This window comes from Streptococcus sp. TATVAM-FAB8, assembly GCF_046592795.1.
GTDB classification, from domain to species: domain Bacteria; phylum Bacillota; class Bacilli; order Lactobacillales; family Streptococcaceae; genus Streptococcus; species Streptococcus ruminicola.
In genome coordinates, this window is sequence record NZ_JAWVPQ010000004.1 from 57672 (window position 1) to 115342 (window position 57671).

General features: G+C 38.8%; 54 protein-coding genes, 1 tRNA gene and 1 other RNA gene (2 of these 56 cut by a window edge). 42 read left to right on the top strand and 14 right to left on the bottom strand.

What is annotated here, in order from left to right:
* Both leuS and SFC32_RS03725 read left to right on the top strand, forming a co-directional pair.
* A protein-coding gene (gene leuS, locus SFC32_RS03720; protein WP_411050132.1) for a leucine--tRNA ligase crosses the window boundary here: on the top strand, positions 1-394 show its 3' end. The gene continues 2108 nt to the left of window position 1, outside the view; 394 of the gene's 2502 nt are visible here — the last part of the coding sequence; its start codon lies beyond the left edge, outside the window; its stop codon occupies positions 392-394.
* A gap of 153 nt (positions 395-547) precedes the next feature.
* Positions 548-1582 carry an aldose epimerase family protein gene (locus SFC32_RS03725; RefSeq protein ID WP_411050131.1) on the top strand — a complete coding sequence of 345 codons (1035 nt, stop codon included), beginning with the start codon at positions 548-550 and terminating at the stop codon, positions 1580-1582.
* Positions 1583-1612: 30 nt separating this feature from the next.
* On the opposite strand, the gene SFC32_RS03730 is transcribed toward SFC32_RS03725, so the two are convergent.
* On the bottom strand, positions 1613-2179 hold the full coding sequence (locus SFC32_RS03730) for an NAD(P)H-dependent oxidoreductase (protein ID WP_411050130.1): 567 nt from the start codon (positions 2177-2179) through the stop codon (positions 1613-1615).
* Between the two features lie 625 nt (positions 2180-2804).
* Here SFC32_RS03730 and SFC32_RS03735 point away from each other — a divergent pair.
* Positions 2805-4220: an isopeptide-forming domain-containing fimbrial protein gene (locus SFC32_RS03735; protein WP_411050048.1), complete on the top strand. Its 1416-nt coding sequence runs from the start codon at positions 2805-2807 to the stop codon at positions 4218-4220.
* 102 nt (positions 4221-4322) lie between these two features.
* Here SFC32_RS03735 and SFC32_RS03740 read toward each other — a convergent pair.
* From SFC32_RS03740 to SFC32_RS03755, 4 genes are all read right to left on the bottom strand, one after another.
* A tRNA-Lys gene (locus SFC32_RS03740) sits at positions 4323-4395 on the bottom strand.
* Between the two features lie 2 nt (positions 4396-4397).
* Positions 4398-4588, bottom strand: a non-coding RNA gene (gene ssrS, locus SFC32_RS03745) — 6S RNA.
* Positions 4589-4697: 109 nt separating this feature from the next.
* Complete coding sequence (locus SFC32_RS03750; RefSeq protein WP_411050049.1) at positions 4698-5966, bottom strand: replication-associated recombination protein A; 1269 nt, start codon at positions 5964-5966, stop codon at positions 4698-4700.
* Entirely contained in the window at positions 5956-6450 is a 495-nt protein-coding gene (locus SFC32_RS03755; protein WP_411050050.1) for a GNAT family N-acetyltransferase, read from the bottom strand. The genes SFC32_RS03750 and SFC32_RS03755 overlap by 11 nt, the downstream gene beginning before the upstream one ends.
* Before the next feature lie 63 nt (positions 6451-6513).
* Here SFC32_RS03755 and SFC32_RS03760 point away from each other — a divergent pair, with 63 nt between their 5' ends.
* The 6 genes from SFC32_RS03760 (at position 6514) to SFC32_RS03785 (ending at position 13340) form a co-directional block, all read left to right on the top strand.
* The gene (locus SFC32_RS03760) at positions 6514-6984 is read left to right on the top strand and encodes a DUF3013 family protein (protein ID WP_003067791.1); all 471 of its coding nucleotides are present in this window, start codon (positions 6514-6516) and stop codon (positions 6982-6984) included.
* Positions 6985-7172: 188 nt separating this feature from the next.
* Positions 7173-8126 carry a 50S ribosomal protein L11 methyltransferase gene (prmA, locus tag SFC32_RS03765; protein ID WP_074564902.1) on the top strand — a complete coding sequence of 318 codons (954 nt, stop codon included), beginning with the start codon at positions 7173-7175 and terminating at the stop codon, positions 8124-8126.
* On the top strand, positions 8127-8876 hold the full coding sequence (locus SFC32_RS03770; RefSeq protein WP_411050051.1) for a 16S rRNA (uracil(1498)-N(3))-methyltransferase: 750 nt from the start codon (positions 8127-8129) through the stop codon (positions 8874-8876).
* A gap of 90 nt (positions 8877-8966) precedes the next feature.
* A complete protein-coding gene (locus tag SFC32_RS03775; RefSeq protein ID WP_411050052.1) occupies positions 8967-9980 on the top strand; it encodes a LacI family DNA-binding transcriptional regulator in 1014 nt (337 codons plus the stop codon).
* 261 nt (positions 9981-10241) lie between these two features.
* Positions 10242-12422, top strand: a complete 2181-nt coding sequence (locus SFC32_RS03780) for a PTS transporter subunit IIBC (RefSeq protein WP_411050053.1) — start codon at positions 10242-10244, stop codon at positions 12420-12422.
* A 102-nt stretch (positions 12423-12524) separates the two neighbouring features.
* Positions 12525-13340, top strand: a complete 816-nt coding sequence (locus SFC32_RS03785; protein WP_411050054.1) for an endonuclease/exonuclease/phosphatase family protein — start codon at positions 12525-12527, stop codon at positions 13338-13340.
* A 338-nt stretch (positions 13341-13678) separates the two neighbouring features.
* Here SFC32_RS03785 and SFC32_RS03790 read toward each other — a convergent pair whose 3' ends face one another.
* Both SFC32_RS03790 and nrdI read right to left on the bottom strand, forming a co-directional pair.
* Positions 13679-14716, bottom strand: coding sequence for a M42 family metallopeptidase (locus SFC32_RS03790; protein ID WP_074561191.1), 1038 nt, complete (start codon positions 14714-14716; stop codon positions 13679-13681).
* A gap of 99 nt (positions 14717-14815) precedes the next feature.
* Complete coding sequence (gene nrdI, locus SFC32_RS03795) at positions 14816-15286, bottom strand: class Ib ribonucleoside-diphosphate reductase assembly flavoprotein NrdI (protein WP_074869839.1); 471 nt, start codon at positions 15284-15286, stop codon at positions 14816-14818.
* Between the two features lie 229 nt (positions 15287-15515).
* Here nrdI and SFC32_RS03800 point away from each other — a divergent pair, with 229 nt between their 5' ends.
* A complete protein-coding gene (locus SFC32_RS03800) occupies positions 15516-15830 on the top strand; it encodes a PTS cellobiose transporter subunit IIB (RefSeq protein ID WP_074561193.1) in 315 nt (104 codons plus the stop codon).
* A 16-nt stretch (positions 15831-15846) separates the two neighbouring features.
* The gene (locus SFC32_RS03805) at positions 15847-16167 is read left to right on the top strand and encodes a PTS cellobiose transporter subunit IIA (RefSeq protein ID WP_014334244.1); all 321 of its coding nucleotides are present in this window, start codon (positions 15847-15849) and stop codon (positions 16165-16167) included.
* A gap of 186 nt (positions 16168-16353) precedes the next feature.
* Here the strand turns inward: SFC32_RS03805 and SFC32_RS03810 are convergent, their stop codons facing one another.
* The gene (locus tag SFC32_RS03810) at positions 16354-17754 is read right to left on the bottom strand and encodes a glycoside hydrolase family 1 protein (protein WP_411050055.1); all 1401 of its coding nucleotides are present in this window, start codon (positions 17752-17754) and stop codon (positions 16354-16356) included.
* 158 nt (positions 17755-17912) lie between these two features.
* On the opposite strand from SFC32_RS03810, the gene celB reads away from it, so the two are divergent.
* The 3 genes from celB (at position 17913) to manA (ending at position 20997) form a co-directional block, all read left to right on the top strand.
* Positions 17913-19181 (top strand): PTS cellobiose transporter subunit IIC, encoded by a 1269-nt coding sequence (gene celB, locus SFC32_RS03815; RefSeq protein WP_411050056.1) that lies wholly within the window; start codon positions 17913-17915, stop codon positions 19179-19181.
* Positions 19182-19233: 52 nt separating this feature from the next.
* Positions 19234-19959: a GntR family transcriptional regulator gene (locus SFC32_RS03820; RefSeq protein ID WP_411050057.1), complete on the top strand. Its 726-nt coding sequence runs from the start codon at positions 19234-19236 to the stop codon at positions 19957-19959.
* An 87-nt stretch (positions 19960-20046) separates the two neighbouring features.
* Positions 20047-20997 (top strand): mannose-6-phosphate isomerase, class I, encoded by a 951-nt coding sequence (gene manA, locus SFC32_RS03825; RefSeq protein WP_411050058.1) that lies wholly within the window; start codon positions 20047-20049, stop codon positions 20995-20997.
* 60 nt (positions 20998-21057) lie between these two features.
* Here manA and panD read toward each other — a convergent pair whose 3' ends face one another.
* From panD to SFC32_RS03845, 4 genes are all read right to left on the bottom strand, one after another.
* On the bottom strand, positions 21058-21447 hold the full coding sequence (panD, locus tag SFC32_RS03830) for an aspartate 1-decarboxylase (RefSeq protein ID WP_411050062.1): 390 nt from the start codon (positions 21445-21447) through the stop codon (positions 21058-21060).
* 26 nt (positions 21448-21473) lie between these two features.
* On the bottom strand, positions 21474-22316 hold the full coding sequence (panC, locus tag SFC32_RS03835) for a pantoate--beta-alanine ligase (RefSeq protein ID WP_411050059.1): 843 nt from the start codon (positions 22314-22316) through the stop codon (positions 21474-21476).
* A gap of 23 nt (positions 22317-22339) precedes the next feature.
* Entirely contained in the window at positions 22340-23167 is an 828-nt protein-coding gene (gene panB, locus SFC32_RS03840; RefSeq protein WP_411050060.1) for a 3-methyl-2-oxobutanoate hydroxymethyltransferase, read from the bottom strand.
* A 174-nt stretch (positions 23168-23341) separates the two neighbouring features.
* Positions 23342-24784: an RICIN domain-containing protein gene (locus SFC32_RS03845; RefSeq protein WP_411050061.1), complete on the bottom strand. Its 1443-nt coding sequence runs from the start codon at positions 24782-24784 to the stop codon at positions 23342-23344.
* Positions 24785-25215: 431 nt separating this feature from the next.
* Here SFC32_RS03845 and SFC32_RS03850 point away from each other — a divergent pair, with 431 nt between their 5' ends.
* The 13 genes from SFC32_RS03850 to SFC32_RS03910 all read left to right on the top strand — a co-directional run bounded on the left by SFC32_RS03850 (position 25216) and on the right by SFC32_RS03910 (position 39502).
* Entirely contained in the window at positions 25216-26511 is a 1296-nt protein-coding gene (locus tag SFC32_RS03850) for an ABC transporter substrate-binding protein (protein WP_411049566.1), read from the top strand.
* 107 nt (positions 26512-26618) lie between these two features.
* Positions 26619-27506 carry a carbohydrate ABC transporter permease gene (locus SFC32_RS03855; RefSeq protein ID WP_286783514.1) on the top strand — a complete coding sequence of 296 codons (888 nt, stop codon included), beginning with the start codon at positions 26619-26621 and terminating at the stop codon, positions 27504-27506.
* Positions 27503-28330, top strand: a complete 828-nt coding sequence (locus SFC32_RS03860; RefSeq protein WP_074564921.1) for a carbohydrate ABC transporter permease — start codon at positions 27503-27505, stop codon at positions 28328-28330. Before SFC32_RS03855 ends, SFC32_RS03860 begins: the two co-directional genes overlap by 4 nt.
* Positions 28331-28363: 33 nt before the next feature.
* A complete protein-coding gene (locus tag SFC32_RS03865; protein ID WP_411049565.1) occupies positions 28364-28948 on the top strand; it encodes a hypothetical protein in 585 nt (194 codons plus the stop codon).
* A complete protein-coding gene (locus tag SFC32_RS03870; RefSeq protein WP_411049564.1) occupies positions 28945-31176 on the top strand; it encodes an alpha-galactosidase in 2232 nt (743 codons plus the stop codon). The genes SFC32_RS03865 and SFC32_RS03870 overlap by 4 nt, the downstream gene beginning before the upstream one ends.
* 74 nt (positions 31177-31250) lie before the next feature.
* Positions 31251-31964 (top strand): GntR family transcriptional regulator, encoded by a 714-nt coding sequence (locus SFC32_RS03875; RefSeq protein ID WP_411049567.1) that lies wholly within the window; start codon positions 31251-31253, stop codon positions 31962-31964.
* A gap of 33 nt (positions 31965-31997) precedes the next feature.
* Positions 31998-32861 (top strand): ROK family protein, encoded by an 864-nt coding sequence (locus SFC32_RS03880; protein ID WP_411049563.1) that lies wholly within the window; start codon positions 31998-32000, stop codon positions 32859-32861.
* Positions 32862-32871: 10 nt separating this feature from the next.
* Positions 32872-33510, top strand: coding sequence for an SGNH/GDSL hydrolase family protein (locus SFC32_RS03885; protein WP_411049562.1), 639 nt, complete (start codon positions 32872-32874; stop codon positions 33508-33510).
* 14 nt (positions 33511-33524) lie between these two features.
* Positions 33525-34481 carry an acetylxylan esterase gene (locus SFC32_RS03890; protein WP_411049561.1) on the top strand — a complete coding sequence of 319 codons (957 nt, stop codon included), beginning with the start codon at positions 33525-33527 and terminating at the stop codon, positions 34479-34481.
* Positions 34482-34596: 115 nt separating this feature from the next.
* Positions 34597-36819 carry a RelA/SpoT family protein gene (locus SFC32_RS03895; RefSeq protein WP_039697485.1) on the top strand — a complete coding sequence of 741 codons (2223 nt, stop codon included), beginning with the start codon at positions 34597-34599 and terminating at the stop codon, positions 36817-36819.
* A gap of 127 nt (positions 36820-36946) precedes the next feature.
* The gene (dtd, locus tag SFC32_RS03900; RefSeq protein ID WP_074869866.1) at positions 36947-37390 is read left to right on the top strand and encodes a D-aminoacyl-tRNA deacylase; all 444 of its coding nucleotides are present in this window, start codon (positions 36947-36949) and stop codon (positions 37388-37390) included.
* 29 nt (positions 37391-37419) lie between these two features.
* Positions 37420-38268: a helix-turn-helix domain-containing protein gene (locus SFC32_RS03905; protein ID WP_074603479.1), complete on the top strand. Its 849-nt coding sequence runs from the start codon at positions 37420-37422 to the stop codon at positions 38266-38268.
* Between the two features lie 100 nt (positions 38269-38368).
* Positions 38369-39502, top strand: a complete 1134-nt coding sequence (locus SFC32_RS03910; protein ID WP_039697488.1) for an ABC transporter ATP-binding protein — start codon at positions 38369-38371, stop codon at positions 39500-39502.
* A gap of 137 nt (positions 39503-39639) precedes the next feature.
* Here SFC32_RS03910 and SFC32_RS03915 read toward each other — a convergent pair whose 3' ends face one another.
* Complete coding sequence (locus tag SFC32_RS03915) at positions 39640-40410, bottom strand: DeoR/GlpR family DNA-binding transcription regulator (RefSeq protein WP_039697489.1); 771 nt, start codon at positions 40408-40410, stop codon at positions 39640-39642.
* A 298-nt stretch (positions 40411-40708) separates the two neighbouring features.
* Between SFC32_RS03915 and lacA the strand changes: the two genes are divergently transcribed.
* The 10 genes from lacA (at position 40709) to SFC32_RS03965 (ending at position 50792) form a co-directional block, all read left to right on the top strand.
* Complete coding sequence (gene lacA, locus SFC32_RS03920; protein WP_074869869.1) at positions 40709-41134, top strand: galactose-6-phosphate isomerase subunit LacA; 426 nt, start codon at positions 40709-40711, stop codon at positions 41132-41134.
* A 16-nt stretch (positions 41135-41150) separates the two neighbouring features.
* A complete protein-coding gene (gene lacB, locus SFC32_RS03925; protein ID WP_411049560.1) occupies positions 41151-41666 on the top strand; it encodes a galactose-6-phosphate isomerase subunit LacB in 516 nt (171 codons plus the stop codon).
* Positions 41667-41677: 11 nt separating this feature from the next.
* Positions 41678-42610: a tagatose-6-phosphate kinase gene (locus SFC32_RS03930; protein ID WP_411049559.1), complete on the top strand. Its 933-nt coding sequence runs from the start codon at positions 41678-41680 to the stop codon at positions 42608-42610.
* Positions 42611-42615: 5 nt separating this feature from the next.
* Positions 42616-43611, top strand: coding sequence for a tagatose-bisphosphate aldolase (gene lacD, locus SFC32_RS03935; protein ID WP_074965331.1), 996 nt, complete (start codon positions 42616-42618; stop codon positions 43609-43611).
* A 98-nt stretch (positions 43612-43709) separates the two neighbouring features.
* Entirely contained in the window at positions 43710-44606 is an 897-nt protein-coding gene (locus SFC32_RS03940; protein WP_411049558.1) for an aldose 1-epimerase family protein, read from the top strand.
* 204 nt (positions 44607-44810) lie between these two features.
* The gene (locus SFC32_RS03945; RefSeq protein WP_411049557.1) at positions 44811-45647 is read left to right on the top strand and encodes a PRD domain-containing protein; all 837 of its coding nucleotides are present in this window, start codon (positions 44811-44813) and stop codon (positions 45645-45647) included.
* Between the two features lie 10 nt (positions 45648-45657).
* On the top strand, positions 45658-47058 hold the full coding sequence (lacG, locus tag SFC32_RS03950) for a 6-phospho-beta-galactosidase (RefSeq protein WP_411049556.1): 1401 nt from the start codon (positions 45658-45660) through the stop codon (positions 47056-47058).
* Positions 47059-47070: 12 nt separating this feature from the next.
* Complete coding sequence (locus tag SFC32_RS03955) at positions 47071-47382, top strand: PTS lactose/cellobiose transporter subunit IIA (RefSeq protein WP_411049555.1); 312 nt, start codon at positions 47071-47073, stop codon at positions 47380-47382.
* Between the two features lie 90 nt (positions 47383-47472).
* The gene (locus SFC32_RS03960) at positions 47473-49158 is read left to right on the top strand and encodes a PTS lactose transporter subunit IIBC (RefSeq protein ID WP_411049554.1); all 1686 of its coding nucleotides are present in this window, start codon (positions 47473-47475) and stop codon (positions 49156-49158) included.
* A gap of 23 nt (positions 49159-49181) precedes the next feature.
* Complete coding sequence (locus tag SFC32_RS03965; RefSeq protein WP_411049553.1) at positions 49182-50792, top strand: arabinogalactan endo-beta-1,4-galactanase; 1611 nt, start codon at positions 49182-49184, stop codon at positions 50790-50792.
* Positions 50793-50838: 46 nt separating this feature from the next.
* Here SFC32_RS03965 and SFC32_RS03970 read toward each other — a convergent pair whose 3' ends face one another.
* A complete protein-coding gene (locus SFC32_RS03970) occupies positions 50839-51672 on the bottom strand; it encodes an AraC family transcriptional regulator (RefSeq protein ID WP_411049552.1) in 834 nt (277 codons plus the stop codon).
* 110 nt (positions 51673-51782) lie between these two features.
* On the opposite strand from SFC32_RS03970, the gene SFC32_RS03975 reads away from it, so the two are divergent.
* From SFC32_RS03975 to gtfA, 5 genes are all read left to right on the top strand, one after another.
* Positions 51783-53945 carry an alpha-galactosidase gene (locus SFC32_RS03975; protein ID WP_411049551.1) on the top strand — a complete coding sequence of 721 codons (2163 nt, stop codon included), beginning with the start codon at positions 51783-51785 and terminating at the stop codon, positions 53943-53945.
* 11 nt (positions 53946-53956) lie between these two features.
* The gene (locus SFC32_RS03980; RefSeq protein WP_411049550.1) at positions 53957-55228 is read left to right on the top strand and encodes an extracellular solute-binding protein; all 1272 of its coding nucleotides are present in this window, start codon (positions 53957-53959) and stop codon (positions 55226-55228) included.
* A 12-nt stretch (positions 55229-55240) separates the two neighbouring features.
* The gene (locus tag SFC32_RS03985; protein ID WP_411049549.1) at positions 55241-56107 is read left to right on the top strand and encodes a carbohydrate ABC transporter permease; all 867 of its coding nucleotides are present in this window, start codon (positions 55241-55243) and stop codon (positions 56105-56107) included.
* 12 nt (positions 56108-56119) lie between these two features.
* Positions 56120-56953 carry a carbohydrate ABC transporter permease gene (locus SFC32_RS03990; RefSeq protein WP_039697511.1) on the top strand — a complete coding sequence of 278 codons (834 nt, stop codon included), beginning with the start codon at positions 56120-56122 and terminating at the stop codon, positions 56951-56953.
* Between the two features lie 61 nt (positions 56954-57014).
* Positions 57015-57671: the 5' end (the start) of a sucrose phosphorylase gene (gtfA, locus tag SFC32_RS03995; protein WP_411049548.1), read on the top strand. The gene runs 786 nt beyond the window's last position; only the first 657 of its 1443 coding nucleotides appear in the window; the start codon lies at positions 57015-57017; its stop codon lies beyond the right edge, outside the window.

Consider the following 57671-nt stretch of genomic DNA (forward strand, 5'->3'; position numbering starts at 1 on the left):
AGCTATTGCACAATTGATGGTCTTCGTTAACGCTGCTAACAAAGAAGACAAACTTTATGCTGACTACGCTAAAGGATTTGTACAATTGTTAGCACCATTTGCACCACACCTTTCTGAAGAATTGTGGCAAGAATTGACACATTCAGGTGAATCAATTTCATACGTTGCATGGCCAACATGGGACGAATCAAAACTCGTTGAAAACGACGTTGAAATTGTTATCCAAATCAAAGGTAAAGTTCGTGCAAAACTTGTTGTACCAAAAGACTCAAGCCGTGAAGAACTTGAAAAACTTGCTCTTGCAAACGAAAAAATTCAAGATGAAATCGCTGGTAAAGACATTATCAAAGTGATTGCGGTACCTAATAAACTTGTAAATATTGTTGTGAAATAAGTTTAAATAGATGAATCCTGTCCTTAAGGGCAGGATTTTTTTGTTGGTAAAAACTGAGTTTTAGTAAAACCTTGGTAAAAACAAACAGAAAACGTTTACAAAAAATTTTAGGAGGAGTAAAATAAAGACAAGACCTAAGAAAGAGGGAGAAAAATGAAAGTAGTACAAGAAATTGTAGCAACAATTAATGGGAAAAATATTGAAAAATACACGATTGTCAATGACAATGATGTGCAAGTTGGTTTGTTAACTTTGGGAGCAACTTGGCAAGAATTTTTGGTGCCAGATGGAAAAGGTGGACACAAAAATATCATCATTGGTTTTGATGATCCTGATGAATATGGCAAGAATACTTTGTGCGCTGGACAATCTATTGGTCGTGTTGCTGGACGCATTAATCATGGTCAGTTTAAACTTGATGGAAAGCTCATGCAACTTCCGCAAAATGAAAATGGCAACACTCTTCATGGTGGGCCTCAAGGTTTTCATAAGCAAATTTGGCAAGCTTGTGTTGATTTAGAACGCAATCAAACTAGCATTGTCATGACTTATAATGCTAAAGAAAGTGTGGATGGTTTTCCAGGTGATATGTTGGTAACAGCACGTTTTACGCTGGATAACGACAATCGTTTTACAATCACTTACACTGGTAAAAATGGCGGTCAAGCGACACTCTTTAATCCAACGAATCATGTGTACTTTAACCTTGGAGAAAGACAAGATTTGACAAAACATGTCTTTACTTTGGCAGCGGATCATTATTTGGAAACGCGTGATGACCTAATTCCAACAGGAAAAATCATTGACGTTTCTGAAACAGCTTATGATTTTAGAGCTGGCAGAAATCTTGGAGATGCCATTAAGGCGACAGGCGGATTTGATGATGCCTTTTTAGTCCCAGCTTCACTTGATGCACCTTGTGGTGAGTTAAAAGATGAAGAAAGTGGCGATGCTGTTAAACTTTATTCAGATCGTAATGCTTGGGTTGCTTATAGTATGGTTGGCATTCCTGATGGCATCTACCCAGCGCGTGATAAGGGTAAAATGGCAAAAGAATTTGAAGCGATAGCTCTTGAAGCTCAATTCTTACCTGATGCGATTAATCATGATGGTTTTGGCGATATTGTCTTGCAAGCTAATGAAGAAAAGACTTACACCATTGCTTTTGAGTACTATAAAGACAATTAAAATCAGCACCCTTTTGGGTGCTGATTTGCTTTAAAGGTTGATATTATTTAGAAAGTCATGGCGATTTTGTGCGGTGCTTTTATCGATATTTCCCATATTTTGCCATGTGATATGCTTAATGCCGAGTTGTTTTAAGGTAGCGTTGATGAAAACGCGCTTGATGGCATCGCCACAAAAAAGTCTTAAGTACCAAGTTGGTGAAGTAGATGTGGTGAGGATTGTAGCTTTTTCAATGTGGGTCAAATGCCCAATAAGGCCAGTTTTTCCGACCTCGTAGGCAAATTGCTTTTTCATGACTTTATCGATAAAGCCTTTGATGATTGCAGGTGTGTCATTCCACCAAATAGGAAAGATGAAAATGACGTGATTAGTAGAGGTTAAAAATTTTTGGTACTGTTCGACAAGCGGGTCAGTGGTTTTCCCGTCCTTAAATAAAGCCAGTTCTTCATTGGTGTAGGCTGGATTGAAATGGTCTTTGTATAAGTCGACGAGGTTGAATTTTTCTTGCCTTTGCAACAAAGTCCCTTCGACATTTTCTAAAATAGCGTGATTGAAACTTTTGTCATAAGGGTGCGCGTAAATAATAAGAGTGTCCATTGCTTAACCTCCATGAACAATTTTTCACCTACATTCTAGCACAATAGCTTCAAAAAAGAGAGTAGAAACTGTCTCTTGTCAGACTGACAAGATATTTCTTAGGGAATTTTGATGTGGCAAGCTTTAATTATGATAAAATAAATTTATCCGAAACATTATTGTTTACATCTCCATTGGCACTGGGGACAGTGCCGATTTTGTTGAGATAAGCTAAGCATTTTGTTTTGAGATGATGATACTATAATACGTTTTTAGTGGTTCTCTTTTTGTGTTAATTTAACTGTGATGGGTTTGAATTGACACTGTGACAATCTTTATATTAAAAGCTGATGTTGCTGGAAGGAAGAAATGTGATACAATAGCATTAATCCTTTAAAACTTTTCTTTTTTTCAATAACTATCAAAGCGCGCTATACTAGCGCGCTTTTTTGTATCTAAAATAATAAAAACTAAAGAAATATTTAACAAAAGTGTGATAATCATGAGCAACTTTTAACTATCAAAGTAAATTTTTATGATATAATAGTATCCTATAGTTTTTGAAAAAAGTGAAAGTGATAGAAGATTTAGAAGTGTTGAGTTCAATGTGACTTTATCTTCTTCAAATGGGAAAAAAGGACCTAATATGAAAAAGATTAAACTTATTCTTGCTACCTTAATGGCAGCTCTTTTTATTGGTGGGAAAGCTCTAGCTTACGATATCACGGTTACTAACGGTGGTTCAGGAACTTATGAAACCTACCAAATCTTCACTGGTGATTTGTCATCGGATGAAACAACTCTTTCCAATATCAAATGGGGAGATGGGATTACACCAGCTGGTCAAGCAGCTCTTCAAGCAAAATATGGCGTGAGTTCTGCCGCAGAAGTAGCTGAAAAACTTGATGCCAATAAAGAAAATTCTGGCTACGCAGAAGAATTTGCTAAAGTAGCAGCTCAATACCTTCAAAATGCAGCTGGTCTAACTGGTCATACGGCTGGTTATTACCTTGTCCAAAATAAGACAGTTGGAAGTAACGAAGCTTACACGAACTACATCTTGGAAGTCGTCAAAGATGTTAAGGTAACCCCAAAAACATCAATTCCAAGTGTTACTAAAAAAGTTAAAGAAACTAATGACACAACTGGTACTGTTAGTGACTGGCAAGATTATGCTGACTATGATGTGAAAGATAAAATTCCCTTTCAATTGACAGCGACTCTGCCAGATAACCTAGACTCTTATGAGAGCTACTATTTTGAGTTAGCAGATAAATTGTCACCAGGATTGACTTACAATGGTGATGCAACGGTTTATCTTGTTAATGGAAAAAATCAAATAGATGTTACAAAATACTTTAAACTCGATGGCTTAAATTTTAAAATTGATAATTTAAAATCGCTTAGTAAGCTTACGTCATCATCAAAAATCGTAATTGAATATAATGCAACTCTTAACGAAAATGCTGTTATGGGTTCAGCCGGTAACACAGGTAGCGTTGAGTTGATTTACTCAAACAACCCTAATAATACTGGTGTCGGAGCAAGTACAGGTAAAACTCCTGAGAAAGTTGTCAAAGTCTACACCTACGAAGCAATCTTTGAAGAAGTTGATAAAAACAAAGAAAGCTTGAAAGGTGCTGAATTTACGCTTTACAAAGTCGTAAAAGATGGCGACACTTATAAAAAAGTAGAAGTTGATAAAAAAACAGTTGGTGAAACAGAAAAATTCTCTTTCAAAGGACTTGATGCTGGTAAATACATCCTTGAAGAAACCAAAACACCAGATGGTTATAACACTATTAAACCAATCGATTTCACAATTGTGACTGATTATAATGAAAATTTAGATCCTACTAAATTTGAGGGTGAATCAAAAGATGCAAGCTTTGAGTCAAACCTTGATGCAGGGTCACTGACCGCTGAAATCATTAGCCGTAAAGGATCTCTTCTTCCATCAACTGGTGGTATGGGAACAACAATCCTTTATCTTGTAGGCTCAATCCTTGTTCTTGTCGCAGTTGTTCTATTAATTACGAAAAAACGTATGGAAAGAAATTAATATAAAAATATCCCCACGCTAGTCTAGTGTGGGGATTTGCTTTGCCTTTGTTTTACAAACAAAAAAACCTTGCAATAGCAAGGCTTCAGGGATGTGGGAAAATCCTCCCTATAGGGCTCGAACCTATGACCCATGGATTAAGAGTCCACTGCTCTACCAACTGAGCTAAGGAAGGATAATAAGCTGTATTGGCACCGTGATTCACGCTTTGTATTGAACCCGCGATCTTAAAGCAGGTGGGCAACTCGCTTCTCCTTAGTCGCTTCCGCGTGTGACGGCTTGCATACTGGAGAAAGACTACTGTTTCCCGAAATACAAAAATTTAGTCGGTCAACACATTGATGTGAATTCGTATGCCACAGCAATAACCTATGTAATTATGATACCACTTTAAAAAATTTTTTCAAGGGATAAACTGAAATTTTAGAAAGCGTTTTTTGAAAAAGCTCAAGAAAACTTACAGAAAGTAGGTCGTAATTATTTTGATAAATGATCGATGCGTTCTTTATTGGCACCGAGGGCACGCTCGTATTTGCCTGTTTGGTTGGGTTCAAAATAATTTTTACCGACCAATTTATCTGGAAGGTATTGTTGTTTCACCCATTTTTCAGGATAGTTGTGAGGGTATTTGTAATCTTGGGCATTACCAAGCTCTTTGCTACCAGCATAGTGACCATCACGTAAATGGCGTGGGATTGGTAGTGAGCCGTTTTTGTGCAAATCAGCGATAGCTTCGTCGATAGCTGTATAGGCTGAATTTGATTTTGGTGATAAGGCTAGGTCAATCACGACGTTAGCAATCAAGATGCGGGCTTCAGGAAAACCGATTTTTTGAGCGGCATCAAGTGCTGTGACGGTATGAATCTGGGCATCGGGATTGGCAAGACCAATGTCTTCATACGCGATGACAGTCAGTCTTCTAGCAAGGCTTGGTAAATCTCCAGCTTCAATCAAGCGAGCTGCGTAATGCAGGCTAGCATTGACGTCAGAACCACGGATGGATTTTTGAAGGGCTGAGAGCACGTCGTAGTGTCCATCGCCGTTTTTATCCATGGTAATGTAGCTGCGCTGTAAGCTATTTTCAACGGTATCAAGGTTAATGTGGCGAATACCTTTATCATCAGCTTTGGTTGACATGACCGCTAAGTCTAGCGAGTTAAAGGCAGAGCGCAAATCACCGTTGGTAGCTGTTGCGATGAAATCAAGAGCATCCGCATCAATATCGACATCAAATTCAAAGCCGCGCTCTTTATCTGATAATGCAGTTTGTAGGGCTTGTTTGATATCGTCGGTTGATAGAGGTTCTAACTCGAAAATTTGCACGCGGGAGCGAATGGCAGGTGTCACTGAGAAAAATGGATTTTCTGTGGTTGCCCCAATCATGATGATGTTTCCATTTTCAAGTAGGGGTAAGAGAAAGTCTTGTTTGGTTTTATCGAGACGATGAATTTCATCAAGGAGTAAAACCAGACCACCAGAAAATTTGGCTTCTTCAGCGATTTCTTGCAGGCGCTTTTTACTGTCGGTTGTGGCATTGAAGGTACGAAAGGCGTACTTGGTTGCTCCGGCAATAGCACTAGCAATTGAGGTCTTCCCGATGCCGGGAGGACCGTAGAGAATCATGGACGAGAGCATGTTGGCTTCGACCATGCGGCGAATGATTTTTCCTTCGCCTACCAGATGCTTTTGCCCGATAACTTGATTGATGTTTTTAGGGCGCATCCGTAAAGCGAGATTATTTGTCATGTATTTCCTCCAAGTAATAACTGTATATGAGGTCATCGACGTAAGTGCCGTTTAGGTAGAATTGATTTTTAAGGGTAGCTTCCAGAGTGAAGCCGATATTTTCATAGAAACGGCAGGCGTTTTTATTTGATGATAGCACGTGGATAACAACTTTTTTGTAATTATCAGATTTGGCCATGGCAAAGAAAGCTCGGATGAGTGAGTGTCCGATACCTTGACCTTGGGTGTCTTTGTCGACTGCGACAATGAAACTTACCACGTGACGTGCGCTAGGGAAAGGATAGTAGGCATGATAATCAAGAACTCCCAAAATAACCCCGCTTTCTTCGGCAACGAGATAATGTGAATGATTCTGAAAGGCTTGAATGATTTTATGTTTATTTGCGGCTGGTAAGCTAGCAGGTGTATTGAAGTTGTCCCAAGTTTTATTTTCCATGGCAACGACTTGTTCAATGTCTTCTAGCTTCATTGGTCGTATTTGCATGTCATTTCCCCTTAAGTATGATAAAATAATTGTAACACAAAAGAAGATTGGAAGAAATTTTTAATGGCTAAATTTGGCTTTTTATCAGTATTAGAAGAAGAAATGGATAAGCACTTCACCTTTGATTATGCCATCGATTGGAATAAGAAAAATCATGCGGTGGAAGTGACTTTTATTTTGGAAGCGCAGAACCAAGCTGCTGTTGAAACAGTGGATGACCAAGGTGAGGTTAGCAGCGAGGATATCGTTTTTGAAGATTACGTGCTATTTTACAACCAAGCAAAATCTAAAGTTGACCATGATGACTACTTGGTGACTGTTCCTTTTGATGCTAAAAAAGGTTTTTCACGCGAATTCTTGGCGTATTTTGCAGAAACATTAAACGACGTTGCAACTAAAGGTCTTGATGATTTGATGGACTTTTTAGCAGATGAAAATGCAACCGACTTTGCCCTTGAATGGGATGCTGAAAGCTTTGAAAAAGGCAAAGCAGAGTTGAAAGAAACAGAATTCTTTGCATATCCGAGATATTAAGCAAAGTTAGTGAGCGGGAGTTAATAGCTCCGCCTGAATAGATTAGATAGAAAGGAAAAGGTTCGGTTAGTATTTTAACTGAACCCGCCCGAAACACTGTGCCAAAAAGATAAAATTCTCCTAGACGCAAGCGCCGTCGGTGATTTTCCTATTTTGGCTTTGTGTTTTACGGGCTTGGTATCTTAATTATGGACAAGTGGCAAGAGTTGACTGTTGAGGTCTTGCGTGATGCGGAAGAAGCTGCGTCAAATATTTTGATTGAATTAGGTAGTCAAGGGGTTGCTATCGATGATAGTGCTGATTATCTTGGACATGTTGGGAAATACGGTGAAGTTTTCCCAGAAATTAAACAAGTGGAAACTGTGAAAATTACGGCTTACTACCCTGAACACATTGACATTGAACAAGTTGAAAAAGAAGCGTCTAAACGTTTGGCTGAATTGACACATTTTGGTGTGGATGCTGGTGAGGTTCACTATGAGACACAAGAATTGGCTGAGCAAGATTGGGCTGAAAATTGGAAGAAATATTATGAGCCAACACGTATTAGCCATGATTTGACAATTGTTCCAAGTTGGACAGATTATGAAGCTAGTGAAGGTGAAAAGACGATTCGTCTTGACCCAGGTATGGCTTTTGGTACAGGAACTCACCCAACGACAAAAATGAGTCTTTTTGCGCTTGAACAAGTGCTTCGTGGTGGTGAAACAGTGATTGATGTGGGTACTGGTTCAGGTGTGCTTTCAATCGCAAGTTCACTTCTTGGTGCAAAAGACATATATGCTTATGACCTTGATGAAGTGGCTGTGCGCGTGGCACAAGAAAATATTGACCTTAACGCCAACACTGAAAATATCCACGTGGCTACTGGTAACCTTTTGCAAGGTGTGGACATCAAAGCTGACGTTATTGTGGCAAATATCCTTGCGGATATCTTGGTTAACATGACCGAAGATGCTTATCGTCTTGTGAAAGATGAAGGCTACCTTATCATGTCAGGAATTATTTCTGATAAATGGGAAATGGTTCGTAAGTCAGCTGAAGACGCAGGATTTTTCCTTGAAACACATATGGTTCAAGGGGAATGGAATGCTTGTGTTTTCAAAAAAACAGATGATATTTCAGGTGTAATTGGAGGATAAATGCAACAATATTTTGTAGCTGGACAGGCTCAAGATGTGGTGACAATCACAGATAAAGACACGGTTAAACACATGTTCAACGTCATGCGCTTGACTGAAGATGAAGAAGTGGTGCTAGTTTTTGATGACCATATCAAGCGTTTAGCAAAGGTTATCGACAGTGCTGAGCATTGTTTTGAAATCATTGAAGAGCTTGACAGCAATGTTGAAATGCCAGTTGAAGTGACGATTGCTGCTGGTTTTCCAAAAGGGGATAAGTTAGAATTTCTAGCTCAAAAAGGTACTGAACTTGGGATGGCAAATCTTTGGGCTTTTCCAGCGGATTGGTCTGTCGTCAAATGGGATGGCAAGAAATTAGCTAAAAAAGCAGACAAGTTGGCAAAAATTGCTCTTGGTGCTGCAGAGCAAAGTAAACGCAATTGCATCCCACAGGTGACTCTTTTTGAGAAAAAAGCAGCCTTTCTAGCAGAATTAGAACAGTTCGATAAGATTTTTATCGCTTATGAAGAATCTGCTAAGGAAGGGGAAACAGCTGTTTTAGCGCGTGAATTGTCACAAGTTAAAGCGGGAGAGAAAATTCTCTTTATCTTCGGACCAGAAGGTGGGATTTCCCCAGAAGAAATTGCAGCGTTCGAGGAAAAAGGTGGTCTGAAAATTGGCTTAGGTCCGCGTATCATGCGTGCAGAGACAGCACCGCTTTATGCTTTATCAAGCGTCAGCTATGCTTTGGAATTATTAAAACAAGAGTGAGATTTTTCTCGCTCTTATTTTATTTTTTAATTGACAGCGCTTTAAAAAATTCTTATCCTATAGATAACGATTTCAAGATGAGGATAGAAAATGACAACGATAAAGGATGTAGCAAAGCTTGCTGGCGTCTCTACGTCAACAGCTTCAAGAGCTTTGCATAACAGTGACATGATTAGTGAAGCGACAAAGGAACGTGTTCGTCGTGCTATGCAAGAATTAGATTATTCACCAAATTATTCTGCGCAAAATTTGGTTAACCGCACGACTAACACCATAGGGATTGTTCTGCCAGTTCGCGAGAGCCAAGACTCTCTTGGTAATAACCCCTTTTTCATGCAGATTATCCAAGGCATCTCAAGCGTTTGTAGTGAGTATGATTATATGGTTAGCTTGGCAAGTGGGCGTACGGTAGATGAGCTACGCAAAAATTGTCAGGCACTGATTCGCAGCGGAAATATTAGCAAATTTATCTTTTTGTATTCTCACAAAGATGACCCTGTTTTTGATTTTGTCAAAAAACAGAAAAAAGTTTCTTGTGTAGTTGTCGGAAGTTCTTATGAAAAGCTTGCTACCAAATCTGTCCAATTTGTGGATAATGATAACCATCAGGCAGGGCGAGATGTTGCTGAATTTATGGTGAATAAAGGTTTTGAACATCTTGTCTTTGCCTATACTGACATGAATGAATTGGTGCAGACTGAGCGTTATCAAGGCTGTCGCGACTATCTGGAAGAACATCAAAAAGACAGTTTGTCTCTTCATTTTTCAAGGATCAAAGAAGATGAGAATATTCTTAAGTTACAGCAGTTTTTAGCTGAGCACCCAAAAACGCAAGCTTTTATTGCTTGTGATGACATCATGGCTATCCGTTTGCAACGTTTGCTTAAAAATGGCAAACAAGAAAAATCTTATGCTGTGATTAGCTTTAACAATTCTTTGATTACAGAAATTGCCAATCCAGCTTTGACATCGGTTGATATTTTTCCTTATCAGCTTGGTGAAAAAGCAGCTCAATTGCTTTTGGAAAAATCTAGAAAAAGCGTAAGCCAGAAAGTCATCATTCCTCATCAAATCATCGAAAGAGAATCAACCTTGCGTTTTTAATTAAAAATGAAAAGAGTAAAGAAAGCTTTTTTTCATTGGGAAAGCATCTCTTTACTCTTTTTGTTTTAAAATTTTTTCTAGAAAACGCTTTACAAAATAAAAATACGTGCTATAATAAAATCATCAAAACAACGCAAACGTTTGCGTAAATTATTCAACTCACAAATCATTTATTTTACAAAAAACAAGTAATATTAGTGACGTTCTTGCTTGGTTTGTAAAGCAAATGGTTTCCGAGAAAAAGTTTTAAGGAGTCGTTTCATGAAGAAGGCATTTAAAAAATTGACCAGCTTCGAATTTTGGCAAAAATTCGGTAAATGCTTGATGGTTGTTATTGCCGTTATGCCGGCAGCCGGTTTGATGGTTAGTATTGGTAACTCGCTCCCGCTAATCAATACTGACTCAGCTATACTTGCTACTGTTGGTAATGTTATCGCACAAATTGGTTGGGGGATTATCAATAACCTTCACATTTTGTTTGCTCTAGCTATTGGTGGTAGCTGGGCAAAAGAACGTGCTGGTGGTGCATTCGCCGCTGGTATCGCATTTATTCTTATCAACTTGATCACTGGTCACGTTTACGGTGTATCACTTGATATGATTGCTGATAGTAAAAGTGTTGTTCACAATGTTCTCGGTGGCAAGATGCTTGTCTCTGACTACTTTGTCAATGTGCTTGGTCAACCAGCGCTTAACATGGGTGTCTTTGTAGGTATTATCTCAGGTTTTGTTGGGGCAACAGCTTACAATAAATACTATAACTACCGCAAATTGCCTGATGTTCTTTCATTCTTCAATGGTAAACGTTTCGTACCATTCGTTGTTATCTATCGTTCAGTTCTTGTTGGTCTGTTTATGGCACTTGTTTGGCCAATCATCCAATCAGGAATTAATGGATTTGGTATGTGGATTGCGTCATCACAAAACTCAGCTCCATTCTTAGCTCCATTCTTGTATGGTACTTTGGAACGTTTGCTTCTTCCATTTGGTCTTCACCACATGATTACTATCCCAATGAATTACACTTCACTTGGTGGTACTTATGAAATTTTGACTGGTGCTCAAAAAGGTACTGAAGTCTTTGGTCAAGACCCACTTTGGTTAGCATGGGTAACAGACCTTATCAACCTTAAAGGTTCAAATCCTTCAGATTACCATCACCTTATGGCAACTGTAACACCTGCCCGCTTCAAAGTCGGACAAATGATTGGTGCAACTGGTACACTTATGGGGCTTAGCCTTGCCATGTACCGTAATGTTGACCCAGACAAGAAGAAAAAATACACTGCGATGTTTATCTCAACAGCAGCTGCTACATTCTTGACAGGTGTTACTGAACCAATCGAATACATGTTTATGTTTGTCGCAATGCCACTTTATGTTGTATACGCACTTGTACAAGGGGTGACATTTGCTCTTGCTGATTTAGTTAACCTTCGTCTCCATTCATTTGGTAATATCGAACTTTTGACACGTACACCAATGGCTCTTAAAGCAGGTCTTGGTGGAGATTTAATTAACTTTGTTATTTGCTGTATCTTATCAGGTGTTGTGATGTACTTCATCGCAGACTTTATGATTAAGAAATTTAACTTTGCCACTCCAGGTCGTAACGGTAATTACGATGACATGGATGATGACGCTGCTGCATCAACAACTGGTGCGACAGTATCTGCAAACTCTCAAATCGTTCAAATCATTAATCTCCTTGGTGGCCGCGATAACATTGAAGATGTTGATGCTTGTATGACACGACTTCGTGTAACTGTCAAAGATGTCGCACGAGTTGGTGATGAAGAAACTTGGAAAAAAGCTGGTGCTATGGGTCTCATTATCAAAGGCTCTGGTGTTCAAGCTGTTTACGGACCAAAAGCGGATATCTTGAAATCTGATATTCAAGACCTTCTTGATTCTGGTGCTGAAATTCCAACAATCGACTTAGCAGAAGTTAAAGGTAATGATGTTACAAAAGTCTCATATAAAGGTGTCACAGAAGATGTCCTATCAATCGCAGATGGTGAAGTAAAACCAATCACAGCTGTTAAAGATCCCGTATTTTCAGCTAAAATGATGGGTGATGGCTTCGCTGTTGAACCAGAAAATGGTAATGTTTATGCACCTGTGTCAGGTATTGTCACAAGTGTCTTCCCGACTAAACATGCCTTTGGATTATTGACTGATAGTGGTCTTGAAGTTCTTGTTCACATCGGACTTGATACTGTTGCTCTTAACGGTGTGCCATTCTCTGTTAAAGTAGCAGAAGGTCAACGTGTTCAAGCAGGTGATCTTTTGGTGGTAGCTGACTTGGCAGCTATCAGTTCAGCAGGACGTGAAACGACAATCATTGTTGCCTTCACAAATACAGCAGAAATTAAAGCAGTCAATTTAACACAAACAGGAAAAGTTTCTGCTAAAACACCTGTTGCAAAAGTAGAACTTTAAGCTTATATTACTAATAGTGATAAAGAGATTTGGGTTAAAACTAAATAGAAGGGAGTCCGGGGTAGACATCTCGGACTCTCCTTTAACTTGAGGAGAAAGGACATGGCAAAATTTTTAACACTTAATACGCATTCTTGGTTAGAGGCAAATTCGTTAAAAAAATTATTCGATTTGGCAGAAAATATTTACATTGAGAATTATGATGTCATTTGTCTTCAAGAAATTAACCAAGACATTCGAGGCTTAGCTGCAAAAGATGTGGAAGGGTATGAAAAATTACCTGGTAGCCCAGAATTACACCGTGATAATTATGCTCTTCAATTGGTCAATTACCTCAGAAGCCAAGGAAGACATTATTATTGGTCTTGGGCTTATAACCATATTGGATATGATAAGTACAATGAAGGTGTTGTGATTTTATCGAAAAATCCAATTAAGGTAAAAGATATTCTTGTCTCAGCGGTGGATGATGAGCATGATTATCATACTAGACGTGTCCTAGCGGCTGAGACTGAAGTTGATGGCAAACCAGTTACCGTGGTGAGCCTTCATATGTCTTGGTTCGGAAAAGGATTTGAAAGTGAATGGGCAAAGTTAGAAAAAGCGCTCAGCGATTTTCCTAAACCACTTGTCCTTATGGGAGATTTCAACAATCCTACCGATACGGCTGGCTATGACATGATTTTAAACAGCCCGCTTGAGTTGCAAGATAGTCACAAAGTGGCTAAATCCATTCAAGGTGATCACACCATTATCGAAGATATTGATGGCTGGGAAGGCAATAAACAGTCACTCAAGGTTGATCACGTTTTTACAAGCAAAGAAATTGAGATTCAATCCTCAACCGTTGTCTTTGATGGCGGTGAATCTCCAATCGTCAGTGACCATTTCGGTCTTGCTGTCGACCTTAACTACTAACTAATTCTACCTCCTAATTATTTGTTTGTTTTTTAAAGCGCCCTTGTCCCGGGGCGCTTTTGATGTGTAAAAAAAACACCTTGGTAAAAGGCGTTTTAAAATATAAACAAATCTAAAATTAGTTATTTACTATAATTTGATTTTAGAAATATTGCGAGCTTTGCTCTCGATAGAGTGATACTTTCCACCGTGGTGAAAGTGGCTGAAATATTGATAAATCAGCCACCGGGAAGTTTTGAGACTTTAGGCTCAAAACTTAGGCATGGAATTTCGAAGGAATTCGCTGCCGACCATACCACCTAAGGGAAGTATCAGAAAAAAGATTTTGTTATATATTTTTATTCCACAATTGGGCTTTTTAGGTAAGCGTCAACAAGGCGTTCTGTTGCTTGGACAGAGTCGATGTGTGTGCGTTCGTATGAGTGGCTTGATTCGATGCCTGCGCCAAAGAGGGCGTGTTTGACTTCGGCACCTGCACGAAGGGCAGCAGAGGCATCACTACCATAGTATGGGTAGATGTCCAATTTGTATGGGATTTTATTTTCTTCAGATAGGGCAACAAGGTGTTGGCGGAGTTCGTAGTTATAAGGTCCAGAACCGTCTTTGACACAGATTGAAACGCTGTATTCATCTGTTTGTTGGTCGTCACCCATAGCCCCCATATCAACTGAAAGGTATTCGACTGTTGCAGCTGGAATGCTTGAGTTAGCACCGTGACCGAGTTCTTCGAAAGCTGAGAAGTAGAAGTGAGTTGTGTATGGCAAAGTGATATTTTGAGCTTTGTATTCTTTGAGCAATTCAATGAGAATGGCTGCTGATACTTTGTCATCCAAGTGACGTGATTTGATGAAACCTGATTCGGTAACAACCACGCGTGGGTCAAATGAGATAAAGTCCCCAACTTCGATACCAAGGGCGCGTGTTTCTTTTTCGTTGGTCACTTTTTCGTCCAGACGAACTTCCATGTTAGCTTGATTGCGTTCAGCAGTTCCAGCATCTTTGTAGACATGAACAGAAGTTTGGTGCATAAGGATTGTACCACTAATTTTTTTACCATTTTTGGCAACGTGGATAGTACAATTTTCGCCTTCGATAGCGTTGTAGACAAAGCCACCGATAAGGTCCATTTTAAGGCGACCGTCTGGTTTGACAGCTCGCACCATAGCACCAAGGGTATCAAGGTGAGCTGTGACCACGCGGTGTTTGCTGTCATCTTTACCAGTGACAGTGACCATAACGCCACCTTTATTTGTGCGAACAGGAGCGTAGCCAAAGCTTTCAAGCTCAGCAATCACGTAATTCATAATGTGGCTTGTGTAGCCAGTAGGTGAAGGGATATTTGCAAGTTTTGTAATGTAATCAACTGTTGTTTTCATTGTCTCTCCAATACCATCTAGTCATTTGTCGGACATTTCCGACAGTCTAATGTCATTATAACATTTATTTGCGACTTTGTTTCTGACGAAGAAAAAAAGTCATTTTGACTGAGGCGTAAAGTTTTGAAAATGGTCTACGATAACTTCTGCTAGTCGTTCAATATCTGAGCTTGTGCCGCGGAGTTCAAAGTCCCCAAGCATGGGAAATCCAAAGCGGTTGGCGTATTGTTTGGCTGTTAAGCAGTACTGTTCATTGAAATTGCGGTTGCCTGAGCCGATAATACCAAAACAATGTTTGTCATTATCATGGGCAGCAATGAAATCTCCAAGTGGGGTGGTTAAAATCTCAACATCACCCGAATCAACGCCATTGCCACCTTCAAGGTAGGTCGGCAGAATTGCCACAAAAGGTGAGGCAACGGGAAAGGTTTCGTGGTTAAGATCTTTGATATTGATGGCTTTACTAGAGAGTTGATAATGGTTCTGAAGATATTCTCCTAAACGTTTCACAAAGCTCTGGACATTGCCACTTAAGCTAATGTAGACGATGGTTAGTGTTTTTTCTGTCATAAGCACCTCATGTGAATAGTGTTTTTAGCCAATTTACCATAATGAAAGGGCAGAGACAAATGATTAGCTTGGAGAAATTAGTTGGATTTCAAATGTGATTTTTAAAAAGTTTGCTCTTTTAAAATAAAAGACTAGACTTATCAAAATACCTGTGATATACTTTTGGTAAAGATGTTGGGGAGTGAAAACATCTTTAGCTAATATTTATATTCAAAAAGGGAGAATGCTCATGTCAAAAGCATTAATTATTTGTGTTGCTGGAATGTCATCATCACTTATGGCTCAAAAAACAACAGAATTCTTCAAAAATCAAGGTAAAGATATTACTGTTGAAGCGATTAGCTCTAACGAAGGTGAGCGCGTGATTACGGATGCTACTTATGATTTGTATCTTGTTAGCCCGCAAGCAACTATGTACTACAACCAATTTGCGACTGCTGGTGAAAAATCAGGACGACCAGTCGTTAAAGTGCCACCACAAGCTTATGTTCCAATTCCAATGGGAGTTGAAAAAATGGCTAACTTAATTTTAGAAAGCATTTAATGAGGGATTGCAAGATATGACAGAAGAAGAATTACAACTAGCCGCTTTTGAGATTATTTTACACAGTGGAACAGCTAGAACTTACGTTCATGAAGCGTTTGATGCCATGAAAGAAAGTAAATTTGAAGTGGTGGAAGAAAAATTAGCTGCTGCTGACGAAGAATTATTACAGGCTCACCATGCTCAAACAGATTTGTTGCAGAAATATGCAAGCGGTACCGAAATTAAAATTGAAATTATCATGGTACATGCTCAAGATCATTTGATGACAACAATGACTTTGAAAGAAGTTGCTATCGAGATGATGGGAATGTATCAAAGATTTGCACTTAAATAACTGAAATTAGATGAGCGAGTGACAAACTCGCTCTTTTTATCATCATCAAAAACTCCCTTCCTTGGTTAGAGGAAGGGAGCTTTTTGTTTGAATTAATAAAAGGATAGAAGTTTTGATTACCGAGGATGGGAGATAATCATAAATATTAATTTTAATTGGAGGATTGAAATATGGGATTAGGAGGGATTAATCGGTAAAACCATTATCGATAGTGACTTGTTTGAACCATTCACCTGATTTTTTAATGGTTTTGATTTGAGTATGGATGTTATTTGAGATGAATCCATAGCGGTTACGGTAAGCATTCATCCAAGACCAGCAGTCAATTGGTGTCCAAAGATGGTAACCAAAGCAATTTGAACCTTCTTGGATACCACGGTGAAGGCAAGTAAGGTGTTCTTTGATGAAATCAATGCGGTAGTCGTCTTGGACTTGACCGTTTTCATCCATGAAGCGTTCCTCGCGAGAGACTCCCATACCATTTTCAGAGACGAACCAAGGAATATTATTGTAGTTGTCGCGGATGTTAATGGCGATATCATAAATAGCTTCTGGGTAAATTTCCCAGCCTTTATCAATGTTCATGCGACGACCTGGCATATGGTATTCGTCATAATAACGATTTGGCATCCAAGCTCCGACAGAATTTGGTGCGATGTCTGGTGCTTTTACACGATTTGGGTGATAGAAGTTAACACCTAAGAAATCAATGGTATTTTCTTTAAGAATTTGAGCATCTTCAGGTTCTGTTTGCCAGATGACGCCATCTCTTTTAAGAACTTCTTCAAGTTCTTCTGGGAAATGTCCATTGATAGCCGGTTCAAGGAACATTTTGTTATTCCAAAGTTCAGCAAAGTGTGCAGCAGCTTGGTCTTCTTTAGAATCAGAAGCAGCATAAGTTGGTGTTAAGTTTAAAACTGTACCAATGCGACCACCGTCTTTGTCTAAGCCAAGTTCTCTGAATTTAGCGATGGCTTTTGCGGATGCGATATTCAAGTTGTAAGCGACTTGGACAGCTTTTTTACCATCAACTAATTTTGGATAGTGGAATTGATAGAGGTATTCACCGTCGACAACAACCATTGGTTCGTTATGAGTTGTCCAGTTTTTGACGCGGTCACCGAAAGCCTTGAAAGCTTGTTCAGCAAAGCCTACATAAAGGTCAACCACATGACGTGACTCCCAACCACCATATTTATGATAAAGTTCGACTGGTAAGTCGAAGTGGTGTAGGTTCATGATTGGACGAATACCATTTTCGATAAAGCAATCAATGACTTTATTGTAGAAGTCTACTGCATCTTGGTTGACAGTGTTTTTTTCAAGGTCATCGATCAAACGTGTCCATTGAATAGAAGTACGGACACTATTTAAACCGACTTTTTTCATTAGAGCAATATCTTCTTTATAACTATTGTAGAAGTTAGAGGCTGTGTCTGGTCCAACTTGGTTGTAAAAAGCTTCAGGTTCAATTTCGTACCAGTAATCAAACATGTTGGCATGTTTTTTATGGAAACGCCCCTCGCTTTGAGGACCAGATGTCGCAGCTCCCCACCAGAAGTCTTCTGGAAATGTGTAAGTTGCCATAAGATTCTCCTTAAAAATATATATTTTTTGATTTTACAAGTACAATTATACACTTTTTAAAATAAAAGACAATATTTTTATATAAAAAGACTAGACTTTTACAAAAAATAAGTTATAATGATAATGTAAAAACAAACTTAATGGAAAGAGGAGTGTTTATGAACAAGTTTCTAGATGCTATCAGTGACAAACTTTTGCCTTTGGCAAACAAGCTCGCTTCAAATCGTTATTTATCGATTTTGCGTGATGCCTTTATGCTTGCCTTCCCCTTGACCATGTTTGGGTCAATTGTCGTGGTTATTTGTAACCTTCCTTTTTTAAACGATGGTACGAAAGCGCTTTTAAACGACCTGCTTGGTAGTGGTCAAAGTGCTACCATGTCGATTATGACAGTCTTCGTTACTTTTGGTATTGGTTATTACCTTTCTAAATCTTACGATGTTGAAGGAATTTTCGGGGGTGCTATTTCATTTGCAAGTTTCCTTATTTTGACACCGTTTTTCACAACAAGTGAAGGTGGCGAAAAAGTTTCAAGTGTTTTGAGTCTTGATCGCCTTGGTGCAAAAGGAATGTTTCTTGGAATGATTGTTGCTTTTCTTGCTGCAGAAATTTACAGCCGCACGAGCAAAAAAGGATGGCAAATTAAAATGCCTGACAGTGTACCGCCTGCAGTTGCTAAGTCTTTTGCAGCTTTGATTCCAGCTATTTTGACCCTATCTGTCTTTACAGCGATTAATGCTGTTGTGACAGTTGGTTTCAAAACAAATCTTCACGATGTGATTTATAACGTTATTCAAGTTCCGCTTGTTGGTCTTGGAAGTAGTATCTGGGCAACTTTGGTTGCAATCTTCTTTATTCAATTCCTATGGTTCTTTGGTCTTCACGGTCAAATTCTTGTGAATTCAGTCATGGACCCTGTTTGGAATACATTGATGTTTGAAAACTTGGAAGCTTACAAGGCAGGTGAACACCTTCCTCACATTATCTCAAAACCATTCATGGAAACATTTACTGTTGGTCTTGGTGGTTCAGGTATGACGCTTGCAGTTGTTATTATCATGGCCTTTATCATGAAGAAAAAACAATATCGTGATGTTGGTCGTTTGGCACTTGGTGCTGGTATCTTTAACGTTAATGAGCCTGTTATCTTTGGGTTGCCAATCGTTTTGAATGCTACAATTCTTATTCCATGGGTCATCTCACCAATTATTGTCACAGCCCTTAACTACTTTGTGATGTCAATTGGTCTTGTTCCTGCACCAACAGGGGTTTCAGTTCCTTGGACAGTACCTGTCTTCTTTAGTGGAATGATTGCGACAAACTCACTTGCTGGTGGACTTCTTCAAATTGTTGACTGCTTGATTGTTGGCTGTATTTGGCTACCATTCTTGCACATGCTGGACAAACAACCTGACTCTGCGCTATAATATGACTATAGTTTAAAAATATTAGTCTATACAAGTAGAGTAGGAGCGATCTATGTCAAAATATGAAGAGATTGCAGGGATTATTCGAGCTAGAATTTCAGATGGAACGTATCCGATTGATTCCATGTTGCCGATTCAGTCTGATTTGGCAAAGGAATTTGGCGTTAGTCGAATGACGGTGAAAAAAGCTATTGAGATGTTAACTATCGAAGGCTTGGTCATTTCAAAACAAGGAAATGGCACCAAGGTTTTGAATTCTTCATTTTGGGACAAAGAGGATTCAAAATTTCGATTGAACAACTACAATGGTTTAAGTAACGATTTGAAGGATGACCCTCGACAATTAACGAGTCAAATTATTGAGTTTACGGTTGAATTTCCCAATGCGGAAATTGCTGAGCGCCTTCAAGTGGAAGAATCAACGCCAGTTTATAAGATTATTCGATTACGTCTCTTAGATGGTGAGCCGTATGCGCTTGAGCATACTTACATGGCTTGCGATTTAGTTCCAGGTCTGGATGATAGTATTTTATTAGCATCCGTTTATGATTACCTTTGGAATACTTTGGAACTTAAATTTGCTGGGTCTTATCGTCATATTACGGCTGAAAAGCCTGACCATTATGACAAAGATTACCTTGCTTGCAAGGATGCTGACCCGATTTTGCAAGTTGAGCAAGTGGTTTATTTGGAAAATGGTAGACCGATTGAGTATTCACGTACGCGAAATCGTTATGATGTCCGCGGGTATTCATTGCTAGATGTTAAAAATAGTTAAGAGTCGATAGGGTAACGGTTGAGTCTGGAGAAAAGTCTCCAGGCTTAACTGCTGAACGGGGAAATCCCCCGAAAGAAAGGACAAATTATGGCAGAACCATTATTTTTAAAAGCACAAATGCACGATAAAATTTGGGGTGGAACTAAGCTTCGTGATGAGTTTGGTTACGATATTCCAACAGAAACGACTGGTGAATACTGGGCAATCTCAGCTCATCCAAATGGTGTGTCGATTGTGGATAATGGGACTTATAAAGGACAAGGCTTAGATAAACTTTATCGTGAGCACAAAGAGCTTTTTGGCAATCCAAAATCAGAAGTCTTTCCATTGTTAACTAAAATTTTGGATGCCAACGATTGGCTAAGTGTCCAAGTTCACCCAGATGATGCTTATGCTCTTGAGCATGAAGGTGAGCTTGGTAAAACAGAATGCTGGTATGTCATCGCAGCGGATGAAGATTCTGAGATTATTTACGGTCATAACGCCAAATCTAAAGAAGAACTTGCCAAGATGATTGAAGCAGGTGATTGGGATAATTTGTTGACAAAAGTTCCAGTCAAAGCTGGTGATTTCTTCTACGTACCAAGCGGCACAATGCATGCCATTGGTAAAGGCATTTTGATTTTGGAAACACAGCAATCAAGTGATACAACTTATCGTGTCTACGATTTTGACCGTCGAGATGCTGCTGGGAATCTTCGTGATCTTCATATCAAACAATCAATCGATGTCTTAACCATTGGTGAACCAGCTAACAGCACCCCTGTGACTCTCGGTGTGGATAACTTGACTTCAAGCCTTTTGGTGTCAAATGAATTCTTTGCGGTTTACAAGTGGGTAGTCTCTGGGGAAGTTGCTTTTAGTCAAACAGCTCCATATCTTTTGGTCAGTGTTTTGTCTGGTCAAGGTAGCTTAACTGTTGATAACTGTGTGTATAACGTGAAAAAAGGTGACCATTTCATTCTTTCAAACGATGTGAAAACTTGGAAATTTGATGGTGAATTGGAAATCATTGCTAGTCACCCAAATGAAAACTAATTATTTGTAAGTAGGTATAACTAAAAAAAGGAATCCGAGAATTTCGGATTCCTTTTTAGTTTATTTTTCAACTTCAAGGTCATACAAACGTCCAGCTTTTTCGTAGCGCGTGAAACGAGCTAGTTGATTATGTTCGTCAACGAAGACGACGCGTGGTTTGTGTGTTTTGGCTTCTTCAGGTGTGAAGTCAGCGTATGACATGATGATGACGTGGTCGCCAACGTTAACGAGTTTTGCTGCGGCACCATTAAGGCAAATTTCGCCTTTCCCTGGTTCGCCAGCGATGATGTAAGTTTCTAAGCGGCTACCTGTTTCAACATCAGCAATCTGTACTTTTTCGTATTCTACCATACCAGCTAGCTCAAAAAGTTCTGGGTCGACGGTAATACTGCCAACATAATCCACCTCAGCCCCCGTTACGACAGCGCGGTGAATTTTTGATTTTAACATTTGAATGTGCACGATTTTTTTCTCCCTTACTCGTAGATGTGATTGTCAATCAAGCGTGTCTTGCCAATGTAAACTGCAATGGCATTGAGGACAGGACGGTCGATTTCGCTGACAGGTTCTAGAGTTTTCCAGTCTACAAATTCGACATAGTCAATCTTAGCTAGTGGTTCTTTTTCAATAAAAGTAGTCATGGCTTCTTTTAATTTGCTAGTGTCTTTTTCACCGTCATTAATCATTTTTTCAGCGAGAGCCAAACTTTGTGAAAGAACTAGAGCAGCTTTTCGTTCGTCAGCTGAAAGGTAAGTGTTACGTGAACTTTTAGCAAGTCCATCAGCTTCACGAACGATTGGGCAACCAACGATTTCAAGGTTAAAATTCAAATCCTCAACCATGTGTTTGATGACAGCCAGTTGTTGAGCATCTTTTTGACCAAAGTAGGCTTTATTTGGCTCGACAATATTGAAGAGTTTTCCAACAACGGTACAAACCCCACGAAAATGAATTGGACGTGTTTTTCCGCAAAGTCCCTTCGTCAACGTTGACATGTCAATGAAACTTGAAAAAGTAGGAGAGTACATGTCGCTAGGTTCTGGATTGAAAATCAGGCTAGCTCCTGCGGCTTCACAGAGTTTGGCATCTTGTTCCAAATCACGTGGGTAGCTTTCAAGGTCTTCAGTCGGAGCAAATTGAATGGGATTGACAAAAACGCTGACAACAACGTGGTCGTTTTCGGCAACAGCTTTGTCAATCAAGCTCTTATGTCCTTCGTGTAGGTAACCCATGGTAGGAACAAGTCCAATAGTTTTTCCCTCTGCTTTCCAAGCTTGAACAGCTTTTCTAACGTCTTCAACAGTGTGAACGATTTTCATGTAATGTCATGCCTCTTTTCTAATTAGTAGAGTTTTTCAATAATACTGTCATCAATATGATATTCATTATCAGGTGTTGGGAATTTCTGAGCGTCAACATCTTCGATATAGCTTTTGACAGCGTCGGAGATGAGCTCGCCGATGTTGGCATAGCGTTTGACGAATTTCGGCGTGAAATCAGAGAATAACCCCAACAAATCAGCGTAAACTAACACTTGCCCGTCAGTTTGATTGCCAGCGCCAATCCCAATGGTTGGAATATCGAGCTGTTTGGTTACAAGTTGGGCGAGTTTAGCTGGGATAGCTTCAAGAACCACGGCAAAAGCACCAGCTTCTTGAACAGCTTTGGCATCTTCTAGAAGTTGTTTAGCAGCAACTTCGGTTTTGGCTTGAACTTTGAAACCGCCGAAGGCATTGATGTGTTGTGGTGTGAGACCAAGATGTGCACAGACAGGAATTCCTGCATCAACCATAGCTTTAATTTGCGGGCAGACACTCTTTCCGCCTTCTAATTTAACGGCTTGGCAATGAGTCTCCTTCATCAAGCGCCCAGCATTTTCTACAGCTTTTTCAACCGATACTTGATAAGACATAAAAGGCATATCAACGATAACCAGAGCGTTTTTAGCCCCTCTGCAGACCGCTTTGCCGTGATGAATCATATCTTCCATGGTGACTGAAATAGTGTCATCGTAGCCTAGCATGACGTTGCCAAGAGAATCACCAACAAGAATGCTGTTGACACCAGTGCTATCGATTAACTTAGCTGTTGAGTAGTCGTAGGCGGTTAACATGGTTAACTTTTTACCGTCTGCTTTAGCTTTTTGAAAGCTCAATACGGTATTTTTCATGAGAGTCTCCTTTCACCAAAAGCCACAAAAACTTTTAGAATAAAACATGTCTAGCTAACATTATATCAAATATTCAGAAAATTTTAAATTCTATGTCAAAAATAAATAGTGTGAAATCATTGCTATTAACATAAAAGAGCCTGAAGCGTAGTTCAGACTCTGAGTGTGAAATGATTAGTCAAAAATACTGCAAGATTTTGAAGTATTTTTGATACCATTTTGGTCGTTAAGAATAGCATTACCTTGTTCGGTTAATTGTGTACCAGCCCAGTCTTGAACCATATCAAGATAAGCAAGCTCGCTGCTATTTCCTTTCCAAGACCAGCCAAGATACCCAACACCTTTTGCTTGAGAGTAGCTCATGATTGTCTTGTAATCGATTGGACCATTTGTGTGTTTAATACCAAATTCACCGATACATAACGGTGCCCCAACGGCTAATGATGAATCAATATTGTTTTGTACAGCACCGTAGGCACCAGCGTATTCGTACATATGGATTGAGAAAATAAGGTTGTGTTCTGAATCGGATTGGACGACGCTTTGGCCAGCATCTGCGATTGATTTTGGATATTGCCCCCAGCCAGCGCAGTCAACCATGATGGTATTTTTTATCCCAACGTTACGAAGTTTGGGGATAACTTGTTGATAACCTGCTGCCCAATTTGAGCTATCCCAGGCACCGCCCCATTCATTGGCGATGTTTAAGATGACATGGTCTTCGTTTCCAATTAGAGCATCTTTCATTTCCATCCAATAATTAGCGGCATTTTCCAAATCTTGAATGTTGTCGGAACCAGTAGCATCATGCGCTTCAACAATGGCAATCAAGTGGTTGTCTTTACAAAGCTGCAATAGTTTTTGAATTTCTGCTAGTGAAGTTTTGCTGTATTGTTGCCCATCTCCCATAACGATACGAATACAGTTTGCCCCAGTTCTTGCAATAGCAGGAATGGCAGTGTCCTCCTGCCCTTTATACCAAGCATAAGGGTAGTTAATACCACGCATGATAAATGGATTGCCTTTGGCATCATAGAGTGTTGTTCCATTTGTGTAAAAGCCACTAGTTGTGACTACCGGATTAGGGTTGGGATGATCTTCACCTACTTTGGTAAATTCCCATTTTTGATTAGTTCCATTAGTATCAGACCATTGTTGGACGTTAGCACCTGCATTAGTTGCGCCACGAGCGACGTCGAGTACTTTTCCGCTAACAGCAGAGACTAACTTGTAAGAACCGTCGCCGTTATCAACAATTTTCCACTTTTGACAAGTCCCGTTAGTATCGTCCCATTGCTGCACATTAGCGCCATCATATGTTGCAGCAGAAGCAACATCGAGTACTTTTCCACTATTTACAGATACCAATTTATAATAGCCGTCGCCAGTATCAAGGACTGTCCATTTTTGATTAGTCCCGTCAGTGTCGTCCCACTGTTGGACGTTAGCGCCCGCATTAGTTGCACCACGAGCGACATCTAGAACTTTTCCGCTATGTCTAGCTGTGATTTTATAAGTATTCCCTGAAACAATAGCATCAGCTTTTACCTCATGAGCTGACACAGCACCAGTAAGCAAAGCTAGCGCTGTTAATGATCCGACGAGTTTTTTATTCATTAGTTTTCTCCTCTCCCAAATGTTAAAACTAAGTGTTCAATTTAGACATTAATAGTGTTAGTTGTGTAAATCTCCTTTTTGTGACATGTGCTAGTAATTGTATACAAAAACATCAATAAAGTTTCAGGAAGCGCATCCAAAAAGAGTATAACATATTTGAATTAAAAAGTATATATATTAAGCGCTGCTTTTTATCAATTTTTTAAAAGACCTTTTTATTTGAATTAACAGCCTAAAAATACCTAAAAAATGAACTTTTTAACTAAGAAAAATAATTTTTTAAAATTTTAAAAAGTGTGGCTTTAATAGTAGAAAAAGAAAAAACACTAAAAAATATAAAGTATTTTTATTTAAATGTATATACTTTTCTAAGATAAAGTGCTATAATGTAAGCGCAAACAAAAAGAAGCTAAATTTAGGAGGGAAAACCTATGAAAAAAGGTTGGCTTACTGTAGGAGTGACTGCACTTGCAGCCGTAACATTAGTTGGTTGTTCAAATGGGAACGCTAAGGATAGTAAAGTGGAAACAATTACTTTCATTAACCACAAGACCGACTGGGAGACTAATGGTAAATGGGATGAGTACTTTGCCGAATTCAACAAAAAATACCCAGACATTAAAGTGGAAGTGCAAACCATCACAGATTACGCTGGACAAATGAAGACACGCATGAACAGTGATGAATACGGTGATGTTCTAATGATTCCTGGAGACATCAGTCCAAAAGATTACAAGAATTTCTTTGAACCTCTTGGGAAGACAAAAGACCTTTCTGAAAACTATCTAGGTCTTAATGACCGTTCTTATCAAGGAACACAGTATGGCCTTCCAAGTCAAATGAACGCGACTGGTATGGTGGTCAACAAGAAAGTCTTTGAAGATGCTGGAATCAAGGAATTTCCACAGACAATAGATGATTTCATCGCTGCGCTAAAAACAATCAAAGAAAAAGACAGTGATGTGACACCACTTTATACCAATTACGCTGCAGGCTGGACCTTATCAAATTGGGACTTCACTCGTTCAGGTATAGCTGGTGACCCTGATTTTACTAATAAAATGACATCAGATACAGCACCGTTTGAACAAGGAGACACCATGTACACTGTTTACAATACACTCTATACAGCAGCAAAAGAAGGACTAATCGAATCTGACCCGACAACAAGTGATTGGGAACAATCAAAAGTTGACCTTGCTAATGGTAAAGTAGCTGTCATGGTACTTGGAAGTTGGGCAGTCCCACAAATCCAAGAAGCAAATGAAAAAAATGCTGATAATATCACCTTTGAAGCATTCCCAGCAACAGCACCAGACGGTAAACAATACATGCCAATCGGTGGCGATTATAACTACGGTATCAACATTCACAGCAAACACAAAAAAGCAGCTCGCAAATTTATTGACTGGATGGTTAACGACTCTAACTACGCAGTCGACAATGGCGGTATCCCAACAGTTAAAGGTGCCAAATATCCAAAAGCACTTCAAGATAGTCAAGAAGCCGGCGTTGAAGTTCTTGAAGAAAATCCAGCACCAGAAGGTAAAGAATCTCTCTTTAGTGATATCAACAATGAATCTGAACTTGGTATCGGAACAACTGATACTGAAAAACAACGCATTATCGATGCGGCTATCGGTAATTCAAAAGAATCATTTGATGATATCATGAAAGATTTTAATGTCAAATGGGCTAAAGCTATTAAAGCAGTTTCTGATAACTAATTTATGTTAGTGAGATGAGACAGTAAAGGAGTTGCAAAAAAGCAGACTCCTTTACTGATGCTCATTGTATGAAATGTTAAGTTATCTTTATCATGCTGGAGGTTATTATGACAAAAAGTAAATTGAGCAAAGAATGGGAAAAGCGTCTCTTGGTTTTCTCTTTCACCATCATTCCAGTTCTTCTGTTACTTGTCTTTTCATATTATCCATTGATAAAAATGATTCAATATAGTTTGACGGATTGGAACGGATACAGTCAAGAATCGAATTTTGTTGGGGTAAATAACTACAAAACAGTACTTACAAACCCAAATTATTTTTCAGTCTTTAAGACAAGTCTCTATTATTTCATTGCGACATTTTTCCAATTAGGAATCGCGCTGCTATTTGCGACAATTCTATCTTTCAAGGTGAAATTTGCCAACCTTTGGAAAGGAATTCTGTTCTTCCCATACCTTCTAAATGGTGTTGCGATTGGCTTTATCTTCCTTTATTTCTACAAAGGTGGGGGAACACTTGATACAGTTTTGAAAGCTATTGGTCTTGGTGACCAAATCAAACTGTGGCTTGGGGATCGTTCGATTAATAATATTTCGCTTGCCTTTACATCAATCTGGCGTTATACAGGTTTTAACTTCTTGGTTTTCTTAGGGGCGATTCAGTCTATTAACCCTGAAGTTTATGAAGCAGCTGAGATTGACGGTGCCAACCGTTGGGACCAATTCAGATACATTATCATTCCAAGTATCCGAAATATTGTCTTTCTTAATATCATCTTGGGTGTCAGTGGTTCATTAAGCGTTTTTGATATTCCATATATCATGACAGGAGGTTCAAATGAAACGTCAACTTTCGTTATTCAAACCATTGATACAGCCTTTAAGTACAATAAAGTTGGTTTGGCATCGGCTATGGCAATCATACTCTTATTTATCGTGATTGTTGTTTCTTTGATTCAAAAAGTTGTCACAAGTGAAAGGAAGACAGTCAAATGAAAAGGAAAAAAATAACAGTTGGAAAAATTCTTCAGTATTTCATTTTGTTGCTTGGGGCAACGGTGGCGCTTTTGCCAATTCTAGTAGTCTTTATCGGTTCTTTTAAATCAAATACAGAATTCTTAAGCACAGGTGTTTTGGAATTGCCAAAATCCCTAGATTTTTCAAACTATAAAACGGCTTTTGTAAATGGGCAAATGTTGCTCGGCTTTAAAAATACTTTGATTATCTTTGTGGTTAGTATGGTTGGAAAATTAACTCTTGCCTCAATGTTTGCTTATGCGGTTAGCCGATTTGATTTTAAACTGAAAAAGCTTATCTTGACGCTCTTTATGCTTGCTATGCTAATTCCTGGTATTACCAGCCAAGTGGCCACTTTCCAAATCATCAATTCACTTGGATTGTTTAACAAGATTTGGTCAGTTATCTTGCTCAATTTGGGGACTGATGTCATTTCTGTCTACGTTTTTTTACAATACCTAGATGAAATTCCAATTTCTCTTGATGAATCAGCTTATCTGGATGGTGCTAGTCATTTTGGCATTTTCTGGCGCATCATTCTTCCAAATTTGAAAGCGCCCATTGTGACTATGTTAATCATCAGTGGTGTCGGTGTTTACAATGACTTTTACAATCCTTTCCTTTATATGCCAGACCGTAATTTGAAAGTTATTTCAACAGCGCTCTTTGCCTTTAAGGGACCTTACGGAACCAATTGGCCTGTTATTTTGGCAGGGGTTGTCATCGTTATTTTGCCAATTTTAATTGTCTTTTTATCACTTCAAAAGTACATCTACAATGGTGTTGCTGGTTCAGTAAAATAGAAAGATTTAGAAGTTGTCTAGAAAGGAACAGCTATGACCGAAAAATCATCGCGTTTGATAGACGCTGTTAATTTAGTTTATACCGTCATGAAGGGCTCAGTGCTCTTCTGGCTGGCTTTGCTAAGTAGAGGTCTTGTCTATGGCTGGGTCTTTGCTATCAAAGTTATTTTGCAGTATTTTGCATCTGATAATCCACAGGATATACGATTCAGAGATTTCATAAAGCAAGTAGAAGAAGTAGCTTATGCTAAAGTGATTTCGGCTATGATGACTTTCTTCTTTAGCTTGGGATTGACTGGTTGGCTACTTAGTCTGGTCAATATCAGCCAGCTATCGTTTGCCATGTTTTATATTGGTGGGCTTGCTTGGCTAGTCTGGTTAGTTATCGTGATTTATTACGTTAAAACACAGTCGTCAAGTGAAGAAAATCAGCTTTATCAAGTCCTTCTTGAGATGAAACGAGACTTTCAAAAGGTTATCTTAATTTTTCTTCTTGCTTTTATCTTTGTGTGGTTAACATTAACTAAAACAATGTTGGGGTGGTTATTATTCCCAGGAATTTATTTTTATCTTGTTGAACGTATTCAAAAAGTCCATTTTAAAGGAGTCGAGTCATGATTCACATTAATGAAGAAGAACAGTCTTTTCATTTGACTAATGGAAAAGTATCGTATGTGTTTAGAGTAATGGAGAGAACAGGGATTTTAGAGCAGTTATATTGTGGACCTGTCATTTCTGATTACGAATCGTTTACCTTTTTAATTGAGCGTGAAATTCGCCCAGGTAATAATCTTTACATGGGGTCGAGTTTGACATCGCTTGAGCATATCAAACAAGAATATCCCGTATTTGGGACAACGGATTTTCGTTACCCTGCTTTAGAAATTCAGTATCCGACGGGAGATTTGATTTCACATTTTCGCTATGTGGGCTCTCGTATTGAAAAAGGAAAAACGGTAACGGGTGCTCTTCCAGGGAGTTTTGGAAATGAAGAAGATGTTGAAACGTTGATTGTTTGTTTGAAAGATGATTATGCTGATTTAGAGCTTGAATTACATTATGCGATTTATGCGAATTATCCTATCATTACGCGTCAGCAAAAAATCATTAACAAGGACACACAAACGGTCTCGATTAAACGTTTTGCTAGTTTTTGTTTAGATCTTCCAAATGAGAATTATGACTGGGTTCATTTAGATGGTGCTTGGGCGCGTGAAAATCATTTATCACGTAGCTCCATTCAAAAAGGCATCCAAAATATTTCAAGCACGAGAGGTCACAGTAGTCACATGCATAACCCATTCTTTGCTGTTTGCTCACCACAAACGTGTGAAAACAGTGGCCTTGTTTATGGTTTTAGCTTGATTTATAGCGGTAATTTTTTAGCCCAAATTGAATCCGACAATTACAATACCCTACGCATACAAATGGGTATCAATCCTTTTCAATTTGATTGGCAGTTAAAACCAGGACAGCTGTTTGAATCTCCTGAAGCTGTCTTGGTTATTAGCCAGTCAGGTTTTAATGGGATGAGTCAGGTTTTTCATGATTTTTATAAAGAGCATTTGATCCGAAGTTCATGGAAAAATAAAAAACGTCCTGTCTTGTTAAATAGTTGGGAGGCGATGTATTTCGATTTTAATCAGGAAAGGATTTTAGAAGTGGCTGAGGAAGCCAGTAAATTAGGAATTGAACTTTTTGTCTTGGATGACGGTTGGTTTGGCAAGCGAAATAGTGACACGGGTTCACTTGGTAATTGGACGGAAAATAAGGAAAAAATACCAGATGGACTTGTCTATTTAGCTAAGGCTATCAAAGAAAAAGGAATGTTGTTTGGACTTTGGTTTGAGCCAGAAATGGTCTCTGATGATACTGATTTGTTTAAAGAACATCCAGATTGGGTTATTGGCAATCCAGAAAAAAATATTTCGCATGGTCGTAACCAATTTGTCCTTGATTTTGGAAATTCTGAGGTAGTTGAAGAAATTTACAAACAAATGGCACGCTTGTTATCAACGATGCCAATTGATTACATTAAGTTAGACATGAACCGCTATATTTCAGAAAGCTTTTCGAATCATTTGCCTAGTGAACAGCAAGGTGAGGTCAATCATCGTTATATTTTAGGTGTCTATAGTTTGTATGAAAAACTAAATCAAGCATTTCCTGATGTTTTGATTGAGTCTTGTGCAGGTGGCGGGGCACGTTTTGACCCTGGAATGCTTTATTATTCGCCACAAATCTGGACAAGTGATGATACGGACGCAGTGGAACGTTTGACGATTCAATGGGGGACTTCTATGGTCTATCCGTTATCAACCATGAGTGCTCATGTTTCAGCGGTGCCTAATCATCAAGTCGCACGTGTGACATCACTTGATATGCGAAAAGACGTTGCCATGTTTGGTGTCTTTGGCTACGAATTAAATCCATTAGCTTTGACAGAAGAGGAAAAAGAAGCTGTAAAAGCGCAGATTAAAGAATACCATGCCTATCAAGAATTGATTCAAAATGGTATTTTCTATCGCTTGGATTTGACGGATAAGAATCATGTTGGTTGGATGGTTGTTAGTCGAGATAGAAGCGAAGCTTTAGTTGGTTACTATACCATTTTAGCGCAGCCAAATCCTTCTTATGAACGTCTTAAATTAGTTGGACTAAAAACCGATGCTGCTTACCAAGTATCGGAAGCTGATGATAAAAGTATCCGATTTGGTCGTGATTTAGAAACGGTAGGTATCATTTTAGGAAAAAATTATATTGGAAGAGAAAATGATTATTGGTCACGCGAAATGCCGGGTGACTTTTATGGGAAAATGTATCATTTGCAAGAAATTGTCAAATAACATTTGGAACTTCGAGGCTTCTAGTTTACAATATAGATAAACAAAAGAGTAAGTACATGAACGAAGGAGAAGAAATGGAAAAATACAACCTTATTGCAAATGATGTTCGCAAGAAAATTTTAGAAGGTGTATATCAACCAAATGAGCAATTACCCTTTGAAAAAGATTTTTGTAAAGCATATAAAGTTAGTAAAATGACGGTCAAAAAAGCTCTAGACATTTTAGTTGCAGAAGGGTTGATTTACAAGCGCCGTGGTGCTGGTACCTTTGTCATGGATTTATCGGTTGAAAAAATGGAAAAAATGCTGATGGATATTCAAATGATGGGGACAACAGCTTTTTATCCAGACAAAAAAATTACAAGTCGTGTGATTGATTTTACAGTTGTAAAAGCAAACGCTGAAATTGCTGAGAAGTTAAAAATAAAAGAAACAAGCTTTGTTTATAAAATTCATCGTGTTCGTTTAGTTGATGATAAACCAACAGTTATTGAAGAAACTTACATGCCAATTGATTTGATTACAGGTTTGAAAATCGAGCATGTGGAAAATTCGATTTATGATTACATTGAAAATAATCTTGGTTTGAAGATTCAATCTGGGCACCGAACCATTACGGTTCGACGTGCGACAGATGAAGAAGCTGACTACTTGGCACTTGAACAAGGTGATCCTGTAGCAGTAGCTGTTCAAACAGGTTATTTAACAAATGGAGCTGCGTTTGAATACTCAATTAGTACGCATCGTTATGATGAATTTTCATTGGAGATTGTTTTAACACATCGTTAGCAGTGATCTTGCTACGTAGAAATGGAGAAGAAAATGAATTTAGTCGTGTTTGATATTGGTGGAACTTCTGTGAAATATGGCCGTTACCAAGACAGTGCCATTGATAAAAAAGGTTCCTTTCCAACTCCCAAAACTTGGGAAGAAATGAAAGCAAACTTGTATCGTGTCTTTACAGAATTATCGGATGCTGATACCAAAGGGGTTGCTATCTCAAGCCCAGGTGCTGTAGATACTGAAGAAGGTGTAATTAAGGGATTTAGTGCGATTCCTTATATCCATCATTTTAAAATTATCGATGAGTTGGAAGCTATGTTTGGCTTACCTGTGACCATCGAAAATGATGCTAACTGTGCAGGTCTAGCTGAAAGTCAATTTGGTATCGGAAAAGACAGTAAAAAATCAATTTACTTCATTCTTGGGACAGGTATTGGTGGTGCAGTTTGCCTTGATGGTAAATTGTACAAAGGAAGTAGCCTTTACGGTGGTGAATTTGGTTTCATGATTATCAAAGACGGCATTACGCTTAGTAACCTAGCTAGTCCCGTTGCCGTGGCTAAAAAATATGCTAAAGAACATGGCTTGACTGATTTTACTGGCAAAGATTTATTTGATTTGGCAGATGCTGGCAATAGCGATGCGAAGGCTGCCTTGTCAGAAATGTATGATGTCATTGCTATCGGCATTTTTAACTGCCTTGTCAGCATTAACCCTGATTTGGTCGGTATTGGTGGCGGTATTTCTGCGCGTGAAGATTTGGTGCCAGAACTTGAAAAACGTCTGCAAAAATTGGTCGAAAAAACCGATGCTCACGGGTTAGAATACCAAGTGAAAACTTGCCAATTCCAAAATGACGCCAATCTATTAGGGGCTGTTTCTAACTTTTTGAATAGTAAGTGAGGAACCAGCCATGGAAATTCGTCAACATGATCATCTTGTCTTTTTTGGTGATAGTATCACTGAGTGGGGACGAGATAAGAACAATCCAGAAAGTCTAGGCAATGGTTATGTGAGCCTTGTGGTTGCAGATATCCTAGAACATCATCCTGATTTGAAGCTTCAATTTTTTAATCGAGGAATTGGTGGCAATAAAGTTCAAGATTTGGTAGACCGAGTGGAGGACTGCCTATCTTGCCAACCTGATGCACTTGTTTTAATGGTTGGGATTAACGATGTTTGGCACCTTGTTGGAAAAGATGGCTTTGCTAGTTTAGCTGAGCAAAAGCGCTTTGAAGCTAGCTACCGAAAATTATTGCAAACCTTAAAGGATGCAGGAATTGACCGCATTTTGCTAATGGAACCTTATGTTCTTGATTACCCAGAAGACCGTATGGAGTGGCGACGTGATTTGGATCCAAAAATACAGATTGTACGTCACTTAGCGCGTGAGTTTAAGTTAGAATTGATTCCGCTTGACGGGCTGATGAATGAGCAAGCTCTTCGCAGTGGCAGGCGAGAATTAACTGGTGAAGATGGTGTTCATCCGACTTTGGCAGGGGCGATGGTCATTGCCCAAGAAATTTTGAAACGTCTTACTTTTGTTTATTAAAGTGGAGGGATTAAATGAGAATCGAAGATGCTTTAAGACATTGGGGCGATTATCAAGGCCGTCAAGACAAACCAGCTGATTTTGATGCGTTTTGGGCAAAGGCTAAAAAAGAAGTGGAAATGTTAGGGACAGATTGTGAGTTGGTTCCAGCGGATTTTACTTCAAGTGTGGCAGATTGTTATGACCTGTTTTTCACAGGGGTTCATCAGTCTAGAATTTACGCACAATTGCTTTTACCTAAAACATCACAGCAGAAATTTCCCGTGATTTTTCAATTTCACGGCTATCATAGCGATGTTGGTGACTGGTCAGATAAATTAGCTTTGGTGGCAGAAGGTTACGCCATCGTAGCCATGTCTGTTCGTGGACAAGGTGGTAAATCAGAAGACCATTTGCAAACAAATGGTGGAACCTTAAAAGGACATCTGATTCGAGGGATTGAAGACGGAGCCGAAAATCTTTTTTATCGTGCGGTTTTTCAAGATGTCTATCAATTAACGCAAGTAGTTAGTCAGCTGTCTTTTGTGGATTCTTCGCAGATGATATCTTACGGTGTTTCGCAAGGCGGTGCTTTAGCTTTGGTTTGTGCGGCATTGTGCCCGACGATTAAACGGGTGTTTGTGCAATATCCATTTTTAAGTGATTATCGCACAGCTTACAGTCTTGATGTCACTCAATCAGCTTATGAAGAATTAGCTTATTATTTCCGCTTTCGTGACCCTTTGCATGAAAATGAAGAAAAAGTTTTTGTGACGCTTGATTATGTAGATATTCAATATATGGCTGACTGGATAAAAGCAGATATTGTCTGGGCGATGGGCTTAGAAGACCGAGTTTGTCACCCAAAAACACAATTTGCTGTTTATAACCACATTCAAGTACCGAAAAAACTTTATTTTTACCCAGAATACGGTCACGAATACTTGCCAAAATTTAATGACATAATTCATCAAACTTTGATTAACGATTAAAAAGTTGACCTGAACAGTTTTGGTTCAGGTCTTTTTGGATGATGCATTGGTATTTTGGGGCGTTTAGTGTTAAAATAATATACAATATAAATCTGTATGCAAAGAAGAGGTCCTTATGGCAAAAATTGTGAATTTGACGGGTGAAGAGGTCGTTGCCCTAACGGCCCAATATATGAGTGAATCTGATGTAGCGATTGTTCAAAAAGCATTGGATTACGCGACAAAAGCACATATTTCCCAAGTTAGGCAATCAGGCGAGCCTTATATCATCCATCCTATCCAAGTTGCAGGTATTTTAGCAGATCTTCATCTTGATGTGGTGACAGTGGCTTGTGGTTTTTTGCATGACGTTGTTGAAGATACTGAGATTACTTTAGATGAAATCGAAGCCGAATTTGGTAAAGATGTGCGTATCATCGTGGATGGCGTGACAAAACTTGGTAAAGTTGAGTACAAATCACACGAAGAGCAATTGGCTGAAAATCACCGTAAGATGCTTATGGCCATGTCTAAAGATATCCGTGTCATTTTGGTAAAACTTGCTGACCGTCTTCACAATATGCGCACTTTGAAGCATCTTCGTAAGGACAAACAAGCGCGTATTTCACGTGAAACCATGGAAATCTATGCTCCCCTTGCTCATCGTTTGGGGATTAGCCGCATCAAGTGGGAATTGGAAGATTTGTCATTCCGTTACCTTAATGAAATTGAGTTCTACAAGATTTCTCACATGATGAACGAAAAACGTCGTGAACGTGAGGCCTTGGTTGATGAAATCGTTAAGAAAATTAAAGACTACACTGAAGAACAAGGGCTTTACGGAGACGTTTACGGTCGTCCAAAACACATCTATTCTATTTATCGCAAAATGCGTGATAAAAAGAAACGTTTCGACCAAATCTATGATTTGATTGCCATTCGTTGTATCATGGAAACCCCTAGCGATGTTTACGCTATGGTTGGTTACATTCATGAATTGTGGCGTCCAATGCCAGGGCGTTTCAAAGATTACATTGCTGCGCCCAAAGCCAATGGTTATCAGTCAATTCACACGACTGTGTATGGACCAAAAGGACCAATCGAAATTCAAATTCGTACCAAAGAAATGCACCAAGTCGCTGAATACGGGGTTGCTGCTCACTGGGCTTACAAAAAAGGGATTAAAGGCAAGGTTGACAGTCAAGAACAAGCTGTCGGCATGAGCTGGATTAAAGAATTGGTTGAATTGCAAGACGCTTCAAATGGTGATGCGGTAGACTTTGTCGATTCAGTTAAACAAGATATTTTCTCAGAACGTATCTACGTCTTCACCCCAACAGGTGCTGTACAAGAATTGCCAAAAGACTCTGGGCCAATTGATTTTGCTTACGCTATTCACACACAAGTCGGTGAAAAAGCTGTTGGTGCTAAAGTTAATGGCCGTATGGTACCTCTAACTGCTAAACTTAAAACAGGTGATGTGGTTGAAATTGTAACCAACCCAAATTCATTTGGACCAAGCCGCGACTGGATTAAAATTGTTAAGACAAACAAAGCCCGCAACCGCATCCGCCAATTCTTGAAAAATCAGGATAAGGAATTATCAGTCAACAAGGGCCGTGAACTTTTGGTGGATTATTTCCAAGATCAAGGCTATGTGGCTAATAAATACCTTGATAAAAAACACCTTGAAGCTATTTTGCCACGTTTCAGTGTTCGTAGCGAAGAAGCTCTTTATGCGGCTGTTGGTTTCGGTGAAATTAGTGCGGCAGCTGTTTTCAATCGCTTAACGGAAAAAGAACGCCGTGAAGAAGAACGCGCCAAAGCGAAAGCAGAAGCAGATGAACTTATGAATGGTGGTGAAATCAAGACAGAAAATAAAGAAGTCTTGAAAGTCCGCAGCGAAAATGGCGTTATCATCCAAGGTGCTTCAGGTCTTTTGATGCGTATCGCCAAATGTTGTAACCCAGTGCCAGGTGACCCAATCGAAGGTTATATCACCAAAGGTCGTGGGGTGGCTATTCACCGTGCGGATTGTCACAATATCAAGAGCCAAGAAGGTTATGAACAACGCCTTATCGAGGTCGAATGGGACGATGCTACTAGCGCTAATAATGATTACATCGCTGAAATTGATATTTACGGTCTTAACCGTTCAGGACTTCTAAATGACGTCCTTCAAGTTCTTTCAAACGTCACTAAGAACATTTCAACCGTCAATGCCCAACCAAGTAAGGATATGAAATTTGCGAATATCCACGTTAGTTTCACAATTCCAAACTTGACGGAATTGACTGCTGTTGTCGATAAAATTAAAATCATCCCAGACGTTTATTCTGTCAAACGTACAAATGGATAACTAAAATGAGCTGATAATGCAGCTCATTTTTTTATTTGAAAGAGAAAAGGTAAGTGCTTTTTTTATTTTTCTGAAAATGTTAAAATGACAATAATGAAAGCGAATTTATTTTCAGAAAGGAATAGATATGAAAGTAGTCATTCAACGTGTTAAAGAAGCGCAAGTTACGATTGATGATGAACTGGTTGGAGATATCAGTCAAGGCTTATTGTTGTTAGTTGGAGTAGGACCAGATGATGAGCAAGAAGACCTTGATTATGCTGTTCGTAAAATTACTAATATGCGTATCTTTTCAGATGATATGGGCAAGATGAATTTATCTGTCCAAGATATTAAAGGAAGTATCTTATCAGTGTCTCAATTTACTTTGTTTGCGGATACCAAAAAAGGCAATCGTCCGGCATTTACAGGTGCCGCAAAACCTGATAAAGCTGAAAAAATGTACCTCGACTTTAATGAAGCCCTTGCCCAATTCGTTCCTGTTGAAACAGGTGTTTTTGGCGCTGACATGCAAGTTAGTCTAGTCAATGACGGTCCTGTTACTATTATTTTGGATACAAAATCACGTTAAGTTGAGTTAAGAAGGAACGGAGGTGGAAGATGTCACTAGAGCGATTATTCCCAGAAGCTGTTGAGGCTGGTAAGATCGAACATGCAGAAGATTGGGTAGCTATTGAGGAAAATGGGCAAACGTATTACCTTCCTCTAGCAAATCTGAGCGAGCGTGAAAAAGCATTACTGGCTTTGCAAAATGACGGTATTTTAGAAGACAAGGTGACTGAGAATCCTTGGTACCGTTATTTGATTCAAGATGATTTGAGTGTGGCAAAAGATTATAAAGCCTTGCAAATCATTTACATCGATCACAAGGAAGCCTTGCCTGAAGAACTGTGTGATTTTTTTGTGACCTTGTTACCTAACTTGCTTGCGACGGTGGTCATTTCAAAGACTAGAACATTACTCATTCTTGATCAAGAAGAGATGATTGAAGCAGAAGATTTAATCGATGATGTGTTGCCGACTTTGGAAAGTGACTTTGGTATCAAGTTAACCATTTTCTTTGGCAATGTCTGGTGTAAATTTCAAGCAGATGATTTGCCAGCTTTTTACCGTGAAGAAAGTCGCTTGTTTGCCAATATGAGACATTTTCGTGGTAATGAACGAACAGTCAGTTTTTCACAAATGTTGCTGCTAGCTTATGCGCATCAGCTTGATTTGCCAGCTATTAAACATAAAATGTTACAGGCTATTGATGATAGTAAAGACATCAGACCGATTATCATGACCATGTGGCAAGAACAGGGCAATCTTGCCAAAACAGCACAAAATCTTTATATTCACCGTAATTCCTTGCACTATAAAATCGAGAAATTCCGCCTTTTGTCAGGCTTGAATTTGAAAAATCTTAATGATTTGGCATTTTCGTATCTTTTAATTATGGAAAATTAGTTTTTGGGCACATTGCACAAAAAATCTTGTGACTCCTGTCTATATCGTGTAAGCGTTATCTTTGCTATAATAAAGCCACATAGATCAAAGGAGTTAAAAAATGGTAGAACTTAATCTTAATCATATTTACAAAAAATACCCAAATGCAAGCCACTATGCTGTTGAAGATTTCGATCTTGACATTAAAGATAAAGAATTTATCGTTTTCGTAGGACCTTCAGGTTGTGGTAAATCTACAACGCTTCGTATGGTTGCTGGTCTTGAAGATATCACAGAAGGTGAACTTAAAATTGATGGCGAAGTCGTTAATGATAAAGCACCAAAAGACCGTGATATTGCCATGGTTTTCCAAAACTACGCTCTTTACCCACACATGACTGTTTATGATAACATGGCATTTGGGCTAAAACTTAGAAAATATAAAAAAGATGAAATTGACAAACGTGTTCGCGAAGCTGCACAAATTCTTGGCTTGACAGAATTCCTTGAACGCAAACCTGCTGACCTTTCAGGTGGTCAACGTCAACGTGTTGCCATGGGTCGTGCTATCGTGCGTGATGCCAAAGTATTCTTGATGGACGAACCTTTGTCAAACTTGGATGCCAAACTTCGTGTGTCAATGCGTGCTGAAATCGCAAAAATTCACCGTCGTATTGGTTCAACAACAATCTACGTTACTCACGACCAAACAGAAGCCATGACACTTGCTGACCGTATTGTTATCATGAGTTCTACTAAAAACCCTGATGGTTCAGGAACAATCGGTCGCGTTGAACAAATTGGTACACCACAAGAACTTTACAACCGTCCAGCTAACAAATTCGTTGCTGGTTTCATCGGAAGTCCAGCCATGAACTTCTTTGAAGGAACAGTCAAAGATAATACCTTGGTTAGCGACTCAGGTTTCACAATTGCTTTGCCAGAAGGTCAAAAGAAATTGCTTGAAACTAAAGGTTACAATGGTAAAAAAGTCATCTTCGGTATCCGTCCAGAAGATATCTCAAACAACCCACTTGCTCGTGAAACATACCCAGGAGCAACTCTTGAAGCTGAAGTTACTGTTTCTGAATTGCTCGGTGCTGAAACAATGCTTTACGTTAAAGTAGGTAACACTGAACTTGTTGCTCGTGCGGATGCGCGTGATGTTTACCAACCAGGTTCAAAAGTGGAATTGACATTGAATGTTGCCAAAGGTCACTTCTTTGACCCAGAAACGGAGGCAGCTATTCGCTAATTTAACGCTATCCAAAACAGAACTCTTCTAGAATACAACCCAAAAAGCCTTACGTCTAACGACGTAGGGCTTTTTTGGGTTTTCATCATAAAATAAAGTTACTTACCAAATGATAAGTAACTTTTTATTGTCTAAACTTATTCGTCAGCGACCATGATATCAGTTAATTGACCAAATTTTTCTTTGGCATCTTCAGAAATACCTGAATCAGTGACCAGATGATCGATTTTGCTAACATTGTAGAAATCATAAAAATCGTATTTATCGAATTTTTCATGGTCGACGAGAAGGAATTTTTCAAAGGCATTATCAAGGGCAATGCGTTGAATTTCTCCTTCACTTTCGCTGTAAGTAGCTACAGAATCCCCAAAGACACCGTTAGCACTAACAAAGGCTTTTGAGAATTTGAGGTTTTGCAAGTAGTTGGCAGTCAGTGAGCCAACAAAGGCACCTGTAATATCACGATATTCACCGCCGGTTAAGATTAAATCGGTGCTTTTATTTTGATTTAAAATAGTGAATACTGGCAAACTATTTGTCACGACACGGATGTTTTTGGCAACAAGTTCGTGAGCAAAATGTTCCAGCGTTGTTCCGGGACCGATAAAGACTGTTTCGCCTTCTTGAATGAGTGTGCTGGCGAATTTAGCAATGGCACGCTTTTCTTCGATTTGTAGTTCTTGTTTTTCAGTGTTTGATTTTTCGTATTTTGGTTTTACTTTTGGTGTATCAATACTTTGTGCGCCACCATGGATACGAATCAATAAGCCTTCTTTATCTAGCTCGTCAAGGTCGCGACGAACAGTCATATCAGAAACACCAAGTTCTTTAATGATATCGTTAACTGTAATAACACCTTTGACGTTGATTTTTTCAAGAATCCACTGGAGGCGTTCTTTTTTCAGCATGTCAATCTCCTTTCTTTTCTTTATTCCTTGTCACTATCATATCACAAAGAGACTAGTAACTCAACAAATAAGAAAAAAAAGAAACATTTTGAAACAGTTTTGTAATAATCATGAAAAGTACCGAATTTAAAGCTTTTCTCGAAAGTTTCTTAAAATAAATCAAACACAAAACAACAAACATTTTTAAAAAATATTAAACAAATATGTTGACAAATGTTTGCTTTGGATTTATTATATAAACATAAAAAAACGTTTTTAAAAAATTATCTAGATAAAAGAAAAATTTTGAGGTGTTAAAATGACAGTTATTCTTGGTTCAGATGCTGCAGGGGAAACTTTAAAAAACATTATTAAAGATTACCTGCTTGAAAATGCTTATGACGTCAAAGACGTTACAGATGTCAAAAAAGATTTTGTTGATAATACGCTTGCGGTTGCAGCAGGTGTCAATGAATCAGATGAAAATCTAGGTATTATGATTGATGCTTATGGTGCAGGTAGCTTTATGACAGCTACAAAAATCAAAGGCATGATCTGTGCAGAAGTTTCAGATGAACGCTCTGCTTATATGACACGTGCTCACAATAATGCGCGCATGATTACCATGGGTTCAGAAATTGTGGGAGTTGGATTAGCTAAAAATATTGTCAAAGGATTTTTGGAAGGTCATTATGATGGTGGTCGTCACCAAATCCGTGTCGATATGTTAAATAAAATGTGCTAGGAGCGAGGAAGATAAAATGAAAATTGCAATTGGATGTGACCATATCGTAACAACAGAAAAAATGGCAGTGTCAGATTTCTTGAAATCAAAAGGTTACGAAGTAATTGACTGTGGGACTTATGACCACACACGTACGCATTACCCAATTTTTGGTAAAAAAGTCGGAGAAGCAGTGACAAGTGGACAAGCAGATTTAGGTGTTTGTATTTGCGGTACAGGTGTTGGCATTAACAACTCTGTTAACAAAGTTCCAGGTATTCGTTCAGCTTTGGTGCGTGACATGACAACTGCTATTTATGCCAAAGAAGAATTGAATGCGAATGTCATTGGTTTTGGTGGTAAAATCACTGGTGAATTGTTGATGTGTGATATTATCGAAGCCTTCATCAAGGCTGAGTACAAACCAACAGCAGAAAATAAAGCTTTAATTGAAAAAATTGCAGCTGTGGAAACAGTTAATGAAGAGCAAAGTTCACCAGATTTCTTTGATGAATTTCTTGAAAAATGGGATCACGGCGAATATCACGACTAGGAGACAATAAGATGATTCTTACCGTAACATTGAATCCATCGATTGACATTTCTTACCCGCTGGATGATTTAAAACTAGATACTGTAAACCGTGTCACTGAGGTTAGAAAAACCGCAGGCGGCAAGGGCTTGAATGTCACTCGAGTGTTATCAGAAATAGGCGACCATGTTACAGCAACTGGGTTTATCGGTGGAAAGTTAGGCGATTTTTTGACAGAGCAATTAGATAAAAGTCAGATTAATCACCGCTTTTTTAAGATTCATGGTGAAACGCGTAATTGCATTGCGATTTTACATGACGGATTGCAAACAGAAATTTTAGAAGCTGGTCCCATGATTGACCCAGATGAGGCAGATGGTTTTCTTAATCATTTTCGTTATCTTTGCCCGTCGTATGATGTCATCACGATTTCAGGAAGTCTTCCAGCTGGTCTTGAGGATAATTACTATCAAAAGATGATTAGTCTAGCAAATTCTCAAGGAAAAAAAGTTGTGCTGGATTGCTCTGGCCAAGCGTTAGAAGCTGTTTTAGCTGGTGCTGACAAACCATTTGTCATCAAACCAAATACCGAAGAGTTGTCTCAACTTGTTGGAAAAACGGTTACGGACGATGTAGCAGAACTAAAAGCAATCTTGCAAGATGACTTGTTTGATGGCATTGATTGGGTAGTTGTATCACTAGGTGGCAAAGGAGCTTTTGCAAAACATGGCAATCATTTTTACCGCGTCACTATTCCCAAAATCAATGTGGTAAATCCGGTCGGTTCAGGGGATTCGACAGTGGCTGGGATTGCTTCAGCAATTACTCACAGCCTTTCAGATAAAGATTTCTTATGCCATGCTAATGTTCTTGGGATGTTAAACGCTCAAGAAAAAATGACTGGGCATGTCAATATGAAACATTACGAAAATTTATTTAAACAAATTCAGGTAGAAGAGGTATAGAAAAAATGGTATTAACACAAGGAAAACGTAACTTACTAGAAAAACTTAGTCGTGAGGGTGTTATTTCTGCTTTGGCATTTGACCAACGTGGGGCATTAAAACGCATGATGGCAAAATATCAAACTGAAGAACCAAGTGTTGCACAAATTGAACAATTGAAAGCCTTGGTTTCTGAAGAATTAACACCATATGCCTCATCTATTCTTCTTGACCCTGAATATGGTTTGCCTGCAAGCAAAGTCAGAGATAGCAATGCAGGATTGTTGCTAGCTTATGAAAAAACAGGCTATGATGCCACAACAACTAGCCGCTTGCCAGATTGTTTGGTAGAATGGTCAGCTAAGCGCCTTAAAGAAGAAGGCGCAGATGCGGTGAAATTCTTGCTTTACTACGATGTCGATGGTGATGAATACATTAATCTTCAAAAACAAGCTTACATCGAACGCATTGGTGATGAATGTAAGGCTGAAGACATGCCATTCTTCCTTGAAATCTTGACTTACGATGAAAACATTTCTGACAATACTAGCGCAGCATTTGCCAAAGTCAAACCACATAAAGTTAATGAAGCTATGAAAGTTTTCTCTGATGAACGCTTTGGTATCGATGTGCTTAAAGTTGAAGTCCCTGTCAATATGAAATATGTTGAAGGTTTTGCGGATGGTGAAGTGGTTTACACAAGAGAAGAAGCAGCACAAGCCTTTAAAGACCAAGAAGCGGCTAGCCATTTGCCATACATCTACCTAAGTGCTGGTGTGTCAGCAAAACTTTTCCAAGAAACGTTGGCATTTGCGGCTGAATCTGGTGCTAATTTCAATGGTGTGCTTTGTGGACGTGCGACATGGGCTGGTTGTGTTCAAATCTATATTGAACAAGGTGAAGCTGCTGCGCGTGAATGGCTTCAAACGCAAGGACGCAAAAATATTGAAGATCTCAATAAAGTGCTTGTGAAGACAGCTAGTCCTTGGACTGAGAAAGTAGTTGAAGTTGCTTTTGCCTAAAGCAATTAGCAAAACTTCTTTGATATACTTTGTTTTTTGATACTGGGAATGTTGATTGTGAGGATGAACATTCCCTTTTTTAGAAAGGGAAGGAAATTATGGTCATCGAATTAAAAAATGATTTCTTGACAGTTCAATTTAAAGAATTTGGGGGAGCTTTGTCTTCTATCAAAGATAAAGATGGCATCGAATATTTGTGGCAAGGAGATCCAAAATATTGGAGTTCACAGGCACCTGTACTCTTTCCGATTTGTGGTAGCTTACGTGATGATGAAGCGATTTATCGTCCAAATGTTCGTCCGCATTTTACAGGAATCATCCCACGTCATGGCTTGGTGCGTAAGAAAAATTTTAGCTATCATCCCATATCAGAAGACAGTGTCGCTTTTAGCATTACACCCGACAGTGATATGTTAGCGAATTATCCTTATGATTTTGAACTTAAAATCATTTATACCTTAATTGAAAAGACTATCAAGGTGACTTATCAAGTGACTAACCGTGAGTCAGAAAAGCGTATGCCGTATTTTATCGGGGGACATCCAGGCTTTAACTGTCCCTTGCTAGATGATGAAGAATACGAAGATTATTATCTTGAATTTGAAAAAGAAGAAACTTGCTCAGTACCAGAAACTTTTCCAGAGACTGGTTTACTTGATGTGACAAAGCGGACGCCATTTTTAAATCACCAAAAAGTGCTAGAGCTAGATTATGCTTTGTTTGCTAAAGATGCGATTACTTTGGATCGTTTGGCTTCGCGTAGCATTTCTTTGAAATCTCATAAACACGATAAAGGATTGCGACTAGACTTTGCTGATTTTCCAAACTTGATTTTATGGTCAACAGCCAACAAGAGTCCTTTTATCGCTTTGGAACCTTGGAGTGGCTTGTCAACATCCTTAGATGAAAGTGATGTTTTAGAAGACAAACGTCAGGTTACTTTTGTGGATAGCAGAAAAACGAGTGAAAAATCCTTTACTATCACTATTTTTTGAAAATGTTTATAAACAAACAAAAAAACTCAAAAAATAAACAAGAAAGGGTTTACAAAACTAAATATGTGTGATATATTATAACCATAGAAATTAAATAGAGTGGATTGTAACTAAGACATTAGGCAAGACCGCAAATAATCTAGACGGAAGAAGTCTAGCTTGTTTGTGGTTTTTTATTTGTCTAAACCACTGGGGAGGGGTAGAATGTTTCGGATTATACAAGCGCTCAACAATAATGTAGCCCTAGTTAAAAATGAACAAGGGCAACAGGCTGTCGTTATGGGACTAGGAATTGTTTTTCACAAGAGAAAAGGTGATTTAATCACACCAGATAAAGTTGAAAAAGTCTTTTCTTTAAAAACTGAGGAATCTAAAGAAAACTTTTTAACGCTCTTGAAAAACATTCCGCTTGATATCTTAACGGTTACTTACAATATGATTGATGAATTGGTGAAAAAGCATCAATTCCCTGTGCAAGAATATTTGTATGTCACGCTTACCGATCACGTTTATTCTGTTTATCAGAAGTTATTAAAAGGGAACTATCAAGAAAGTCATTTGCCAGACATTTCGAAAGAATACGTGACCGAGTTTGAGATGGCAAGAGAAGCTGTTGAGATATTGAGTCAAAAGTTATCAGTAACTTTTCCTGATGACGAAGTTGGGCGCATGGCACTGCATTTCATTAATGCTAAAGGTGACTACGATGTTTCAGCGACGAAAGAAGAGAGCGCTAGAAAACGCGTCTTGGAATTAGTCGAGGATGAATTAGTCAAGAATGGTATCAAGCGTAGTAGTGCTAATGGCAATCTTTACGACCGTTTGATGATTCACCTTACTTATCTAATCAATCGATTACAGACTAATCAGCAAGATGAAACATCTTTGATAAGTATGGAAGAATTTGTTAAAGCAGATTATCCAAAAGCTTATCAAATTGGTCGAGCCATTTACAACTTGATTGAAGAAGAATTGCAGCTGGATTTATCACGCAGTGAACGTGTTTATCTGGTCATACATATTCAACGATTATTAAAATAAGGAGAAAACAATGTACAAATTACCTGATGATTTTATTTTTGGTGGCGCGACAGCAGCATACCAAGTTGAAGGCTCAACAAATGAAGGTGGCAAAGGCCCAGTGGCTTGGGATGATTTCCTAGCAGAACAAGGACGTTTCAGTCCAAATCCAGCCAGCGATTTTTATCACCAATACCCAACAGATATTGAGCTTTGTGAAAAATTTGGTGTTAATGGACTCCGTTTATCGATTGCTTGGAGTCGTATTTTCCCAAATGGTAGAGGTGAGGTTAACCAAGAAGGAGTTGATTTTTACCACAAAGTTTTTGCAGAATGTGAAAAACGTGGTATCACAACTTTCGTAACCCTTCATCATTTTGATACGCCAAAAGTTTTGTTTGATAATGGTGATTTTCTAAACCGTGACACAATTGAGGCATTTGTCGATTACGCTAAATTCTGTTTTGAAGAATTCACAGAAGTTCGTCACTGGAGTACGTTTAATGAAATCTATCCAGTTGCAACGAACCAATATTTGCTTGGTATTTTCCCACCAGGAATCAAATACGACCTTTCAAAAGTTATCCAATGTTTGCACAATATGATGTATGCACATGCGCGTGTGGTTAACTTGTTTAAAGATGGTGGCTACCAAGGTGAAATTGGTGTCGTTCATTCTCTTGAAACAAAATACCCTGCAACTGATAGTGAAGAAGATAAACATGCCGCTTTCCTAGATGATGCGTTATCAATTCGTTTCTTGCTTGATGCAACTTATCTAGGTTATTATTCAAACAAAACAATGAAAGCGCTTAAAGAAATCTGCGCTGCTAACAATGAAAGCTACGAATTTCTTGATAGTGACTTTGAAGAAATGAAAAAAGCTAGTCACCGTAATGACTACCTTGGTATCAATCATTACCAATGTCATTTTGTTAAAGCCTACAATGGTGAAAATGCTATTCATCACAACGGTACAGGTGATAAAGGAACATCAGTTTACAAAGTGAAAGGTATCGGGGAACGTATTTACAAAGAAGGAATTCCAAGAACAGATTGGGACTGGATTATCTATCCTGAAGGTTTGTATGACTTGCTTCTTCGTATCAAAGCAGATTACCCACACTATAATAAAATTTACATTACAGAAAATGGTATGGGTTACAAAGATGAATTTGATGACGGTATCATCATGGACCAACCACGTATCGATTACTTGAAAGTTTACCTGCAATCACTTGCTAAAGCAATCGATGCAGGGGTTAATGTCAAGGGATATTTCCTATGGTCATTGATGGATTGTTTCTCATGGTCAAATGGTTATAATAAACGCTACGGTTTGTTCTATGTGGATTTTGAAACACAAAAACGTTATCCAAAAGCGTCAGCATATTGGTACAAACACATTAGCGATACAAAAATTGTAGAATAGGGGATTTTGAAAATGGATAAAAAAGAATTACAAATGTTAGGTTTTGAAATTGTGGCTTACTCAGGGGATGCAAGAAGTACACTTCTTCAATTGCTAAAAGAAGTGCGTTCTGGCAACTTTGACAATATCGATAAAGCGCTCAAAGACGCTGATGACAATTTGGCAAAAGCCCACAATGCACAAACTGCTCTGTTAGCACAAGAAGCAGGTGGTGAAGATTTGGAACTTGGTTTTATCTTTGTTCACGGTCAAGATCACTTGATGACAACTTTATTGCTACGTGATCTTATTACGGATTTTATTGAATTATATAAAAATCGTTAATTTTTGAAAAAAGAAAGGAAATGAACCAAGGCTTGGCAAAAGTTTAATCTCCTCTCATTTGCTAAGCTTAGGTTTTTGGGGAGTTGTATCATGAACAAACTCATTCAACAAATTGAAAAAGGGAAACCTTTTTTTGAAAAAGTGTCTCGAAACATTTATCTAGGTGCCATTCGTGATGGTTTCCTAGCAGCTATGCCAGCTATTCTCTTTTCTAGTATCTTCATCTTGATTGCATCTATTCCTGATGTTCTTGGTGTCAAATTACCAGAAGACTTTTCAAACTGGCTCTGGAAAATTTACAACTATTCAATGGGTGTGGTTGCCCTTCTTGTTTCATCAACAACAGCACGTTGCTTAGCTGAATCTGTTAACCGTAAGATGCCTGGCAATAAAAAAATCAATGCTGTATCTGTCATGCTTGCTTCAATCGTCAGCTTCTTGATGTTGAGTGCCGATGAAATCGAAGGTGGTCTTGCTACTGGATACATGGGGACAAAAGGTATCCTAGCAGCCTTTGTAGCAGCTTTCATCACTGTTAATGTTTATAAATTCTGTGTGCTTCGTGACATCACCATCAAGATGCCAAAAGAAGTACCTGGTACTATTTCTCAAACATTCCGTGACATTTTCCCATTCTCATTTGCCGTGTTTGCTGCGGTAATTATTGATACAGTTATCCGTCATTTCTTTGGCACATCATTTGCAGAAGCTGTTATCACGCTTCTTCAACCATTGTTCACAGCAGCTGATGGTTACCTTGGAATTGCCATTATCTGGGGAGCTATGGCATTGTTCTGGTTCGTTGGTGTGCATGGTCCATCAATCGTAGAACCAGCCATTGCGGCTATTATCTATGCTAATGTTGAAACTAACCTTCAATTGTTTAAAGCTGGTGAACATGCTTCAAACGTATTGACTGTTGGTCTTGGTAACTTCGTTGGTACTATGGGTGGTACTGGTGCCACACTTGTCGTGCCATTCTTATTCTTACTATTTGCAAAATCAGAACAATTGAAAGCTGTTGGTAAAGCTTCATTTATTCCAGTCAGCTTTGCGGTAAATGAACCTTTGCTTTTTGCAACACCAATCATTCTTAATCCTTACTTCTTTATTCCGTTCCTTTTGGCACCAATTGCCAACGTTTGGATTTTCAAATTCTTCGTTGACGTGCTTAAGATGAACAGCTTTATGTACGTTCTTCCTTGGGCAACACCAGCTCCAATTGGACTTGTTCTTGGTACAGGTGTTAGTCTTCTAGCTATTGTCCTTGTCTTTGTTCTTATCGCTGTTGATGCGATTATCTACTTCCCATTCATCAAAGCTTACGACGCCTCTCTTCTTGAAGAAGAAGCTGCCAATGCTGCGCAAGAAACTGCCGGAGAAAGTGAAGCTCCTGTTAAAACAATCAAAGCTGTAGAAGAAGTTGCTGACGCTAAACCAGCTGTAACAGTCACAACTGATAAACCAATTAACGTCTTGGTCCTTTGTGCTGGTGCTGGTACAAGTGCTATGCTTGCCAACGCTCTTACTGAAGGTGCTGCTGCCACAGGTGCAAATATCACAGCTTCTGCTGGTGCTTATGGCTCACACTATGAAATCATGAAAAACTTCGATATGATTGTCCTTGCTCCACAAGTTAACTCATTCTACGAAGATATCAAGAAAGATACTGATGCCCTTGGTATCAAACTAGCTGCCACAAAAGGTGCTGAATACATTAAATTAACGCGTGACCCAGAAGGTGCTGTAGCCTTCGTAATGTCTTACTTTGCTTAAGAGAACAAAAGCAGGATACGATTATGAAAAAGCTAAAGAAACTGATTTTAGTAAGCGCGGCTGTCCTAGGCTTAACGGCAGGAAATGCCAGCCTAGTCAAAGCCGATGACTTTATCAACGGAGCTGACATTTCCATTCTTGATGAAATGGAAAATAGCGGAGCGGTTTATAAAAGTAATGGAACTCAAAAAGATCCGCTAACCATTTTAAAAGATAATGGTGTCAACTATGTTCGCTTGCGTCTGTGGGTTGACCCTTATGATGCAAATGGCAATCCCTACGGTGCTGGAACGAATGACTTAAACAGAACACTAAAATTAGCGAAACGTGCTAAAAATAAAGGCTTAAAAGTCTTACTTGATTTTCACTACAGTGATTTTTGGGTAGATCCAGGAAAACAAAATCTTCCTAAAACCTGGCAAAATCAATCCTTTGAACAATTAAATTCAAGTGTCTATTCTTACACAGCTGATGTCCTTAATCAGATGAAAGCAAAAGGCTTTTACCCTGATATGGTGCAAATCGGAAACGAATTAAACAGCGGTATGCTATGGCCTTACGGAAAAAGCTGGGGCGGTGATGGAAAAGAATTTACCCGCCTAGCCACTTTCCTAAAATCTGGTGTTCAAGCGGTAAAAGACACCCAAAGCCGTAACACTCCAATCATGCTTCACTTAGCAGACGGCGGTAATCAATCAACTTTCCAATGGTGGTTAGATGAGATTACCAATCAATCCGTTGACTTTGATATTGTCGGTATTTCGTATTACCCTTATTGGCATGGTAGCTTAGCTGACCTTTCAGCCAACATGGATAATATCAGCGAACGCTACAATAAAAAAGTGGTTGTAGTTGAAACAGCTTATGCCAATACTCTTGATAATCTTGACCAAAAAACAAACGCCTTCACAGCAACGGAAGAAGCAGCTGGAGGCTACAAAGCAAGCCAAGATGGTCAATACGAATTTTTGACAGACTTGGTTGATAAGATTAAGGACGTTAAAAATAACAATGGACTAGGTTTCTTCTATTGGGAACCACTCTGGTTTAACGGTAATGTCTCATGGGCCACACAAGCAGGGATGTCATATCTTGGCGTTTCGGATATGACTGGTAACGAATGGGAAAATCAAGCAGTCTTTGATTTCCAAGGAAATGCTTTACGTGGTATCAAAGCCTTTAATTACTCTAATCTAACGAATCTCCTTCAAAACAACAGCTTTGAATGGGACGGTTATACCGAAAGTCCATCAGCTTGGCAGATTTGGAAAAATGGACAAAGCTCAGCTATTAAGACCGAAAGTTATGATAATACGCGTTATAAACTCAGCTTCTGGTCAGATAAAGCTTATGAAAGTTCTATTTACCAAACAGTAGGCAAGCTCAGCTCAGGCACTTATAAATTAAGCATCGATGCTATGGGTGACACAAGTCTTGAAACCGCAGAACTTTATATCAAAAACTACGGTGGCAACGAACAAAAAATCTCTCTCAAAGACTCAAGTACTTGGAAAACCTATACCATTGATAACATTCAAATCACAAACGGACAATGCGAAGTTGGCGTTTACGTCAAATCATCAGCCAACAAATGGCTAAATATCGATAACGTCCGACTAGTGAAAGTTGATTAAAACATTCCTCCCCCAAGAATTCAGTTCTCGGGGGAGATTTTTTGTTTTATTTTTTCAGCGCTTTTCGGTAATTACTTGGGCTTTGTCCGAAATGTTTTTTGAAAGCCTTGCTGAAGGCGAGAGCATCAGGAAAGCCAACGGCGTTTGCGACTTCTGAAATATGAAAAGTGGTGTTGATTAGCAAATCAGCGCTTTTTTCCATGCGGATTTGACCTAGGTAATCTTTGATAGAATAGCCTGTTTCTTCTTTAAAAATCTTGTAAAGGTAGGAACGATTAAGATTGAGTTTTTTTGCAATTTGGCTAACTTTAAGAGTTTTGCTGTATTGGGTGTGGATAATTTTTTTCGTTTGTTTGATATAGTTTTGAATCAAAATATTGCTGTCTGACATGCTTTTACTTGGCAATTCTTCCATAAGAAAAGCTAGAAGTTTATAGAGTTCCGCAATCAGTTGGAGTTCAGTCACATCATCTAGTTTTTGGTCACGAAATTGCGTTAATTTGACGATTTGATCAAGAACTTTAGACTCAAGCGTCGAATGGCAGAAGTAGTGGTCGAGCAGCTGAGTTTTGCTCAAAATATTTTCAGCTTTTGACCCGCTAAAGCCAACCCAGAGATAAGTCCAAGGATGCTCACCATCGGCTTGGTAAAAGGCTACTTTACCTTTTGGGAGAATAAACATATCACCTGTTTTTAGCTGGGTTGTTATCCCGTCAATGGTGAGCTTTCCTTTACCATCTACAATGAAGTGAAGGACATAGTTATCCCTGACAGTTGGGCCAAAAGAGTAGTTTTTAGCACATATTTCAGCGCCGTAATGGTCAACGTTTAAGTCAAAATTGTTGGTATTAAATTCATTATAAGTATTTAGAACGTTCAAAGTATCCCCTCCCTCACAAGCAACATTTTACCATATTTATCTAACATCCTACCATTCATTATAGTGAAAATAGGTGGTAAAATTTTAGTAAATATTAAGGAGGAAGCTCAATGGGGATCAAAATTGAAGGAAATCTATTTTACGTAAATAGTAAAAATATGTCACTGATTATTGAAAATCACGAGGGAGATTTGTTGCTTCGTCATATTGGAGGAAAAATCACAGCTTACCATGGCTCTAATGCTCTTTTTGAAAAAGACCATGCCTTTTCAGGTAATCCAACTCCTGATGATAGAACTTACAGTTTCGATACGCAACGTCAGATTTTGGGGGTACATGGCTTTGGTGATTTTCGCCAGCCATCCATTAGTATTTCACACGACACTAATGACTTAACGCAGTTTAAATTAAAAGATTATCATGTCTTATCAGGAGCTGTTGAGGCAGCAGGGCTACCAAATCCACACAGTACAGAAAATGCTGAAACACTTGCTTTAGTCTTAGAAGATAAGTTGGCTGGTTTGGAGTTGACGCTTTATTACACAGCTTATGCTGAGCGTTCAACAATTTCTAGCTTTGCTAAGATTAGCAATTTATCAGATAAAGCAGTTGTTATCAATCGTACTTTGTCAACCATGCTTGATGTGCCAGCTTCTGATTATGATGTGGTGACTTTGCAAGGAGCTTATGCGCGTGAAAAGACAGTTCGTCGCCATAAGCTTGAACAAGGTATTTTCACTGTCGCTTCAAATCGTGGTGCTTCAGGTCATGCGCACACACCAGCTATGGTGTTATGTGACCACACAGCTACGGAAGATGCTGGTCAAACTTTGGCACTTCAATTGCTTTATAGTGGTAATTTCCAAGCTTTTGTTCAAAAAAATCAATTGAACGAAGTTCGTTTGGGTATCGGAATTAACGATGATAACTTTGCTTGGGAATTGTCAGCGGGCGATAGTTTTGACACACCAGTAGCCATCATGACTTATTCAGCCAAAGGTTTGACACATTTGACTCATGAAAGTCAATTATTTGTCCAAGAACATATCATGCCAAAACAATTTGCTCATGTTGAACGTCCGATTCTCATCAACAACTGGGAAGCGACTTATTTTGATTTCAAAAAAGAGAAATTGCTTGACTTAGCTGATGAAGCTAGCAAGCTTGGTATCGAACTTTTTGTTCTTGATGATGGTTGGTTTGGCAATCGCTTCGATGATAATCGTGCGCTTGGTGACTGGGTTGTCAACGAAGAAAAACTCGGTGGACCTTTGAATGACTTGATTGCTGAAGTGCATGCCAAAGGTTTGAAATTTGGTTTGTGGTTTGAACCAGAAATGATTTCTGTTGATAGTGACCTTTATCGTGCGCATCCAGATTGGGCTATTCAAGCTGAAGGTCGTGGTCATACTTATTCTCGTAATCAATTGGTGCTCAACCTTGCAAATCCTGATGTCGTAGCCTACATCAAGGCAGCTATTGATAAGATTTTGACAGAAAATGCTATTGATTATGTTAAATGGGATTATAACCGTAACATCACAAATATCGGAAATGGTGATACTTACCTTGCGACACAAATGCAGTCACATGCTTATATGCTGGGCTTGTATGATTTGGTGTCTTATCTGACTGAAAAGCACAGTAATGTTCTCTTTGAATCTTGCTCAGGTGGCGGTGGTCGAAATGACCTTGGCATGATGCGTTACTTCCCACAAGTTTGGGCGAGTGATAATACTGATGCCATTTCACGTTTGCCAATTCAATACGGTTCAAGCTACCTTTACCCGACAATTTCTATGGGAGCTCACGTGTCAGCAAGTCCTAATCATCAAATGGGACGCACAACACCGATTGAAACTCGCGGTAATGTTGCCATGATGGGAAATCTTGGCTATGAACTTGATTTGACAAGCTTACCAGAAAGTGACAAAGAAGTGATTGCTGCTCAGGTTGCACACTACAAAGACATTCGACCAGTTGTCCAATTTGGAAAACAATATCGTCTTATTAATCCAGAACAAGGTTCAAATGAAGCGGCGGTTCAATTTGTTTATGAAGATAAGGTTGTTGTGACTTACGTTCGTACTCTCTCAACGATTGAAACAATTGAAACAACACTTAAGCTGAAAGGCTTGGAAGAAGAAGCTCTTTATTGCTTGCAAGGAACAGACCAAGTCTTTTCAGGAGCAGAGCTCATGTACGCGGGCCTCACAGCGATTCTCCCACAAGGTGATTACCTCAGCAAACAATACTATTTCGTGAAACAATAAGGAGGTTTTCCATGAAATGGCCTAAACGATTAATAGTGACTGGAGTGGCAATGTTGACAGCGGCAGCTGCTTTGACATTGACAGCTTGTTCAAAAAACAGTGATTCCTCTAATGATGGCAAGGTAACTATCGAATATTTCAACCAAAAAACAGAAATGGTTGATACGCTAAAAGAAATCATTAAGGATTTTGAAAAAGAAAATCCAAAGATCCATGTCAAAATGACCAGTGTGCCAAGTGCTGGTACTGTTCTAAAAACGCGTATGCTTGCAGGTGATGCTCCGGATGTCATTAACATTTACCCTCAGAACGTTGATTTTAAAGAGTGGGCAAAAGCAGGTTACTTTGAGAATATGACTGGCAAATCATATCTTAAAAACATCAAAAATCATTACGAAAAAAATTATGCTGTCAACGGCAAAATTTATAGCGTCCCGCTATCAGCCAATGTTTCAGGGATTTATTTTAACAAGACAAAATTTGAAGAATTAGGCCTCAAAGTTCCAGAAACGTGGGATGAATTTGAAACACTTGTTAAACAAATCAAAGCTGACGGCGAAACACCGTTTGCGCTTGCTGGTAGTGAAGGTTGGACTTTAAATGGTTATCACCAATTAGCTTATATCAGTGTGACTGGCAGCGGTGATAAGGCAAATGATTATCTTCGTTTTTCTCCTGTTAATTCCATTTCAACAAAGGATAAAGAAGTTAAGGAAGTCTTGACTCGCTTGGATTTGCTTGCTGATAAAGGCAATCAACAAACTAACTGGGAAGGTGCTTCTTACAATGACTCTGTTGTAGCTTTTGCGACTGAAAAAGCTTTAATGTTACCTGGTGGGTCATGGGTATTGGCAGCCATTAAGCAACAAGATCCTAATTTTGAAATCTCAACATTTGCTTTTCCTGGAGAAAAAGCAGGTCAAGAGGTAACTGTTGGTGCAGGAGATTTGGCCTTATCAATCTCATCGAAAACGAAACACAAAAAAGAATGTGAACAGTTCATTTCTTATATGGCTTCAGCTAAAGCAATGCAAAAATATTATGATGTCGATGGCTCACCTGTATCTGTAAATGGTGTGGCTGAAGACGAGAACTCTCCCCTTGCTCCGCTTTATCAATTAGCTTTTACAGATAAGCACTATGTTTGGCTTGGTGAGAATTGGACAAGCGAAGAAGATTTCTTTAGCTTGACAGCAAATTATCTTTTGAATCAAGATGCTAATCAATACGTTAGTGAAATGAATGCCTTTTTCAACCCAATGAAAGCTGACGTAGATAAATAGGAGGAAAGTAGGATGCGAAAATTTTTAAATAAGTATTGGGGATGGACGTTCTTGATTGTTCCCTTGATTTTACAAGCAATTTTCTTCTATTTTCCAATGATTCAAGGAGCTTTTTATAGCTTTACGAACTGGACAGGCTTGACTTACAATTTTGATTTTGTAGGGATTAACAATTATAAAATCTTGCTAACAGATACCAAATTCTTTAAAGCTCTTGGTTTTACCTTGATGTTAACCATTGCTTTAATTGCAGGAGAAATTGTTATTGGTATTATTGTAGCGCGTGCTTTGAATGCTAAAATAAAAGGTCAAACGTTCTTTAGAGCTTGGTTCTTTTTCCCAGCGGTTTTGTCAGGGTTGACAGTGTCTTTGATTTTCAAGCAAGTCTTTAACTACGGTTTGCCTGCTATTGGTGAAGCTTTAAACATTGAATTCTTGAAAACGAGTCTTCTAGGAACAACTGGTGGTGCCGTTTTTGCAGCTATCTTTGTCATGCTTTGGCAAGGTGTGGCAATGCCGATTATTCTTTTCCTTTCAGGTCTTCAAACTATTCCAAGTGAAATCACAGAAGCAGCAGCCATTGATGGAGCTACTAGCAAACAGACTTTCTGGAATATTGAATTGCCTTATTTGTTGCCAAGTATCTCTATGGTCTTTATTATGGCGCTTAAAGCAGGTCTGACAGCATTTGACCAAATCTTTGCCTTGACTGGTGGTGGACCAAGTAACTCAACAACTTCAATTGGGCTTTTGGTTTACAATTACGCCTTTTCAAGTAACCAATATGGCTACGCTAACGCTATTGCCTTGATTCTCTTTGCTATCATTGTTTTGGTATCAATGCTGCAATTGAAATTATCAAGTCGTTTTGAAGTATAGATGGAGTAAGAGATGAAGAAAGAAGAACGTTATAATACTTTTTGGAAATATGTGCTCTTGGTTGTGGGATCAATTTTGATTTTGATTCCCTTGCTAGCAACTGTCTTTAGTTCATTTAAGACGACTAAGGATATCATGCAACATTTCTTTGCTTTTCCAAATCCTGTCACTCTAAGCAACTATTCACGCTTATTAGCTGACGGAATTGGACACTATTTCTGGAATTCAACCATTATCACAGTGGTTTCAGTGATTTTGGTAACCTTGTTTATCCCAGCAGCAGCTTATTCAATTGCGCGTAACATGAGTAAAAAACGTGCGTTTAATATCATGTATAGTTTGCTGATTTTGGGGATTTTTGTACCATTCCAAGTTATCATGATTCCAATCACAGTGATGATGAGCCGACTTGGTTTGACAAATATCTGGGGATTGATTATCTTGTACCTCACTTATGCCGTGCCACAAACTTTGTTCTTGTATGTCGGTTATATCAAATTAAGTGTCCCTGACAGTTTAGATGAAGCAGCCGAAATCGACGGTGCTGATAAATTCACAACTTATCGCAAAGTTGTCTTTCCAATGCTAAAACCAATGCATGCAACAACCTTGATTATTAATGCTCTTTGGTTCTGGAATGACTTCATGCTTCCTCTTTTGATGTTGAATAAATCATCTGATTCATGGTCATTGCCACTTTTCCAATATAACTACACAGGACAATACCTCAGCGATTACGGACCAAGTTTCGCTTCATATGTCGTTGGGATTATCACAATTACCATCGTCTACCTCATTTTCCAAAAACATATCATTTCAGGAATGAGCAACGGCGCAGTGAAGTAAGGATACAGAGGGCGTGTAGCGGCACAGTGAAAATTAAACATTAAGAAACAAAGGAATAATTATGACAATACAAAATAAAACGATGCTTATCACTTATTCAGATAGTCTGGGTAAGAATTTAAAAGAGCTAAAGGACAACCTTGAACGCTATTTCGGCGAAGCTGTCGGAGGTATTCACCTTTTGCCATTTTTCCCGTCAACAGGTGACCGTGGTTTTGCTCCTGTCGATTATGATGAGGTTGATTCCGCTTTTGGTGATTGGGATGACGTGAAGGCATTGGGTGAGAAGTACTACCTCATGTTTGATTTCATGATTAATCATATCTCTCGTCAATCAAAATATTATAAAGATTATCAAGAAAAGCATGAGGATAGTGCTTATAAAGATTTATTCCTTAACTGGGATAAATTCTGGCCAGAAAATCGTCCGACCCAAGCTGATATCGATTTGATTTACAAGCGTAAAGACCGCGCACCAAAGCAGGAAATTCACTTTGCGGATGGATCAGTTGAGCATCTTTGGAACACTTTCGGTGAGGAACAAATTGACCTTGATGTGACAAAAGAAGTGACCATGGATTTCATTCGAAAGACTATCAAACATTTAGCAGAAAATGGTTGTGATCTCATTCGTTTAGATGCTTTTGCTTATGCGGTTAAGAAATTGGATACTAATGATTTCTTTGTAGAACCGGATATCTGGGGTTTGCTAGATAAA

Bases quoted from the DNA above. Each gene is read 5' to 3' on its own strand.
- SFC32_RS03725 (WP_411050131.1), top strand. From the start codon at position 548: ATGAAAGTAGTACAAGAAATTGTAGCAACAATTAATGGGAAAAATATT.
- SFC32_RS03730 (WP_411050130.1), bottom strand. From the start codon at position 2,179: ATGGACACTCTTATTATTTACGCGCACCCTTATGACAAAAGTTTCAAT.
- SFC32_RS03735 (WP_411050048.1), top strand. From the start codon at position 2,805: ATGAAAAAGATTAAACTTATTCTTGCTACCTTAATGGCAGCTCTTTTT.
- SFC32_RS03750 (WP_411050049.1), bottom strand. From the start codon at position 5,966: ATGACAAATAATCTCGCTTTACGGATGCGCCCTAAAAACATCAATCAA.
- SFC32_RS03755 (WP_411050050.1), bottom strand. From the start codon at position 6,450: ATGCAAATACGACCAATGAAGCTAGAAGACATTGAACAAGTCGTTGCC.
- SFC32_RS03760 (WP_003067791.1), top strand. From the start codon at position 6,514: ATGGCTAAATTTGGCTTTTTATCAGTATTAGAAGAAGAAATGGATAAG.
- prmA (WP_074564902.1), top strand. From the start codon at position 7,173: ATGGACAAGTGGCAAGAGTTGACTGTTGAGGTCTTGCGTGATGCGGAA.
- SFC32_RS03770 (WP_411050051.1), top strand. From the start codon at position 8,127: ATGCAACAATATTTTGTAGCTGGACAGGCTCAAGATGTGGTGACAATC.
- SFC32_RS03775 (WP_411050052.1), top strand. From the start codon at position 8,967: ATGACAACGATAAAGGATGTAGCAAAGCTTGCTGGCGTCTCTACGTCA.
- SFC32_RS03780 (WP_411050053.1), top strand. From the start codon at position 10,242: ATGAAGAAGGCATTTAAAAAATTGACCAGCTTCGAATTTTGGCAAAAA.
- SFC32_RS03785 (WP_411050054.1), top strand. From the start codon at position 12,525: ATGGCAAAATTTTTAACACTTAATACGCATTCTTGGTTAGAGGCAAAT.
- SFC32_RS03790 (WP_074561191.1), bottom strand. From the start codon at position 14,716: ATGAAAACAACAGTTGATTACATTACAAAACTTGCAAATATCCCTTCA.
- nrdI (WP_074869839.1), bottom strand. From the start codon at position 15,286: ATGACAGAAAAAACACTAACCATCGTCTACATTAGCTTAAGTGGCAAT.
- SFC32_RS03800 (WP_074561193.1), top strand. From the start codon at position 15,516: ATGTCAAAAGCATTAATTATTTGTGTTGCTGGAATGTCATCATCACTT.
- SFC32_RS03805 (WP_014334244.1), top strand. From the start codon at position 15,847: ATGACAGAAGAAGAATTACAACTAGCCGCTTTTGAGATTATTTTACAC.
- SFC32_RS03810 (WP_411050055.1), bottom strand. From the start codon at position 17,754: ATGGCAACTTACACATTTCCAGAAGACTTCTGGTGGGGAGCTGCGACA.
- celB (WP_411050056.1), top strand. From the start codon at position 17,913: ATGAACAAGTTTCTAGATGCTATCAGTGACAAACTTTTGCCTTTGGCA.
- SFC32_RS03820 (WP_411050057.1), top strand. From the start codon at position 19,234: ATGTCAAAATATGAAGAGATTGCAGGGATTATTCGAGCTAGAATTTCA.
- manA (WP_411050058.1), top strand. From the start codon at position 20,047: ATGGCAGAACCATTATTTTTAAAAGCACAAATGCACGATAAAATTTGG.
- panD (WP_411050062.1), bottom strand. From the start codon at position 21,447: ATGTTAAAATCAAAAATTCACCGCGCTGTCGTAACGGGGGCTGAGGTG.
- panC (WP_411050059.1), bottom strand. From the start codon at position 22,316: ATGAAAATCGTTCACACTGTTGAAGACGTTAGAAAAGCTGTTCAAGCT.
- panB (WP_411050060.1), bottom strand. From the start codon at position 23,167: ATGAAAAATACCGTATTGAGCTTTCAAAAAGCTAAAGCAGACGGTAAA.
- SFC32_RS03845 (WP_411050061.1), bottom strand. From the start codon at position 24,784: ATGAATAAAAAACTCGTCGGATCATTAACAGCGCTAGCTTTGCTTACT.
- SFC32_RS03850 (WP_411049566.1), top strand. From the start codon at position 25,216: ATGAAAAAAGGTTGGCTTACTGTAGGAGTGACTGCACTTGCAGCCGTA.
- SFC32_RS03855 (WP_286783514.1), top strand. From the start codon at position 26,619: ATGACAAAAAGTAAATTGAGCAAAGAATGGGAAAAGCGTCTCTTGGTT.
- SFC32_RS03860 (WP_074564921.1), top strand. From the start codon at position 27,503: ATGAAAAGGAAAAAAATAACAGTTGGAAAAATTCTTCAGTATTTCATT.
- SFC32_RS03865 (WP_411049565.1), top strand. From the start codon at position 28,364: ATGACCGAAAAATCATCGCGTTTGATAGACGCTGTTAATTTAGTTTAT.
- SFC32_RS03870 (WP_411049564.1), top strand. From the start codon at position 28,945: ATGATTCACATTAATGAAGAAGAACAGTCTTTTCATTTGACTAATGGA.
- SFC32_RS03875 (WP_411049567.1), top strand. From the start codon at position 31,251: ATGGAAAAATACAACCTTATTGCAAATGATGTTCGCAAGAAAATTTTA.
- SFC32_RS03880 (WP_411049563.1), top strand. From the start codon at position 31,998: ATGAATTTAGTCGTGTTTGATATTGGTGGAACTTCTGTGAAATATGGC.
- SFC32_RS03885 (WP_411049562.1), top strand. From the start codon at position 32,872: ATGGAAATTCGTCAACATGATCATCTTGTCTTTTTTGGTGATAGTATC.
- SFC32_RS03890 (WP_411049561.1), top strand. From the start codon at position 33,525: ATGAGAATCGAAGATGCTTTAAGACATTGGGGCGATTATCAAGGCCGT.
- SFC32_RS03895 (WP_039697485.1), top strand. From the start codon at position 34,597: ATGGCAAAAATTGTGAATTTGACGGGTGAAGAGGTCGTTGCCCTAACG.
- dtd (WP_074869866.1), top strand. From the start codon at position 36,947: ATGAAAGTAGTCATTCAACGTGTTAAAGAAGCGCAAGTTACGATTGAT.
- SFC32_RS03905 (WP_074603479.1), top strand. From the start codon at position 37,420: ATGTCACTAGAGCGATTATTCCCAGAAGCTGTTGAGGCTGGTAAGATC.
- SFC32_RS03910 (WP_039697488.1), top strand. From the start codon at position 38,369: ATGGTAGAACTTAATCTTAATCATATTTACAAAAAATACCCAAATGCA.
- SFC32_RS03915 (WP_039697489.1), bottom strand. From the start codon at position 40,410: ATGCTGAAAAAAGAACGCCTCCAGTGGATTCTTGAAAAAATCAACGTC.
- lacA (WP_074869869.1), top strand. From the start codon at position 40,709: ATGACAGTTATTCTTGGTTCAGATGCTGCAGGGGAAACTTTAAAAAAC.
- lacB (WP_411049560.1), top strand. From the start codon at position 41,151: ATGAAAATTGCAATTGGATGTGACCATATCGTAACAACAGAAAAAATG.
- SFC32_RS03930 (WP_411049559.1), top strand. From the start codon at position 41,678: ATGATTCTTACCGTAACATTGAATCCATCGATTGACATTTCTTACCCG.
- lacD (WP_074965331.1), top strand. From the start codon at position 42,616: ATGGTATTAACACAAGGAAAACGTAACTTACTAGAAAAACTTAGTCGT.
- SFC32_RS03940 (WP_411049558.1), top strand. From the start codon at position 43,710: ATGGTCATCGAATTAAAAAATGATTTCTTGACAGTTCAATTTAAAGAA.
- SFC32_RS03945 (WP_411049557.1), top strand. From the start codon at position 44,811: ATGTTTCGGATTATACAAGCGCTCAACAATAATGTAGCCCTAGTTAAA.
- lacG (WP_411049556.1), top strand. From the start codon at position 45,658: ATGTACAAATTACCTGATGATTTTATTTTTGGTGGCGCGACAGCAGCA.
- SFC32_RS03955 (WP_411049555.1), top strand. From the start codon at position 47,071: ATGGATAAAAAAGAATTACAAATGTTAGGTTTTGAAATTGTGGCTTAC.
- SFC32_RS03960 (WP_411049554.1), top strand. From the start codon at position 47,473: ATGAACAAACTCATTCAACAAATTGAAAAAGGGAAACCTTTTTTTGAA.
- SFC32_RS03965 (WP_411049553.1), top strand. From the start codon at position 49,182: ATGAAAAAGCTAAAGAAACTGATTTTAGTAAGCGCGGCTGTCCTAGGC.
- SFC32_RS03975 (WP_411049551.1), top strand. From the start codon at position 51,783: ATGGGGATCAAAATTGAAGGAAATCTATTTTACGTAAATAGTAAAAAT.
- SFC32_RS03980 (WP_411049550.1), top strand. From the start codon at position 53,957: ATGAAATGGCCTAAACGATTAATAGTGACTGGAGTGGCAATGTTGACA.
- SFC32_RS03985 (WP_411049549.1), top strand. From the start codon at position 55,241: ATGCGAAAATTTTTAAATAAGTATTGGGGATGGACGTTCTTGATTGTT.
- SFC32_RS03990 (WP_039697511.1), top strand. From the start codon at position 56,120: ATGAAGAAAGAAGAACGTTATAATACTTTTTGGAAATATGTGCTCTTG.